This is a genomic window from Acidovorax sp. Root402 (assembly GCF_001425125.1).
Taxonomy (GTDB): Bacteria; Pseudomonadota; Gammaproteobacteria; order Burkholderiales; family Burkholderiaceae_C; genus Acidovorax; species Acidovorax delafieldii.
Genome location: NZ_LMDQ01000001.1, coordinates 1 through 55,685, shown reverse-complemented (window position 1 = coordinate 55,685; position 55,685 = coordinate 1). Strand labels below are relative to the sequence as shown.

At 64.7% G+C, this 55,685-nt stretch carries 56 protein-coding genes (1 of these 56 running past the window's edge); 31 read left to right on the top strand and 25 right to left on the bottom strand.

Annotated features, from left to right (window positions below; genetic code table 11):
* Nucleotides 1–180, bottom strand: the beginning of a protein-coding gene (locus ASC83_RS00280) for a DNA topoisomerase III (RefSeq protein ID WP_056056638.1). Its footprint begins 2,730 nt before the window's first position; 180 of the gene's 2,910 nt are visible here — the first part of the coding sequence; its start codon is at nt 178–180; its stop codon lies off the left edge, out of view.
* Nucleotides 181–299: 119 nt separating this feature from the next.
* Between ASC83_RS00280 and ASC83_RS00275 the strand changes: the two genes are divergently transcribed.
* The 4 genes from ASC83_RS00275 to ASC83_RS00260 are packed head-to-tail and all read left to right on the top strand — an operon-like array spanning nt 300 to nt 3,232.
* Nucleotides 300–854: an SET domain-containing protein gene (locus ASC83_RS00275; protein ID WP_056056636.1), complete on the top strand. Its 555-nt coding sequence runs from the start codon at nt 300–302 to the stop codon at nt 852–854.
* A complete protein-coding gene (locus ASC83_RS00270) occupies nt 851–1,705 on the top strand; it encodes a biotin--[acetyl-CoA-carboxylase] ligase (RefSeq protein WP_056056634.1) in 855 nt (284 codons plus the stop codon). Before ASC83_RS00275 ends, ASC83_RS00270 begins: the two co-directional genes overlap by 4 nt.
* A gap of 46 nt (nt 1,706–1,751) precedes the next feature.
* On the top strand, nt 1,752–2,477 hold the full coding sequence (locus ASC83_RS00265) for an SPOR domain-containing protein (RefSeq protein WP_056056632.1): 726 nt from the start codon (nt 1,752–1,754) through the stop codon (nt 2,475–2,477).
* Between the two features lie 11 nt (nt 2,478–2,488).
* Nucleotides 2,489–3,232: a DUF6882 domain-containing protein gene (locus tag ASC83_RS00260; protein WP_056056630.1), complete on the top strand. Its 744-nt coding sequence runs from the start codon at nt 2,489–2,491 to the stop codon at nt 3,230–3,232.
* Between the two features lie 31 nt (nt 3,233–3,263).
* Here ASC83_RS00260 and ASC83_RS00255 read toward each other — a convergent pair whose 3' ends face one another.
* From ASC83_RS00255 to ASC83_RS00245, 3 genes are all read right to left on the bottom strand, one after another.
* Nucleotides 3,264–4,268, bottom strand: a complete 1,005-nt coding sequence (locus ASC83_RS00255) for an MBL fold metallo-hydrolase (protein WP_056056628.1) — start codon at nt 4,266–4,268, stop codon at nt 3,264–3,266.
* Nucleotides 4,269–4,420: 152 nt separating this feature from the next.
* Nucleotides 4,421–5,872 carry a sensor histidine kinase gene (locus ASC83_RS00250; RefSeq protein WP_056056626.1) on the bottom strand — a complete coding sequence of 484 codons (1,452 nt, stop codon included), beginning with the start codon at nt 5,870–5,872 and terminating at the stop codon, nt 4,421–4,423.
* Between the two features lie 80 nt (nt 5,873–5,952).
* The gene (locus ASC83_RS00245; RefSeq protein WP_056056624.1) at nt 5,953–6,627 is read right to left on the bottom strand and encodes a response regulator transcription factor; all 675 of its coding nucleotides are present in this window, start codon (nt 6,625–6,627) and stop codon (nt 5,953–5,955) included.
* Nucleotides 6,628–6,765: 138 nt separating this feature from the next.
* On the opposite strand from ASC83_RS00245, the gene ASC83_RS00240 reads away from it, so the two are divergent.
* The 3 genes from ASC83_RS00240 to ASC83_RS00230 all read left to right on the top strand — a co-directional run bounded on the left by ASC83_RS00240 (nt 6,766) and on the right by ASC83_RS00230 (nt 10,143).
* Nucleotides 6,766–7,422: a response regulator gene (locus ASC83_RS00240; RefSeq protein WP_056057585.1), complete on the top strand. Its 657-nt coding sequence runs from the start codon at nt 6,766–6,768 to the stop codon at nt 7,420–7,422.
* Nucleotides 7,419–8,831 (top strand): HAMP domain-containing sensor histidine kinase, encoded by a 1,413-nt coding sequence (locus ASC83_RS00235; protein ID WP_056056622.1) that lies wholly within the window; start codon nt 7,419–7,421, stop codon nt 8,829–8,831. Before ASC83_RS00240 ends, ASC83_RS00235 begins: the two co-directional genes overlap by 4 nt.
* Before the next feature lie 100 nt (nt 8,832–8,931).
* Complete coding sequence (locus ASC83_RS00230; RefSeq protein WP_056056620.1) at nt 8,932–10,143, top strand: serine hydrolase; 1,212 nt, start codon at nt 8,932–8,934, stop codon at nt 10,141–10,143.
* A 24-nt stretch (nt 10,144–10,167) separates the two neighbouring features.
* Here ASC83_RS00230 and ASC83_RS00225 read toward each other — a convergent pair whose 3' ends face one another.
* Together ASC83_RS00225 and ASC83_RS00220 are read right to left on the bottom strand one after the other, a co-directional pair.
* Nucleotides 10,168–11,103 carry an N-formylglutamate amidohydrolase gene (locus tag ASC83_RS00225; protein WP_056056618.1) on the bottom strand — a complete coding sequence of 312 codons (936 nt, stop codon included), beginning with the start codon at nt 11,101–11,103 and terminating at the stop codon, nt 10,168–10,170.
* Between the two features lie 164 nt (nt 11,104–11,267).
* Entirely contained in the window at nt 11,268–12,233 is a 966-nt protein-coding gene (locus ASC83_RS00220) for a tripartite tricarboxylate transporter substrate binding protein BugE (protein WP_056057580.1), read from the bottom strand.
* Nucleotides 12,234–12,340: 107 nt separating this feature from the next.
* On the opposite strand from ASC83_RS00220, the gene ASC83_RS00215 reads away from it, so the two are divergent.
* A complete protein-coding gene (locus ASC83_RS00215; protein WP_056056616.1) occupies nt 12,341–13,288 on the top strand; it encodes a LysR substrate-binding domain-containing protein in 948 nt (315 codons plus the stop codon).
* Here the strand turns inward: ASC83_RS00215 and ASC83_RS00210 are convergent.
* Entirely contained in the window at nt 13,261–13,782 is a 522-nt protein-coding gene (locus ASC83_RS00210) for a MarR family winged helix-turn-helix transcriptional regulator (RefSeq protein WP_056056615.1), read from the bottom strand. The two genes, ASC83_RS00215 and ASC83_RS00210, sit on opposite strands and share 28 nt — an antisense overlap.
* Nucleotides 13,783–13,922: 140 nt before the next feature.
* On the opposite strand from ASC83_RS00210, the gene recA reads away from it, so the two are divergent.
* Together recA and recX are read left to right on the top strand one after the other, a co-directional pair.
* Entirely contained in the window at nt 13,923–14,999 is a 1,077-nt protein-coding gene (gene recA, locus ASC83_RS00205; RefSeq protein WP_056057577.1) for a recombinase RecA, read from the top strand.
* 83 nt (nt 15,000–15,082) lie between these two features.
* Nucleotides 15,083–15,541 (top strand): recombination regulator RecX, encoded by a 459-nt coding sequence (gene recX / locus ASC83_RS00200; protein WP_056056613.1) that lies wholly within the window; start codon nt 15,083–15,085, stop codon nt 15,539–15,541.
* 55 nt (nt 15,542–15,596) lie between these two features.
* Here the strand turns inward: recX and argC are convergent, their stop codons facing one another.
* A complete protein-coding gene (gene argC, locus ASC83_RS00195; RefSeq protein ID WP_056057574.1) occupies nt 15,597–16,529 on the bottom strand; it encodes an N-acetyl-gamma-glutamyl-phosphate reductase in 933 nt (310 codons plus the stop codon).
* Between the two features lie 206 nt (nt 16,530–16,735).
* Here argC and sucC point away from each other — a divergent pair, with 206 nt between their 5' ends.
* From sucC to ASC83_RS00145, 10 genes are all read left to right on the top strand, one after another.
* A complete protein-coding gene (sucC, locus tag ASC83_RS00190; RefSeq protein ID WP_056056610.1) occupies nt 16,736–17,896 on the top strand; it encodes an ADP-forming succinate--CoA ligase subunit beta in 1,161 nt (386 codons plus the stop codon).
* A gap of 15 nt (nt 17,897–17,911) precedes the next feature.
* A complete protein-coding gene (gene sucD, locus ASC83_RS00185) occupies nt 17,912–18,808 on the top strand; it encodes a succinate--CoA ligase subunit alpha (RefSeq protein ID WP_056056609.1) in 897 nt (298 codons plus the stop codon).
* 144 nt (nt 18,809–18,952) lie between these two features.
* The gene (locus tag ASC83_RS00180) at nt 18,953–19,639 is read left to right on the top strand and encodes a TerC family protein (RefSeq protein WP_056056608.1); all 687 of its coding nucleotides are present in this window, start codon (nt 18,953–18,955) and stop codon (nt 19,637–19,639) included.
* 264 nt (nt 19,640–19,903) lie between these two features.
* Entirely contained in the window at nt 19,904–22,537 is a 2,634-nt protein-coding gene (locus ASC83_RS00175; RefSeq protein WP_235509279.1) for a CHASE2 domain-containing serine/threonine-protein kinase, read from the top strand.
* 17 nt (nt 22,538–22,554) lie between these two features.
* The gene (locus ASC83_RS00170; RefSeq protein WP_015016291.1) at nt 22,555–23,343 is read left to right on the top strand and encodes a Stp1/IreP family PP2C-type Ser/Thr phosphatase; all 789 of its coding nucleotides are present in this window, start codon (nt 22,555–22,557) and stop codon (nt 23,341–23,343) included.
* 41 nt (nt 23,344–23,384) lie between these two features.
* Nucleotides 23,385–24,035, top strand: a complete 651-nt coding sequence (locus ASC83_RS00165; RefSeq protein WP_056056604.1) for an FHA domain-containing protein — start codon at nt 23,385–23,387, stop codon at nt 24,033–24,035.
* Between the two features lie 73 nt (nt 24,036–24,108).
* Entirely contained in the window at nt 24,109–26,373 is a 2,265-nt protein-coding gene (locus ASC83_RS00160) for a CHASE2 domain-containing protein (RefSeq protein ID WP_056056602.1), read from the top strand.
* Between the two features lie 10 nt (nt 26,374–26,383).
* Nucleotides 26,384–27,172: an MBL fold metallo-hydrolase gene (locus ASC83_RS00155; RefSeq protein ID WP_056056600.1), complete on the top strand. Its 789-nt coding sequence runs from the start codon at nt 26,384–26,386 to the stop codon at nt 27,170–27,172.
* A 315-nt stretch (nt 27,173–27,487) separates the two neighbouring features.
* On the top strand, nt 27,488–27,988 hold the full coding sequence (locus tag ASC83_RS00150) for a pilin (protein ID WP_056056598.1): 501 nt from the start codon (nt 27,488–27,490) through the stop codon (nt 27,986–27,988).
* Nucleotides 27,989–28,073: 85 nt separating this feature from the next.
* Nucleotides 28,074–29,789 carry a PglL family O-oligosaccharyltransferase gene (locus tag ASC83_RS00145; protein ID WP_162245472.1) on the top strand — a complete coding sequence of 572 codons (1,716 nt, stop codon included), beginning with the start codon at nt 28,074–28,076 and terminating at the stop codon, nt 29,787–29,789.
* Nucleotides 29,790–29,917: 128 nt separating this feature from the next.
* Here the strand turns inward: ASC83_RS00145 and moaC are convergent, their stop codons facing one another.
* The gene (moaC, locus tag ASC83_RS00140; protein ID WP_056057571.1) at nt 29,918–30,418 is read right to left on the bottom strand and encodes a cyclic pyranopterin monophosphate synthase MoaC; all 501 of its coding nucleotides are present in this window, start codon (nt 30,416–30,418) and stop codon (nt 29,918–29,920) included.
* Nucleotides 30,419–30,609: 191 nt separating this feature from the next.
* Between moaC and ASC83_RS00135 the strand changes: the two genes are divergently transcribed.
* Nucleotides 30,610–32,076: a M48 family metalloprotease gene (locus tag ASC83_RS00135; protein WP_156379400.1), complete on the top strand. Its 1,467-nt coding sequence runs from the start codon at nt 30,610–30,612 to the stop codon at nt 32,074–32,076.
* Here the strand turns inward: ASC83_RS00135 and ASC83_RS00130 are convergent.
* From ASC83_RS00130 to ASC83_RS00120, 3 genes are all read right to left on the bottom strand, one after another.
* On the bottom strand, nt 32,044–32,397 hold the full coding sequence (locus ASC83_RS00130; RefSeq protein ID WP_056056593.1) for a phage holin family protein: 354 nt from the start codon (nt 32,395–32,397) through the stop codon (nt 32,044–32,046). The two genes, ASC83_RS00135 and ASC83_RS00130, sit on opposite strands and share 33 nt — an antisense overlap.
* Nucleotides 32,398–32,471: 74 nt before the next feature.
* Nucleotides 32,472–32,930, bottom strand: coding sequence for a hypothetical protein (locus ASC83_RS00125; protein ID WP_056056591.1), 459 nt, complete (start codon nt 32,928–32,930; stop codon nt 32,472–32,474).
* 86 nt (nt 32,931–33,016) lie between these two features.
* Entirely contained in the window at nt 33,017–33,772 is a 756-nt protein-coding gene (locus ASC83_RS00120) for a TerC family protein (protein ID WP_056056589.1), read from the bottom strand.
* 525 nt (nt 33,773–34,297) lie between these two features.
* Here ASC83_RS00120 and ASC83_RS00115 point away from each other — a divergent pair.
* Together ASC83_RS00115 and ASC83_RS00110 are read left to right on the top strand one after the other, a co-directional pair.
* Entirely contained in the window at nt 34,298–34,738 is a 441-nt protein-coding gene (locus tag ASC83_RS00115) for a DUF3717 domain-containing protein (RefSeq protein ID WP_056056587.1), read from the top strand.
* Nucleotides 34,739–34,790: 52 nt separating this feature from the next.
* A complete protein-coding gene (locus tag ASC83_RS00110) occupies nt 34,791–35,096 on the top strand; it encodes a hypothetical protein (RefSeq protein WP_056056585.1) in 306 nt (101 codons plus the stop codon).
* Between the two features lie 84 nt (nt 35,097–35,180).
* Here the strand turns inward: ASC83_RS00110 and ASC83_RS00105 are convergent, their stop codons facing one another.
* Together ASC83_RS00105 and purB are read right to left on the bottom strand one after the other, a co-directional pair.
* Entirely contained in the window at nt 35,181–35,741 is a 561-nt protein-coding gene (locus ASC83_RS00105; protein ID WP_056057564.1) for a YaeQ family protein, read from the bottom strand.
* A gap of 102 nt (nt 35,742–35,843) precedes the next feature.
* On the bottom strand, nt 35,844–37,223 hold the full coding sequence (gene purB, locus ASC83_RS00100) for an adenylosuccinate lyase (protein ID WP_056056582.1): 1,380 nt from the start codon (nt 37,221–37,223) through the stop codon (nt 35,844–35,846).
* 132 nt (nt 37,224–37,355) lie between these two features.
* Here purB and ASC83_RS00095 point away from each other — a divergent pair, with 132 nt between their 5' ends.
* The 8 genes from ASC83_RS00095 (at nt 37,356) to ASC83_RS00060 (ending at nt 44,800) form a co-directional block, all read left to right on the top strand.
* Nucleotides 37,356–37,970, top strand: coding sequence for a glutathione S-transferase N-terminal domain-containing protein (locus tag ASC83_RS00095; protein WP_056056581.1), 615 nt, complete (start codon nt 37,356–37,358; stop codon nt 37,968–37,970).
* 104 nt (nt 37,971–38,074) lie between these two features.
* On the top strand, nt 38,075–38,791 hold the full coding sequence (locus ASC83_RS00090; RefSeq protein WP_056056579.1) for a TetR/AcrR family transcriptional regulator: 717 nt from the start codon (nt 38,075–38,077) through the stop codon (nt 38,789–38,791).
* Nucleotides 38,792–38,998: 207 nt separating this feature from the next.
* The gene (locus ASC83_RS00085) at nt 38,999–39,583 is read left to right on the top strand and encodes a TRAP transporter small permease (RefSeq protein ID WP_056056577.1); all 585 of its coding nucleotides are present in this window, start codon (nt 38,999–39,001) and stop codon (nt 39,581–39,583) included.
* 27 nt (nt 39,584–39,610) lie between these two features.
* Nucleotides 39,611–40,891, top strand: coding sequence for a TRAP transporter large permease (locus tag ASC83_RS00080; RefSeq protein ID WP_056056575.1), 1,281 nt, complete (start codon nt 39,611–39,613; stop codon nt 40,889–40,891).
* Between the two features lie 55 nt (nt 40,892–40,946).
* Nucleotides 40,947–41,951, top strand: coding sequence for a TRAP transporter substrate-binding protein (locus tag ASC83_RS00075; protein WP_056056573.1), 1,005 nt, complete (start codon nt 40,947–40,949; stop codon nt 41,949–41,951).
* Between the two features lie 81 nt (nt 41,952–42,032).
* Entirely contained in the window at nt 42,033–42,941 is a 909-nt protein-coding gene (locus tag ASC83_RS00070) for a shikimate dehydrogenase (RefSeq protein WP_082522262.1), read from the top strand.
* 37 nt (nt 42,942–42,978) lie between these two features.
* On the top strand, nt 42,979–43,878 hold the full coding sequence (locus tag ASC83_RS00065) for a VOC family protein (protein WP_056057559.1): 900 nt from the start codon (nt 42,979–42,981) through the stop codon (nt 43,876–43,878).
* A gap of 16 nt (nt 43,879–43,894) precedes the next feature.
* Nucleotides 43,895–44,800, top strand: coding sequence for a sugar phosphate isomerase/epimerase (locus tag ASC83_RS00060; RefSeq protein ID WP_056056571.1), 906 nt, complete (start codon nt 43,895–43,897; stop codon nt 44,798–44,800).
* Between the two features lie 181 nt (nt 44,801–44,981).
* Here the strand turns inward: ASC83_RS00060 and ASC83_RS00055 are convergent, their stop codons facing one another.
* The 11 genes from ASC83_RS00055 to istA all read right to left on the bottom strand — a co-directional run bounded on the left by ASC83_RS00055 (nt 44,982) and on the right by istA (nt 55,523).
* Nucleotides 44,982–45,437, bottom strand: a complete 456-nt coding sequence (locus ASC83_RS00055; protein WP_056056569.1) for a nuclear transport factor 2 family protein — start codon at nt 45,435–45,437, stop codon at nt 44,982–44,984.
* An 8-nt stretch (nt 45,438–45,445) separates the two neighbouring features.
* Complete coding sequence (locus tag ASC83_RS00050; protein WP_056056567.1) at nt 45,446–46,228, bottom strand: SDR family oxidoreductase; 783 nt, start codon at nt 46,226–46,228, stop codon at nt 45,446–45,448.
* A complete protein-coding gene (locus ASC83_RS00045) occupies nt 46,225–46,767 on the bottom strand; it encodes a DUF3833 domain-containing protein (protein ID WP_056056565.1) in 543 nt (180 codons plus the stop codon). Before ASC83_RS00045 ends, ASC83_RS00050 begins: the two co-directional genes overlap by 4 nt.
* 25 nt (nt 46,768–46,792) lie before the next feature.
* The gene (locus ASC83_RS00040) at nt 46,793–48,094 is read right to left on the bottom strand and encodes an MFS transporter (RefSeq protein WP_056056564.1); all 1,302 of its coding nucleotides are present in this window, start codon (nt 48,092–48,094) and stop codon (nt 46,793–46,795) included.
* A complete protein-coding gene (locus tag ASC83_RS00035) occupies nt 48,091–48,624 on the bottom strand; it encodes a chalcone isomerase family protein (protein WP_056057555.1) in 534 nt (177 codons plus the stop codon). The genes ASC83_RS00040 and ASC83_RS00035 overlap by 4 nt, the downstream gene beginning before the upstream one ends.
* A gap of 50 nt (nt 48,625–48,674) precedes the next feature.
* A complete protein-coding gene (locus ASC83_RS00030; RefSeq protein ID WP_056057551.1) occupies nt 48,675–49,907 on the bottom strand; it encodes a cyclopropane-fatty-acyl-phospholipid synthase family protein in 1,233 nt (410 codons plus the stop codon).
* A gap of 35 nt (nt 49,908–49,942) precedes the next feature.
* Complete coding sequence (locus ASC83_RS00025) at nt 49,943–50,758, bottom strand: DUF1365 domain-containing protein (protein ID WP_056056562.1); 816 nt, start codon at nt 50,756–50,758, stop codon at nt 49,943–49,945.
* On the bottom strand, nt 50,755–52,065 hold the full coding sequence (locus ASC83_RS00020; protein WP_056056560.1) for an NAD(P)/FAD-dependent oxidoreductase: 1,311 nt from the start codon (nt 52,063–52,065) through the stop codon (nt 50,755–50,757). Before ASC83_RS00020 ends, ASC83_RS00025 begins: the two co-directional genes overlap by 4 nt.
* 244 nt (nt 52,066–52,309) lie before the next feature.
* Nucleotides 52,310–52,894: a glutathione peroxidase gene (locus ASC83_RS00015; RefSeq protein WP_056056559.1), complete on the bottom strand. Its 585-nt coding sequence runs from the start codon at nt 52,892–52,894 to the stop codon at nt 52,310–52,312.
* A gap of 309 nt (nt 52,895–53,203) precedes the next feature.
* Nucleotides 53,204–54,007, bottom strand: a complete 804-nt coding sequence (istB, locus tag ASC83_RS00010) for an IS21-like element ISThsp10 family helper ATPase IstB (protein ID WP_056056557.1) — start codon at nt 54,005–54,007, stop codon at nt 53,204–53,206.
* Nucleotides 53,997–55,523 (bottom strand): IS21 family transposase, encoded by a 1,527-nt coding sequence (istA, locus tag ASC83_RS00005; protein WP_056056555.1) that lies wholly within the window; start codon nt 55,521–55,523, stop codon nt 53,997–53,999. The genes istB and istA overlap by 11 nt, the downstream gene beginning before the upstream one ends.
* Between the last annotated feature and the right edge of the window lie 162 nt (nt 55,524–55,685).

The window sequence follows — 55,685 nt, the reverse complement described above, 5'->3', positions numbered from 1 at the left end:
CACGTCAAACTGCTCGGGGGCCTGGATCTCCACCAGGTGGCCCACGGCGCTGGTGACTACATAGCGGTCATTCTCGAAGTGGTCTTCGTGCTTCTCGAACTTGCCCGCCACGGGGGTCAGCGCGCGCACGATGTCTTGCGCCACCGAGGGTTTCTCTGCAATTACCAGGGTCTTGGTCATTTTTTGGTTTCTCGCCAGTCTGGCTGTCCGGCATCCGGCCGGTCGCTTCTACAATTCGTTGCCTCACGCGTACACGCGCACGCGCATGTGTGCATATTCAAGTTAACAGAGTTTTTGCCATGCCCCGCACCGCACCGCCTGCAACCCCTACCCCCGCGCAGGGCCGTCGCATCCAGACCCGGCGTTCGGGCGTGCACGGCAAGGGCGTTTTTGCCGTGCAGGATATTGCAGAGGGCGAAGTCCTTGTCGAATACACGGGTGAAGTGATCGGCTGGCAGGAGGCGCAGGACCGGCACCCGCACGACCCTTTGCAGCCCAACCACACGTTCTACTTCCATGTGGATGAAGACCATGTGATCGACGCAAAGTTCGGTGGCAATTCGTCGCGATGGATCAACCACAGCTGCAACCCCAACTGCTACGCCGACGAGCGGGACGGCCGCATTTTCATCACCGCGCTGCGCAACATCAAGGCGGGCGAAGAGCTGAACTACGACTACGGCCTGATCATTGAAGAGCGCTACACCCCGAAGCTCAAGGCCGAATACCCCTGCTGGTGTGGCAGCCCCAACTGCCGGGGCACGCTGCTGGCGCCCAAGCGCGGCTGGGCGCCACCCGTGCCGCTGCCGCCGTCCAAACCTTCCGCCAAGGCCGCCAAAAAGGCCCGGCGATGAATGCCCCCATCCGCTGGCCTGCCGAGGCCGTCTGGGAAGCGGTGTCACCGCTGTTACCGGGCTTTACCGTCGAGGTGCTGCCCACCATCGACTCCACCAACACCGAATTGATGCGCCGTGCGCGCAACGGCCAGTGCGAGCCCACCTTGCTGGTGGCCGAGCAGCAGACCGCCGGGCGCGGGCGGCTGGGGCGGGTGTGGCAAAGCGATGTGGGGGCTTCTCTCATGATGTCCTTGGGACTGCCGCTGGCCCCCCAGGACTGGTCCGGCCTGTCGCTCGCCGTGGGGGTGAGCGTGGCTGAAAGCCTGCAGCCCGTGCTGCCTGCGCTGGGGGCGGGGCAGCCTGCGCGTGTGGGGCTCAAGTGGCCCAACGACCTGTGGCTGGGCGGCGCTGCGGGCGACCGCAAGCTGGGTGGCATCCTGGTGGAGACGGCCAGTTTTGTGGCACCCCAGGCTGTGGCTTCGCAGGCCAGCACCAGCACCGCGCGCTATGTGGTGGTGGGCATTGGCATCAACGTGCTGCCGCGCAGCCCCGAGGGCATGAGCATGCCCCCCGGCAGCCTGCAGGAGGTGGAGCCGGGCCTGGACGCACCCACCGCCCTGCTACGCATCGTGCCGCCGCTGGTGGCCATGCTGCAGTCGTTTGCGGGCTATGGGTTTGCGCCCATGCAGCCCCGCTTTGCGGCACGTGATGTGCTGCAGGGCCGCGCGGTGACGCTGAGCGACGGCCACACCGGCACCGCGCATGGCGTGGGCGATGATGGCGCGCTGCTGGTGCACACGGCCGGTGGCATGCAGGCCATCACCAGTTCTGAAATCAGCGTCCGGCCGGCGGCGGTGCCACCGGTGTGAGACAGCTTCCTCTTCCGATGCGAGTGTTCTTGAAAGGCCGCGCCCCATGCTCCGTCTTGCCGTGATCGTGCTGTTGCTGGCCAACGCGGGCTACTACGCGTGGTCGCAGGGGCTGCTGCGCCAGTTTGGCTATGCGCCGCAAGAGCAGTCCGAGCCCCAGCGCATGAACCAGCAGATCCGGCCCGAGACGCTGCAGATCCTGAAGGTCAACCCCAGCAAGACCTCCTCCGCTGCGCCCCCCACCCCTACTTCCCCCTCCCAGGCCACCGCCGCCAACTATTCCCCCACTCCCGCCTCCACACCGGCTGCCCCGGCCCCCGCAGACTCTGCCGAGTGCCTGCAGGCCGGCGTCTTCGACGAGCGCCAGGCCGAAGTGCTGCGCACGGCGGCTGCTGGCTTGCCCTCAGGCAGCTGGACGCTGGAGCCCACGCCCGTGCCGGGCCGCTGGATGGTCTACATGGGGCGCTTTGACGACGTGGAAACACTGGACCGCAAACGTGCCGAGTTGCGCGCCCGCAAGGTGGACCACGACCGCGCCGGGGGCACGCTCGAACTGGGCTTGTCGCTGGGCCGCTTCGCATCGAAAGAGGCGGCCGAGCGCGAGCTGGCCAACCTTGGCAACAAAGGCGTGCGCACGGCGCGCGTGATCCAGGAGCGCGCCGAATCCCCCGGCTTCACGCTGCGCCTGTCTGCCGTGAACGACGCGCTGCGGGCACAGCTGGATGTGCTGCGCACGGCCATGGCGGGCAAGACGCTGCGCACCTGCGGCTGAGCACCTTCACCATGAACGAAGAGCAGACATCCATCCAGTGCGGCGAGCACGGAGAGGCCGCACCCACCTACGTGTGCGGCCACCTGTGCCGCCACCCGGTGCAGCGCTGGTTTTGCGATGCGCCGTCGCCAGACACCCCTTACCCGGACGCCTGGTGTGCGAGCTGCCATACCGAGCTGCTCAAGACAGGCGGCGAGTGGAACGAACACAACGCGGACTGCCTGGACCTCCAGATCCTGTGCCACCACTGCTACCAGGACGCCATGGCACGCAGCGTGGAGGCCCTGGACGGTGATGCCGAAGCCGCCTGGATCGATGCGGTGACACAGGGCCACCATGCGCTGCGGGACAAGCAGCGCGCACTGGAGCAGGACCACGGCATCTCGCACTTTGAACGCTGGGACTACGACCAGGCGGCAGGCACCTTGACCTTTTCAGACGGCGGTGTGCCCCGTCTGGTGGCTGACATCGAGTTCATCGGCTCCGTGTCGGAGGCCAGCGGCACCTGGCTGTGGGCCTGGGCCAATTTCCACAACGAGGCCCCGGTGGTGTCGCGCATCGCTGCGGTGCGGGAGTTTGGCGAAGCCCAAGGCTTCCTGCACCTCACGGTGCCGCTGTGGAAGGGCGATGCCACCGATGGCTGGGAGCTGTCGGGCGTGGCCGCGCAGGTGCTGGGCGCCCAGGGCGTGTACCGCGTGCCCACGGGCCGGGGCTTTTTGTACATGGCCCTGATGTCGGTGCAGCGCGTGGCGTGAGCACGGTTGCTGCGCCAACCCCGGTGCAGCGCTATGGCAACGGTATGGCGCGCGTCTCGCCCTGCCGCATGAGCCAGACGCGGTCCAGCGGCAGGCCACGCTGCGCGAGCGCGGCGGCCAGGTCGCGCGGCGGGTGGTCGAAGGCCTCCTGCGTCAGCATGAACGTGCCCCAGTGCACACCCATGGCCTGCCTGGCTTCCACGTCCAGCATGAGCTGCACGGCGTCCTCGGGGTTCACGTGCATGGGCTTCATGAAGTCGCGGGGCAGATAGGCGCCGATGGGCAATGCGAGAAAGTCCACCGGCCCCAGGCGCTGGCGGATGGCCTTGGAGTCGTCGCTGTAGCCCGTGTCGCCCGGGAACAGAAAGCGCCAGGGCGCAGCCGCCTGCGGGCGCGACCATTCCAGCAGGTACCCGCCCCACAGCGAGGCATTCGTATCCCACGGGGTGCGGCGGCTCCAGTGCTGCGACGGCGTGAACACCACGCGCACGCCGGGGGCGATGTCGGCGTGCTCCCACCAGTTCAGCGCGGTGACGGGGCCCATGCCCCGCTGCGTGAACCAGTCGGCCAGCCCCAGCGGCACCACAAAGCGGGGCGACTGGCCCGCGTCGCGCAGGCGGCGCAAGGTGCCGTAGCACAGGTGGTCATAGTGGTTGTGCGAGATCAGGACCACGTCAATGGGCGGCAGGTCCTCGGGCGCCAGGGGCGCAGGCACACGGCGCGGGGCACCGAAGCGGCCCAGGGGGCCCGCAAAATCGCACAGCGTGGGGTCGATCAGCACGTTGAGGCCCGCCACCTGCAGCAGCATGGTGACATGGCCCAGCCAGGTGATCACGGGGGCCTGCTGGCGCTGTGCCAGGCGCGCAGGATCCACGGGCTGCGTCCACTGCCGAGCAAAGGCCTCATAGCCGCCCGCAGGCTCGCTGCGTGGCTTGAAATCGCCGCGCAGCGAGCGCCAGACCATTTCGTACCAGGGGAAGTTGCCGATCACCACGTCAGGGTGCGTGTTGGCAAAGCGGCGGGGCGGTGAGGTCATGGTGGGGGGCTGCGTCCGTGCAAAAAGATCGGGCCTGGCTACGAGGCCGCATGATGCCGGATGCCCGGTGCTGTGGCGGGTTGCCAGCGCATCAACCCTGCGGCTTGGTGGCCTTGTCCTCTGCCACGCCAGTGGCAGGGCCCGCCACGGTGTCAGCTGCCCGCAACCGCGTCCCGCGCCGCAAAACGCACGCTGAAGCGTGCGCCGGGCGGAGTCTGGCCAGGGCGTGCGTCTTCGAGCGTGACCTCGGCATCGTGCTTGCTGGCAATCTCCAGCACGATGGGCAGGCCCAGGCCGGAGCCGTCGGCCTCGCTGCCCAGGGCGCGGTAGAACGGCTGGAACACCAGCTCGCGCTCGGCCTCGGGCACGCCGGGGCCGGAGTCCTCGACCTGCAGCAGCAGCACATGGCCGAAGGTGTCGGCCAGCACGCGGGCAGTGACCACGCCGGGCTTGTCGGGCGTGGAGGGCGTGTAGTTGATGGCGTTGTCCACCAGGTTGCGCACCAGCTCCTTGAGCAGCGTGGGGTTGCCGTCGATCAGCACGCCCGGCGATCCGGGCTCGGCGCCGTCGTAGCCCAGGTCGATGTGCTTGTCGAGCGCACGGGGCACCGAGTCGCGCACCACCTCGATCACCAGGCGCGCCAGGTCGCAGGGCTGGCGGGCAATGCCCACGCCGCTGCCCTCGGCCCGCGCCAGCGCCAGCAGCTGGTTGACGGTGTGTGTGGCGCGGATGCTGGAGCGCCCGATCTGCTGCAGCGAGCGCTTGAGCTCTTCGGTGCTGGTGCCTTCGCGCTGGGCCAGGTCGGCCTGCATGCGCAGGCCCGCCAGCGGGGTCTTGAGCTGGTGCGCGGCATCGGCCAGAAAGCGCTTTTGCGTGGCCAGCGAATCGTTCAGTCGCGTGAGCAGGTCGTTGACGGACGACACCAGTGGCGCCACTTCGAGAGGCACGGTGCGGTCGTCCAGCGGCGAGAGGTCGTCGGGGTTGCGCGCGCGGATACGCTGCTCCAGCTGGTTGAGCGGCTGGATGCCCCGCGCCAGTGCCAGCCACACCAGCAGCACCGCCAGCGGCAGGATGACGAACTGCGGCAGCATCACGCCCTTGATGATTTCGGTGGCCAGCACGCTGCGTTTTTCGCGCGTCTCGGCCACCTGGACCAGCGCCACCGGCGTGTCTTTCAGCGGCAGGCGCACCCAGATGTAGGCCACGCGGATGTCGATGCCGCGCATCTCGGCATCGCGCAGCCGCACCTCGCCCGACAGGGGCACCTCGTCGCTTGGGGGCTCGGGCAGTTCGCGCTCGCCCGAAAGGAACTCGCCGCCCGGGCCGATGACCTGGTAGTACACGATGTCGGAGTCGTCAGCCCGCAGGATCTCGCTGGCGGGCTGGGGCAGGTTGAACTGGGCCTTGTCGCCCACCACGCTCACCAGTTGGGCGAGTGCGTGGGCGTTGTACTCCAGCGCGCGGTCAAACGGCTTGTTGGCCAGGCCCTGCGCCACCAGCCAGGTCAGCGCCAGGCTCACAGGCCACAGCAGCAGCAGCGGCGTGAGCATCCAGTCCAGGATTTCGCCGAACAGGGAGCGCTGCTCGCGCTGGAAGATCTTCACAGCGGCCGCCGTGGCATTTTTGAAGCCAAAACACCCGATAGCGCTAGATTCATATGCACAAGCCGCTATCGTTTTGATAGTTAATTGGGGATCTTCTCAAGGCAGTAGCCCAGGCCGCGCACGGTGGCGATGCGGATGGGCCCGCCTTCGATCTTCTTGCGCAGGCGGTGGATGTAGACCTCGATGGCGTTGTTGCTCACCTCCTCGCCCCACTCGCACAGGCGCTCCACCAGCTGCTCCTTGCTCACCAGGCGGCCGGCGCGCTGCAGCAGCACCTCCAGCAGGCCCAGCTCGCGGGCCGACAGCTCGATCATCTTGCCGTCGATGGTGGCCACGCGGCCGGCCTGGTCGTACACCAGCGGGCCGTGCTTGATGGCGCTGCTGGTACCGCCCATGCCCCGGCGCGTGAGGGCCCGCACGCGGGCTTCGAGCTCTTGCAGGCTGAAGGGCTTGGCCATGTAGTCGTCGGCGCCAAAGTCCAGGCCCTTCACGCGCTCTTCCACGCTGTCTGCGGCGGTGAGGATGAGCACCGGCAGGGCGGAGCCCCGGCCGCGCAGCTTTTTCAGCACCTCCAGCCCATGCATCTTGGGCAGGCCCAGGTCCAGGATGAGCAGGTCGAACTCGTTGTTGGTCATCAGCGCCGCGTCGGCCTCGCTGCCGCTGGCGACATGGTCCACCACGGCGCCCGAGGCACGCAGCGTGCGCAGCAGGCCATCGGCCAGCACCTGGTCGTCTTCGGCAATGAGGATGCGCATGCGGACTGTCTCCTTGGGTGGTGCGGCCCGTGGGCGGGCCTGTGTCGTCATTGTCTGCCTGTGCGAGGATTTTAGGCGCCAGCTCCCTGTCCGGCGCCTTTGGCTGGCTGCAAGCTGGGGACACGGAAAATGGCGGCCATGCACATCCTGCTCATCGAAGACGACCTGGACCTGGGCCAGGCCCTGCTGCAAGCCCTGCAGCAGGGCGGCTTCACTGTGCAATGGCTGCGCAGCGTGGCCGCCACGCCGCCCCTGCCCGACGCCAACGAGGTCGCCGCCGTGCTGCTGGACCTGACCCTGCCCGACGGCCAGGGCATGGCGTTGCTGCGTCGCTGGCGCCGCGCGGGCCTCAGCCTGCCGGTGATCGTGATCACGGCCCGCACCGCCTTGCAGGACCGGCTTGACGGCCTGGATGGCGGGGCCGACGACTACGTGCTCAAGCCTTTCGACGTGCCCGAGCTGCTGTCGCGCCTGCACGCCGTGCTGCGGCGCAGTGCGCGCCAGGCCAGCGAGGAGTGGACGCTGGGCGCACTGCGCTTGGCGCCCCGGCGGCACGAGGCCTGGCTGGGCAAAGAGCCCCTGGCGCTGTCGCCGCGCGAGTTCCGGCTGCTGGTGGAGCTGGCGCGCGAACCCGGCAAAGTGGTGGCCAAGAACGTGCTTGCCCAGCGTCTCGAACCCCTGGGCGACGCGCTGGACGCCGCCACGCTGGAGGTGCATGTCTCCAACCTGCGCAAGAAGATCGGCGCAGAGCGCGTGGTCACGGTGCGTGGCGTGGGCTACCGGCTGCAGCCATGACACCACCTACCGAGACCCCCGCGCCCCCACGCGGCTGGTGGGGCCCGAGCCTCATGCGCCGCACCCTGCTGGCACTGCTCGCGGCCATGGCGCTGGTGTGGCTGGTGCTGCTGGGCCAGGCGGCCATCACCCACTACCGCGCCATGGACACCAACCCCGGCGTGCGCCAGCTCGCGCAGGGGCTGGCGGGGGCGCTGGCCACGCTGGACCAGCCCGCCGAGGCCCGGGCGCTGGTGCACGGCATGGCCCACACCCTCAACGCCATGCGCGCGGACGTGGACCTGCTGCAGGGCACCTCGGTGCTGCTGCAGCTGCAGGACCGCACAGGCCAGCTTCTGCATAGCAGCACGGCCGGTGTGCACGCGGTGGTGCTGGCAGGCGACGCAGGCCATGCCGCGATGGACGTGGCCGGCGCACCCCATTGGGTGGCGTGGGAAAGCACGGGCCCGTGGCGCGTGGTGGTGGCCGAGCCCCGCCTGGCCGATGCGCGGCTGCTGGGCTTCATGGGCGAAGACCTGGCGGCCTCGGTGCTGCTGGCGCTGCCGCTGGTGGGCCTGCCGCTGTGGCTGGCCGTGCGCACCGGGCTGCGCCCGCTGGCGCGGCTGGATGCCCAGATCGCCGCGCGCTCGGCCAACGACCTGCGGCCGCTGCAGCACCTTCCGCCCCAGCGCGAGCTGCACGGCCTGGCCCAGTCGTTCGACCAGCTGCTGGCCCGCCTGCGGGCCCACCTAGCGCGCGAAAAGGCCCTGGTGCACGACGCGGCCCACGAACTGCGCACGCCCATGGCCGTCATCGCCACCCAGGCCCATGTGCTGGCGCAAGCCCCCGAAGGCCCCGCACGCGCGCAGGCCAGCGAGGCGCTGACGCGCGCCGTGCAGCGCGCCGCGCACCTGAGCGAACAGCTGCTCACGCTGGCGGCACTGGAGGAGGCCCCCGCGCAGCACCCCACCGCGCCCCAGGACCTGATGGCGCTGCTGCAGGACTGCCTGGCCGAGCGCGCGGGCTGGGCTGAGGGCCTGGGCGTGGAGCTGTCGCTCGACGGGCCGGACACCCTGAAGCTGCCGTTGGACCGCCAGCTGCTCTGGTCCGCCCTGGGCAATGTGCTGGACAACGCGCTCAAGCACGGCTGCGGCCCCGGTGCGGGGCGCGAGGTGCAGTTGCGGGTGCGGCAGGAGGGCGGCGACGTGGTGGTGTGGATTGCCGACGACGGTCCGGGCATAGCGGCCGGCGAGCAAGACCGGGTGTTCGAGCGCTTCTGGCGCTCGCCACGCGCGCGCAGCAGCGGATCGGGCCTGGGGCTCACCATTGCGCAGCAGGCCATCGGCCACCTGGGCGGGCAGGTCCGCCTGGGGCCGGGGCTGTACGGACGGGGCGTAGGCTTCACGCTGCGCTGGCCGGTGGCGGGCTGACAATCCGCACCCGGCAGCTCCACGCCCAGCGCAGATCTTTGGGTTCGCCCAAGGTTCGCGTTTCAACAATGCCGGCATCTTCTTCACTTCACGAGATGCCATGAACCCTACCCACCTTGTTACCCCTTCCACGGCGCGCAGCGCCCCCCTTCTCTCGCGGCGCCACTGGCTGGCCGCCGCAGGCCTGTCCACGCTAGGCGGCGTGCTCACCGCCTGCGGCGGTGGCGACGACGACGGTCCCCGCGAAGCCCACAAGCGGGTGCAGACCCTGGCCCAAGCGCTGGTGAAGCAGGGTGTGGTGGGCGCTGCCGCCGGGTGGGCGGACCCGCGCCAGGTCCGCACAGCCGTCGCGGGGCTGCGCCGCCTGGGTGGCAATGCGCCCCTGGCCACCGGCGACCTGATGGCCATCGGCTCCAACACCAAGGCCATGACGGCCTGCGCGGCCGCGAGCGTGGTGGACCAGGGCCTGCTGCGCTGGGACAGCACGCTGGCCCAGACCTTGCCCGAGCTGGCGCAGAGCGCCCTGCCCGCCTATCAGCAGATCACGCTGCGCGACCTGCTGGACCATCGCGCCGGGGTGATGGGTTTTTCAGCCATCGAAGACGTGGACCTGTTCGTGAATGCAGTGGGCCCTGAGGTGCTGGCGCGCTTGCAGCAACCTGCGGAGGCAGAGGCGTTCTTCCTGCAGTGGCTGCTGCGCCAGCCGCCCGTTCGCGGCACGGGCGCAGACCCGGGCTTTGCCTACTCCAACGCAGGCTATGCGCTGGCGGCCCGCATGCTGCGCGCGGCCACGGGCCTGGGGTGGGCGGATCTGCTGCGCCAGCGCGTGGCCCAGCCCCTGGGCCTTTCGCTCTTTGTGGGAGAACCGATGCGTGCCGGTAGCCAGCAGCCCGCCGGGCATGAAATCCTGGACGGGCGGCTGCAGCCCCTGCCCCTGGCCGAGGCGCCGGAACGTGTGTGGCTGGAGGTCTTGGACCCGGCAGGCGCCGTGAGCCTGACGGTGGAGGAGGACGCGCGGTGGCTGCAGTGGCACCTGCAGGCATTGCGCGGCGACGCCACCCCCTTGCCCCGCAGCTATGTGAAGGGCCTGCAGGACCTGGGGCATGCCCCCGCAGGCCGCTATGGCCTGGGTTGGCTGGTGCATGCGGTGCACGGCACGGGCTGGTTGCTGCACAACGGGCAGGACGCGGGCTTTCAGGCGCTGTCGGTGGTCGCACTCGATGGTTCGCGCGCGGGCCTGGCCCACAGCAATATCGCCACGGCGGACAGCATGGGCCTGCTCTACGAAGGGGTCTCCACGCTGGTGGCCTGAGCCCGCCGGGCCTGCGTCGGGTGCTCAGCGCGGATCGTGTGCCAGCAGCCTCTGCACCAGGGTCTTGAGGTCCGCCTGCAGCCGCGCCATGCCCTCAGGCATCTGGGCGAGCGTCTGCTCGTCCATGTAGAGCTTGCGGTTGATCTCGACCTGGATGCTGTGGCGGTGCTGCGCGGGGTTGCCGTAGCGGCGCACCAGCTCCACGCCCTTGTAGGGGTGGTTGTATTCGACGCTATAGCCGCATGCGCGCAGGTGCTCGCAGATCAGTGCCGACAGCGCCGGGCTGGCGGTGGTGCCATCGCGGTCGCCCACCACAAAGTCGGCATGCTCCAGCCCCGGAAACTCGGTGGCAAAGCGCCCGGCCACGGCGGGCATGGAGTGGCAGTTGAGGTGGATGCTGTAGCCGTGGCGCGCATGGGCGGCATCGATGGCCTGGGCCACGGCGGCGTGGTACGGGCGCCAGCAGCGGTCGATGCGCGCACGCACCTCGGCCACAGTGAGCTGGCGCTGGTAGATGGGTTCGCCCTGGTCGGTGAACTTCCAGATCAGCCCCTTGCCCAGGCGCACCTTGCTGAGCACCTTGGGATCGGTGGAGATGGGGTCGGGCCAGTCGCCGTCCAGCAGGCTGGTGTCCAGCTCGGTCGTATCGCGGTTGGCGTCCAGGTAGATGCGGGGGAAGTGGGCCTCGACCCAGGCCACGCCGAGCGCGGGGGCAAAGGCGTAGATCTTTTCGACGTGGGTGTCTTCGGCCCGGCGCAGCGTGGCCAGGTCTAGGGCGGAACCAAAGTCGTCGGGGTACCGGGTGCCGCTGTGGGGGGAGTCGAGGACCAGTGGTGTGCTGCCGGGCACCGCAGTGACGGTGGCGGTGCTGGAGGGTTGTGTGGCAAGCCCCGGCGAGCCGGTGACGCCGGGCTGGGCCTGCTGGAAGCGGTGGTGGATCAGTTTCAAGGCTGCATGCATAGGCAGAGTGTGCGCAAAGGAGGGCGGCTGGCCTAGCCGCCCAGACCGGGATGTGACTATGGTTATCCCTGAGACCTTGAGCAGGCCCGGGAAGCAGGCTTGCCTGCGTCGTCTCACCATCCCAGCTGTGGCCGTCCCCGGGGCGAGGGCCCGGGGAAATCAGGTCAGTCGAGCACCACCTTGGCGTAGGCCGCCACGCGCTTCATCTTGTCGATCTCGCTGGCGATCTGGGCCGTGAACTCCTTGGGTGTGGTGCCCGAGGGGTAGAGGCCCTGGCCTGCCAGGCGCTCGCGCACGGCGGGCTCCTTCAGGGCCTGGGCGACGGCTTGCTGGATGCGCTCTGCCGCCGCTGGGGGCGTGCCCGCAGGGGCCACCAGGCCAAACCATGAAGGCTCGTTGGCCTGCTTGTAGCCCAGTTCGGCGTAGGTGGGCACATCGGGCAATACATCCAGCCGCTCGGGCCACGACACCGCCAGTGCCTTGAGCTTGCCCGATTTGACGTGCGGGAGCGACGAAGCCACCTGGTCAAAGTACACCGCCACCTGGCCCGCCAGCACGTCGTTGATGGCCGGGCCTGCACCACGGTAGGGGATGTGCACCATGGAGGTGCCCGTGCTGCTCTTGAACAGCTCGCCCCACATGTGGCCGATGGTGCCGTTGCCGGGGGTGGCGTAGGACACCTTGCCGGGGTTGGCCTTGAGGTACTTCACCAGCTCCGCAAAGTCCTTGACGGGCACCACGGCCGGGTTGATCACGATGACGCCCGGGGCCTTGACGATCTCGGTCACGCCGATGAAGTCCTTGGTTGGGTGGTAGGGCAGCTTGGTGTACACGGCGGGGTTCACGCCATGGGTGGACAGCGTGGCCACGCCCAGGGTGAGGCCGTCTGCCGGCGCGCGGGCGACTTCGGCCATGCCGATGGAGCCGCCTGCGCCGCCCCGGTTTTCCAGCACCACGGGCTGCTTGAGGATGCGCGCCAGCGACTCTTGCAGGCTGCGGGCCGTGATGTCCGTGGCGCCCCCGGGCGGGAACGGAACGATGATGCGCAGGGGCTTGCCCTCTTGCGCCAAAGACATTCCGGGAGCGAAAGATACGGCGGCCAGCGCTGAGAGCAAGTGACGGCGTTGCATGGGCATTTCTCCTATGGGTTGCATTGAGGTTAAAGGATTCAATGCGCTCTACCAAGCAATGGATATGCCTGATAACATTCCTGTTTGGAATGATTTGATTACTTACTATGTCATCTCTTCGCCGCCTCTCGCCACCTGTTCACCTGCTGCGGGCTTTTTCCACGGTGACGCGGTTCGGCGGGGTGTCCCGCGCGGCCGAGGCCCTGCACCTCACCCAAAGCGCGGTCAGCAAACAGGTCAAGGAACTGGAGACCTGGGTGGGCGTGCCGCTGTTCGAGCGCAGCCGCAAGCGCCTGGCGCTCACCCCCGCCGGCGAGCGCTACGAAAAGGCGGTGCGTGGCGTGCTGGCGCAGCTGGAGGCCGCCACGCTGGAGCTGATCACCAGCGATGACGGTGGGGGGGCGCTGCACCTGTCCAGCCTGCCCACGTTTGCGGCCAAATGGCTCATCCCACGCCTGCCGCAGTTCCAGCAACAGCACCCGCAAATCACGCTGCACTTTGTGCCCTATGTGCACAGCTACGACTTCACCCGCCCCGAGCTGGACTGCGCCATCCTGTTCGGCGACGGCCACTGGCCCGGCGCGCACGCCCACCACATCACGGGCAACGAGGTGGCGCTGATCGCCCCTCGCACCAAGGTGGCCGACTGGCCCATCCACACCCCGCGCGATGTGGCCCGCTACACGCTGCTGCGCCACGTGACCGTGCCCGAGGCGTGGTTGCGCTGGAGCGAGACGCACGGTGTGGAAGGCCTCATCGACCCGCTGGCCGGGCCGCAGTTCGACCAGTTCCAGACCATGATCCGCGCCGTGATGGCGGGCATGGGACTGGCGCTGGTGCCGCGTTGCCTGGTGCAGGATGAAATCACGGCAGGCCTGGTGCGCGAGCCCCTGCCCGATGCCGACCTGCGCGGCGGTTACCGGAGTGATGTGGGCTACTGGTTCTGCTACCCCGAAGGCCGCACGCAGCTGCACGCGCTGCAGTGCTTCAGGGAATGGCTGCTGGCTTGCGCCGAGCCGATGGGGGCTCAGGCACCCGTATCGCCGCCCGCATAGGCCTCCAGCCCAATGGCCACCACGGTGGCCACGTCATGGCCCACTTCGTCGCGGAACTCCGCCTCGGCCTGCGCCACGGCATCCCGGAACGCTTGCAGCCACGCCAGGCCGGTGGGCGTGAAGCACACGCGGCGCGCCCGCGCATCGAGCGGGTCGGCCTCGCGCGTGACCAGCCCCCAGGCCTCGCACTGGTCCACCAGGTTGGCCATAGCCTGCTTGGTCATGCCCGCGCGCTGGGCCAGATCGGTCAGTCGGTCGCCCTGCAAGGCCAGGTGCCGGGTGATGTGCACGTGCGCAGCCGTCACCTGGTCGCGTGCCGCCAGGTTGGACAGCGCCAGCGGCACCTCCACATTGCGCGCCATGAGCTGCAGTACCCGCGCGTCGAAGCGGCGCAGGGCGCTGCCCATCAGGCGGCCCAGGTGGGTCTGGCGCCAGCGGTCGTCAGGCCCCGGGGCGGGCGTGGCAAGGGGGGCGGCTGGAGAAAAATCGGCCATGCGATATTGTCAGGCAAACTGACTAAAAATCGCTTTATCTGGATTTCATTGCTCGCATAAACTACTGTTCAAGCATCCAGCCTGTGATTAACCGCAGAGCGGTGCAAGCATCCAACCTGTTGTTTTACAAGGAGTTTTTCATGGACGTCGCAGTCAAAGGCACCAACCCCGCATTGCCCGTAAACACGGAAAAGGCCAAGGCCCTGGCCGCCGCGCTCGCCCAGATCGAGAAGCAATTCGGCAAGGGCACGATCATGCGCCTGGGTGAAGGCGAGGTGATCGAGGACATCCAGGTCGTCTCCACCGGCTCGCTGGGCCTGGACATTGCGCTGGGCGTGGGCGGCCTGCCCCGTGGCCGTGTGGTCGAAATCTATGGCCCGGAATCGTCGGGCAAGACCACGCTCACGCTGCAGGTGATTGCCGAGATGCAAAAGCAAGGCGGCACCTGCGCGTTTGTCGACGCAGAGCACGCCCTGGATGTGCAGTACGCCCAGAAGCTGGGTGTGCAGCTGTCCGACCTGCTGATCAGCCAGCCCGATACCGGCGAGCAGGCGCTGGAAATCGTGGACAGCCTGGTGCGCTCCGGCGCCGTGGACCTGATCGTGGTGGACTCGGTGGCTGCGCTCACGCCCAAGGCCGAAATCGAAGGCGAGATGGGCGACGCCCTGCCCGGTCTGCAAGCCCGCCTGATGAGCCAGGCGCTGCGCAAGCTCACCGCCACGATCAAGAAGACCAACTGCATGGTCATCTTCATCAACCAGATCCGTATGAAGATCGGCGTGATGTTCGGCTCGCCCGAAACGACGACCGGCGGCAATGCGCTCAAGTTCTACGCGTCGGTGCGCCTCGACATCCGTCGCACCGGCACAATCAAGAAGGGCGACGAAGCCATCGGCAACGAGACCAAGGTCAAGGTGGTCAAGAACAAGGTGAGCCCGCCCTTCAAGACGGCCGAGTTCGACATCCTGTTCGGCGAGGGCATCAGCCGCGAGGGCGAGATCATCGACATGGGCGTGACGGCCAAGATCGTGGAAAAGAGCGGTGCCTGGTACGCCTACAACGGCGAAAAGATCGGCCAAGGCCGTGACAACGCCCGCGAGTTTTTGCGCGAAAACCCCGACCTGGCCCGCGAGATCGAGAACAAGGTGCGCGAAGGCCTGGGCATTGCGCTGCTGCCTGGCGCACTGCAGGCCCCAGCAGCGGCTGCGGACGAGTGATTTCGGTTTTTGAAGGCAAATAGCCTGCAGGCGCTCATATCATATGCGTTTGTAGCTATTGAAAATATAGCATTTGGTCAGTCATGGGATTCACTGCGCTCTCGCTCAAGGGCCGTGCGCTGCGGCTGCTGAGCCAGCGGGAGCATTCGCGCGCCGAGCTGCAGCGCAAGCTCGCGCCGCATGTGCAGGAGGGCGAAGACCTGGAGGCTGTGCTGGACGACCTGCAGGCCAAGGACTTCATCAGCGAGGCGCGCGTGGTGGAGTCGGTGTTGCACCGGCGCGCAGGGCGTCTGGGTGCTTCGCGCATCCGGCAGGAGCTGCAGTCCAAGGGGCTGGGCGCAGAGGCCGTGCAGCAGGCCGTGGCCCAGCTGCAGGGCAGCGAACTGGAGCGTGCCCGCGAGGTATGGCGCCGCAAGTTTGGCGAGCCCGCCGCAGACCCACAAACCCGCGCCAAGCACATGCGGTTTTTGCTGGTACGGGGGTTCTCAGGCGATGTGGCGCGGCGCGCGGTGCTGGGCGCCGATGCGTCTGACGAGGGCTGACTGCAACGCCAACAAGCGGGGCATCGGCCCCGCTTCCTGACGCGCTCTGAGGTGTTTACACGCCCAGCATCAATTGCAGGTTCTGCACTGCAGCGCCACTGGCGCCCTTGCCCAGGTTGTCCAGGCGCGCGATGACCACGGCCTGCCGGTACTGCTCGTTGGCAAACACGCGCAGCTCCAGCTTGTTGGTGTCGGTCAGCGTGTCGGCGGCCAGCTTCAAATCGTCGGTGGGGGGCAGCACGCTGACCCATTGTTCTGGCGTGTTGGCGCGGCTGTAGTGGCTGGCCAGCACGTCGTGCAGGTCGCTGGCCTTGGGGGCTCCGGGCAGCAGGTCCAGGTGCAGCGGCAACTGCACCAGCATGCCCTGGCGGAAGTTGCCCACCGCAGGGATAAACACCGGGCGGCGTGTGAGCCCGGTGTAGCGCAAGATTTCGGGGATGTGCTTGTGCGACAGGCCCAGTGCATACGCCTCATACGGCGCTGCGGTGCCCGCCTCGTAGGCTTCGATCATGGTGCGGCCGCCGCCGGAGTAGCCCGAGACCGAAGGCAGGCTCAGGGGGTAGTCCGCAGGGATCAGGCCTGCATCGACCAGCGGGCGCAGCATGGCAATCGCTCCCGTGGCGTAGCAGCCGGGATTGGAGACGCGGGTGGCGTCGCGCACCGCTTGTGTCTGCGCTGCCGCGAGTTCCGGAAACCCGTACACCCAACCATCGGCCGTGCGGTGCGCCGTGCTGGCATCGATCACCTTGACCTTGCGGACCGATCTGCGCTCGATCTCGTCCACCATCGCCACGGTGTCGCGCGCAGCGTCGTCGTGCAGGCACAGCACCACCAGATCCACCCCCGCGATCAGGTCGCGTTTGGCGGCCGGGTCCTTGCGCAGCTCGGGCGCGATGCTGACCAGTTCGATCTGCGGCATGGCCTGCAGGCGCTCGCGGATCTGCAGGCCCGTGGTACCGGCTTCGCCATCAATAAAGACTTTGGACATGGGGGGTGCTCCTGCAAAAAAGGTGGCAGCGTCTGCCGGATAGAAGTGGGGGCGGGAAGGCCGCCAGGCCCACCCAGGGTGTAAGTCAGGCACAAGGATGGTGCGTTGCAGCATGATACAGTCGCGGGTTGCCATGTCCCAAGCCCGCGGCCAGACATCTGTTCATGGTAAACGGGTAACTACCACCCTTCCCTGAGAGAGACCTCATGAAGATTCACGAATACCAAGGCAAGGAAATCTTGCGCAATTTTGGTGTGCCCGTTCCGCGTGGCATTCCCGCATTCACGGTGCAAGAAGCCGTGGAAGCAGCCCAGAAGCTCGGCGGCCCCGTGTGGGTGGTCAAGGCCCAGATCCACGCCGGTGGCCGTGGCAAGGGCGGCGGCGTGAAGGTTGCCAAGACCATTGACGACGTGAAAGCACGCGCCAGCGACATTCTGGGCATGCAGCTGGTCACGCACCAGACTGGCGCTGAGGGCCAGAAGGTCCGCCGCCTGTACATCGAAGACGGCGCCGACATCAAGAATGAGCTGTACGTCTCGCTGGTCACCGACCGCGCCACGCAGAAGGTCGCCCTGATCGCTTCGAGCGAAGGCGGCATGGACATCGAGGAAGTGGCCCACTCCACGCCCGAGAAGATCATCACCGAGATGATCGACCCGCTGACCGGCATCACCGAAGCGCAGAGCCGCAAGGTGGCAGCAGCCATCGGCCTGACCGGCGCTTCCATCGACCAAGCCGTGGACATCTTCGCCAAGATCTACAAGTGCTACATGGACACCGACGCGTCGCTGGTGGAAATCAACCCCCTGAACTGCGACTCCAAGGGCAACCTGATGGCCCTGGACGCAAAGTTCAACTTTGACGCCAACGCCCTGTTCCGTCACCCAGAAATCGTGGCCTTCCGCGATCTGGACGAAGAAGATCCGGCCGAAGTGGAAGCCTCTAAGTTCGATCTGGCCTACATCAGCCTCGATGGCAACATCGGCTGCCTGGTGAACGGCGCTGGCCTGGCCATGGCCACCATGGACACCATCAAGCTGTTCGGCGGCGAGCCGGCCAACTTCCTGGACGTGGGCGGCGGTGCTACCCCCGAGAAGGTGACTGAAGCCTTCAAGATCATGCTGAAGAACCCCAAGGTCGAAGGCATTCTGGTCAACATCTTCGGCGGCATCATGAAGTGCGACACCATCGCCACCGGCGTGATCACAGCTTGCAAGGCCGTGAACCTGAACGTGCCGCTGGTCGTGCGCATGAAGGGCACGAACGAAGAGCTCGGCAAGAAGATGCTGGCCGAGTCTGGCCTGCCCATCATTGCCGCAGACACCATGGCCGAAGCTGCGACCAAGATCGTTGCTGCCGTCAAGTAAGCCCGGAGAACACACATGTCGATCTACATCAACAAAGACACCAAGGTCATCACCCAGGGCATCACGGGCAAGACTGGCCAGTTCCACACCGAAAAGTGCCAGGAATACGCGAACGGCAAGAACTGCTTCGTGGCGGGCGTGAACCCCAAGAAGGCGGGCGAGTCGATCTTCAACATCCCGATCTACGCCTCCGTCAAGGAAGCCGCCCAGCAGACCGGTGCCACCGTGTCGGTGATCTATGTGCCGCCCGCAGGCGCTGCGGACGCGATCTGGGAAGCTGTCGAAGCCGACCTGGACATGGCCATCTGCATCACCGAAGGCATTCCGGTCAAGGACATGCTGATGGTGCGCAACAAGATGAAGGCCAAGGAAGCCGCTGGCGGCAAGAAGACGCTGCTGCTGGGCCCCAACTGCCCTGGCCTGATCACGCCTGACGAAATCAAGATCGGCATCATGCCCGGTCACATCCACCGCAAGGGCCGTATCGGTGTGGTGTCCCGCTCGGGCACGCTGACGTACGAAGCCGTGGCCATGTTGACCGAAGTCGGTCTTGGTCAATCGAGCGCCGTGGGCATTGGTGGCGACCCCATCAACGGCCTCAAGCACATCGACGTGATGAAGGCATTCAACGACGATCCAGACACCGATGCCGTGATCATGATTGGCGAAATCGGCGGTCCGGATGAAGCCGAAGCCGCCCAGTGGTGCAAGGCCAACATGAAAAAGCCCATCGTCGGTTTCATCGCTGGCGTGACCGCCCCTCCCGGCAAGCGCATGGGCCATGCGGGCGCCCTGATCTCTGGCGGCGCCGATACGGCCGATGCCAAGCTGGCCATCATGGAAGAGTCGGGTTTCATCATCACCCGCAACCCTTCGGAACTGGGCAAGCTGCTCAAGGCCCAGCTGAAGTAAGCGGGCTGTCGCTGTCCCGTCCGTAAGCACAATTACGGACGCGGGGCGCGGCACAGACCGCTAGACTGGCGGCTCCTACAAAAAGAGAAGCGCTCGGAACCCAGGTTCCGGGCGCTTCTTGCATTCATAACAGTGGAGTCAGTCATGGAGTTTCTGCAAAGCGCCGATTTTTGGATCGGCCTGGTGAAGATCGTCTGGATCAACATCATTCTTTCAGGCGATAACGCGGTGGTCATCGCGCTGGCAGCCCGGTCCCTTCCCCCCCATCAGCAAAAGAAAGCCGTGTTCTGGGGCTCTGGCGCTGCCGTGGTCTTGCGGATTTTGCTGACCGTTGTGGCTGCCAAGCTGCTGGAGCTGTCGTTCCTGCAGATCGTGGGCGGTTGTCTGCTGCTGTGGATCGGCTTTCAGCTGCTCAGCGACGACGAGGAGGACGAGGGCGAGTCCAAAACCTATGGCAGCCTGATGGCCGCCGTCCGCACCATCCTCATCGCCGACTTGGTGATGAGCCTGGACAACGTGATCGCTGTGGCGGCTGCGGCCCAGGGCAACGTGGTGCTGCTGGTGTTGGGCTTGGCCATCAGTATCCCGCTGGTGATTTTCGGCAGCACCCTCATGATCAAGCTCATGGAGCGTTTCCCTGTCATCGTGGTGCTCGGCGCCGCGCTGATCGGCTGGGTGGGTGGAGAAACCATCGCCAGCGATGCCATCTTGCATGACTACGCAGTGGCGCACCCTGCGCTGCACTATGTAGCGGCCGCACTGGGCGCCGCGCTGGTGGTGGGCGTGGGCAAGTTCTGGCGCAAGGGATCCAACAGCGCATCCGCGACCTGAGGGTTGCAGCCCAAGGGGCTTGCACGGAGGTGCAACCCCTCTTTAAGGCCAGCGACTGACAAAAATGGCATGGCGCTGGCGTCCCATCCCGGGGTTGCGTGACAAGAACGACACGCAACGCCACCCCCGCTGCCCATTCGCTCCGAATCTCCTCTTAACAACGGTCCTGAGGCCCTTGGACTGCATGGGCGCAGTTATTGCTTCAAATCCACCCAATACTGAGTGGAATAACAGCAAGTGGGACGAAAAACCTCGGCGCGGCGGATGGATGGATGGCGTACCGACGGCTTTTGGGGCGGATTGGTGGCACTGGCCGTAGCGGGCCTGTGCGCGGTCACGGGCGCATCGTTGTCGCTCGAACACAAGCTCTACGACGCCGCCATCCGCACCTCGTCCCCTGCCCCGTTGGCCGACGTGGTGATTGTCGCCATCGATGATGCCAGCTTGGCCGCTCTGGGGCCGTGGCCCTGGTCGCGTGACATCCACGCGCGCCTGGTTGATGGCCTGTCAGCGGCTGGTGCCCAAACCGTTGTTTACACCCCCCCATTCACACAGCCCCAGAACGACAGGGGCTTGGGTTACCTGAGAAAAATCCGCGAAACCCTTGCCGCTGCGCCTGAGGGAACCGCACTGACGGCCGAGCTCGGCCGTGTGGTGGGTGAGGCAGAAGCTGTACTCGACGGCGATGCGCGTCTGGCAGCCTCCATACAGCGGGCGGGCAACGTGCTCCTGGCTTCGCGTTATGAAAGTGGCGGGGCTGCTGCGCCCCTGCCGTCGTACGTGCGTCGCAGCACGTTGCCCGACCCGGGTGCTGCTGCAACCCCGATGCAGTCGGCGCAGCACCCCATCCCGTCGTTGGGCGCGGTGGCGGCTGGGGTGGGGCACTTGTATGCAGAGGCTGACCTGGATGGGCGTGTACGCCAGGTTCCACTGCTTCTTCGCTACGACAGCGTGGGGGTGCCGTCCTTGGCGTTGCTGGCGGCGCAACACAGCCTGCATCTGGGGTTGGGTGATATCCGCGTGGTCGATGCGCCTGCGGGGCTGCGGCTCGGAGGGCTGAACGTTGCCACCAATGCAGGCGCCGTGTTGCGTCCCCGCTGGCAAGTGGCTGGCGATGGAGCGGGCACCTTCCCTATTCTGTCGGCTGCCAGCGTGCTCGATGGAACCGTCGCCGCTGGTAGCTTGCAGGGCAAGATCGTATTGGTGGGCGAAATGACGGAGAAGATGGGCGCCCCAGCGGCGCAGCTGGGGGAGCATGCTGCCTATCCGGTGGAGGTGTTGGCGCAAACCTTGTCATCCATTCGCCTCGGGCTGGGCGTGACAGAGCCAGGCTGGGCTACTCCGGCCGCTTGGCTGGTGTTGGCGCTGGGGGGGGTGTATCTGGTGCTGTTGGCGCCGCGTTTGGCGCGCCCCGTCGGGATGGGGGGCGGTGCGGCGCTCGCGCTCACCGTTGTCATCGCCGAATGGACCCTTTTGCGCTATGGGGGGTTGTGGGTTCCGTTGTTGCTGCCAGTGCTGGCTGTATTGGCTGGTACTACCGTGGTGGTGCTTTTGCACCGTGGTCGACTGAGTGACGCCTCCGGACGTTCCGCAGAAGCCGCCGAGACGGACCGCATGATGGGCTTGGCCCTGCAGGGCCAGGGACAACTGGATATGGCCTTTGAGCGCCTGCGCAAGGTACCTGCCAGCGACGCGCTTCTGGACAATCTCTACCATCTGGCGGAGGATTTCGAGCGCAAGCGCCACTTCGGCAAGGCGCAGACGGTCTACGAACATATCCTGCGCCATGACCGGCACTACAAGGACGCCCGCAGCCGCTACAAGCGTGCCAAGGCTCAGGCACAAGGTGGCGCGCAAGCTCCGCAGGGCGCCACAGACTCTTTGCCGGGTGCCGGCGCTGCAGCGCCCCGCCTGCCAGGCGATGCGAGTGTCGGCGTGCCCATGTTGGGGCGCTACCAGATTGATCGTGAAATTGGCAAAGGCGCCATGGGAGTGGTGTATCTGGGGCGCGATCCGAAGATCGGCCGCGTCGTAGCCATCAAGACTCTGGCCTTGGGGCAGGAGTTCGAAGGTGACGCCCTGATCGATGCGCGCGCACGGTTTTTCCGAGAGGCCGAAACTGCAGGCCGATTACAGCATCCGAACATCGTCACCATTTTTGATGCCGGTGAGGAGCATGACTTGGCCTATATCGCCATGGAGTTCCTCAAGGGTCAGGACCTGACCCATGTCTGTGGCCAGGGCCGGCTGCTGCCGGTCCCCACCGTGCTCTCCATTGCAGCCAGGGTGGCCGATGCGCTGGACTATGCCCATGCCCACAATGTGGTGCACCGCGATATCAAGCCCGCCAACATCATGTTTGACGGCGGGACAGAGGCGGTCAAAGTGACGGACTTCGGTATTGCCCGCATCACGGATTCGAGCAAGACCCGTACGGGGCTGGTTCTGGGAACACCCAGCTTCATGTCTCCGGAGCAACTGGCGGGAAAGAAAGTCGATGGGCGCTCCGACCTTTATTCGCTGGGCATCACCCTCTTCCAGTTGTTGACGGGCACGCTGCCGCTGCGGGGAGCGTCCATGACCGAGCTGATGCACAAGATCGCGAGCGTGGAGGCGCCCGATGTGCGCCAACTGCGCCCCGAACTCTCAGCCGCGGTGGCCAGGGTGGTGGCGCTGTCGTTGCAAAAGCGGCCAGAGGCGCGTTATCAGACCGGGCGGCAGTTCGCGGCGGATCTGCGGCAGGCCATGACCGGCGATGCCCGATTCAGCCCTGAACCAGTCGTCTATGATGCGGACCGCGATGCAACAGGGCAAGAAATGGCGGATTTTCAGGAAACCGTGATGGAGCCCCCCGCTGTGCGGGGTGCGGCAGCCCCGCCGATTTCGGGCGCCCCATGACGCACGCCTCCACATCCATGACCTACGAATTCACTGCGCGGACCGACAAGGGCCGCGTGCGTTCCAACAACGAAGACGCGGTAGCCGTTGACCGCGATGCGCAGGTCGCGATATTGGCCGATGGCATGGGCGGCTACAACGCGGGCGAAGTGGCCAGTGGCATGGCAACCACCTTCATCCGTACCGAAATGGCCCGCTGGTTGGCCCAAGCCGGCGCGAGTCCCCAGTCCACGGACGTGCGCCGGGCGCTGGAAATCTGCGTGGAAAACGCCAATCACGCCATTCTGGGGGCATCTCTCTCCAATCCGCAGTACGCGGGCATGGGTACGACGCTGGTGGTTGCCGTGTTCCACGGCAGCCGCCTGATCCTGGGGCATATTGGCGATTCGCGCTGTTACCGTCTGCGTGATGGTGCTTTGCAGCAAATCACGCGCGACCATTCCTGGTTGCAGGAACAGGTCGATGCGGGGCTGCTGACGGCGCAGCAGGCGGCCTTGTCTTCCAATCGCAATCTGGTGACTCGGGCCTTGGGTGTGGAGCCCAATGTGCTGATGGAAGTCAACGAGTTTCAGGTGGCGCCGAATGATCTGTTTTTACTCTGTTCCGATGGGCTCACCGACATGGTGTCCGATTCGGATCTGGCGGAGCTCGTGCGGGCGCCCATGCCTTTGGAGGAAAAAGCGACACTGCTCATTGACACCGCCAACGCCAACGGCGGTCGTGATAACGTGAGCGTGCTGCTGGTGCAGGCTGCCGCTGGGGGCAAGAAGCGTGGCCTCATGTCCCGATTGCTAGGGGCCTCTTGAACGGCCCGAACTACAACAATTCATCACATCAGGAGTGGATCATGCCGAGAATGATCGTTTCAATCGACGGCGTTGTCATCAAGGAAGTGCAGCTGACCAAGGAGCGGACCACGCTGGGCCGGCGCCCCTACAACGACATCGTGATCGACAACCTTGCGGTGAGCGGTGAGCATGCCGTGCTCCACATGGTGGGACAGGATGTGGAGATTGAAGACCTGGGCAGCACCAACGGCACTTATGTGAACGCCAAGGCCGTCAAGCGCCAGGAGTTGCGCAATGGCGATACAGTGGAAGTGGGCAAGTACAAGATTCGGTTCCTCCAGGACGCCGAAGGTCAGAACTTTGAGAAGACCATGATCTTCAAGCCCGGAATGGTGCCGCCTGCGGTCGCCGCTGCTAGGCCCGCTCCGGCCGCGCCCGCGCCAGCCCCGATTTCGGCCGTGATTCGGGTCATGTCCGGTGCTGCTGCGGGGCGTGAAGTGTCGCTGCAGAAGGTGGTCACCACGATTGGAAAGCCGGGTGTGGCTGTGGCTTCCATCACCAAGCGGCACCAGGGTTTTGTCTTGGCCCATGTCGAAGGACCGGACATGCCGCTGCTCAACGGCGCTGCCATTGGTGCATCGCCGGTTCCCCTGAAGCACGGGGATCGCCTGGAGCTGGCGGGCACCGAGATGCAGTTCGAGCAAAGCTGACACTCTGCAAAAGGCTCGCATCATCGCTGCGGGCCCTTGCTGACTGGACACTCCTATTCCTGCGCGTGGACCTATGTTGCAGTCCTTGTCGCAGCTGTTCCTCCGACGCTGGCAACGCATCGCAGTCACGCTGATACCGCTGGTTTTTGCGTTGCTGCACGTGGCCGATGTGCTCCACCTGCAGGTGTTGGAGCGACTGGACAACATCATCTACGACACCCGCTTGCGGGTGACCATGCCACGAACGCTGGACGAGCGGATCGTCATCGTCGATATCGACGAGAAGAGCCTGGGGCGTGTGGGGCAATGGCCCTGGCGCAGGGACAAGATGGCTGCGTTGGTGCATGAGCTGTTTGAGCGCCAACAAGTGGCCGTGGTGGGGTTTGACGTTCTGTTTGCCGAGGCCGATGAAAGTTCGGGCCTCTCTACGCTGCAACAACTGGCGCAGGGCCCTTTACGCAGCCAGCCGGCCTTCCAAGAGCAACTGGAACGTCTGGCGCCCTCACTGGACCATGACGCTCTTTTTGCGCAGTCTCTGCACGGGCAGCCAGTGGTGCTGGGTTACTACCTTTCGGGCGAAGACCGCGACGGCATCACGAAAGGCATGTTGCCAGAACCCGCCCTGCCCGTGGAGCGCTTGCGGGGCTTGCCTCTGGGGGCGACTACGTGGCGTGGGTACAGCAGCAACATTGAGTCCCTGACCCAGGCGGCACCTGCTGCAGGCTTCTTCAACTCGATCACGGACGAGGACGGAGTTGTTCGTTCCCTTCCCCTGTTGGCAGAGTACCAGGGGCAGTATTACGAATCGCTGGCATTGGCCATGTTCCGCACCGCCATCGGTCTGCCAGAGATTCACCCCGGCTTTGTGAATTCCAAGCCGTCCGGGACGCATGATGTGCTCCAAAGCATCGTGCTGCGCCAAGATGGTCGCACGCTGGCGCTCCCCGTGGACCAGCAGTTGGCCACGCTCATTCCCTACCGTGGGCCGGGCGATGCCAAGGGTGGTTCCTTTCGGTACATCTCGGCGTCGGACGTTCTGGATGGCTTACTGCCGGCTGGTCAACTCAAGGACCAATTGGTGCTGGTAGGTTCGACAGCACCTGGTTTGCTGGATTTGCGTGTGACGCCGGTGGGCAGGACGTACCCAGGCGTGGAGACCCATGCCAACGTGTTGTCGGCATTCCTGGATGGCAAGAGCATCGTTCGGCCTGACTATGCCGCTGGGTTTGACGTGCTGCAGCTGCTGTGCGCGGGTTTGCTATTGGCAGTCGCCTTGCCGCTCTTGTCAGCGTCGTCTGCGGTCTTGCTCAGTGGTGGTGTGCTTTGTGCGCTGGTAGGACTCAATCTGTGGATGTACATCGCGCAGGGGCTGGCGTTGCCGCTCGCCACTGCGGTGGTGATGGCTATGCTGGCCTTTGCCCTCAACATGGCGTATGGCTACTTTGTGGAGAGCCGCTCCAAGCGCGAACTCGCAGCCCTGTTCAGCGCCTATGTGCCTCCAGAGCTGGTGGCCGAAATGGTCAAGCAGCCGGAGCACTACAGCATGCAGGCCACCAACCGGGAGCTGACGGTGATGTTCTGCGACATGCGCGGCTTTACCGCCATGTCCGAGCGGATGGAGCCTTTGCAGCTGCAAGGGTTGTTGAATGAAGTATTTAGCAAGCTCACCCATATCATCCGCAGCCACCGCGGCACCATCGACAAATACATGGGCGACTGTGTCATGGCTTTTTGGGGGGCTCCAGTGGCCACGCCGGATCATGCCCAACTGGCAGTGACTGCGGCCCTGGAGATGTCGCAGGCCATTGGGCAAATCAACGCCAATCATCGCCAGCGCGGTTTGCCCGAGATCGGGGTGGGCATTGGGCTCAACACCGGGGTCATGTGCGTGGGTGACATGGGCTCTGACATCCGGCGCAGCTATACGGTCATCGGCGATGCGGTCAACCTTGGCTCCCGCCTGGAGGGACTGTCCAAGCACTACGGTACTTCGATCGTGGTGAGCGAATCTGCCATGCAGCTCGCCCCTCAGTTTGTATGGCAGGCCATGGACCGCGTGCGCGTCAAAGGCAAGGCGCAGGCCGTGCCGATTTACCAGCCCCTTGCACCCAGGGGGCAGCTATCCACCGATCTCGCTGAAGAACTGGCTGTGTGGGAGGGTTTTCTGCGTGCCTACGCAGCACAAGAATGGGCACAATGCGACAAACTGATGGGGCAGTTGCGAGGTCTTAGACCCCACAGCATCCTGTACGAGTTGTACGCGGCACGGGTCGAAGGCCTGCGTAATTTGCCTTTCAACCCGGATTGGGATAGCGCCACCAATTTCGACACCAAGTAGAAGGCTTGACATGAAGGTTCGTGTGCTGGGGTGCTCCGGCGCTATCGCCAAGGACTGTCGCACGACATCGTTCTTGATCGGTGACAGCATCTTGCTCGATGCGGGAACTGGTGTGGGCGACCTCACGCTGGAAGAGATGGCCAAGATTGACCATGTGCTGCTGACCCATTCTCACCTGGATCACATCGCCTCGCTGCCCCTGATGCTCGACGCCGTGTCATCGCTGCGCACTGGCCCGGTGCAGGTACACGCGTTGGCTGCCACCATTGGGGCGCTTCAGGCGCATGTATTCAACAACGTTATCTGGCCAGATTTCAGCGCCATACCGTCTACCGCATCCCCGTTTCTGCAGTATCGAGCTTTTGCATCTGGTGATTTACTGAGCATCGCAGGTGTTCAGGTCGAAGTGCTACCAGCACACCATACTGTCCCAGCTGTAGGCTTTGCGGTGCAAGGCGATACCGGCTGGTGGGTGTTTAGCGGGGATACCGAGCGCAATCCGTCGTTCTGGAATCGCATCAACACATTGGCGGTGGCTTGCTTGGTGATCGAGACGGCTTTCAGTAATCGTGAGCGTGACCTAGCGCGCCGTAGCTTGCATCTCTCTCCGGAGGCCTTGGCGCAGGAGCTGGAACACATCCCCGTAGCTGACCGTTACCCCATCTACATCACACACACCAAGCCGTCCGAGACCTCACTCATCATGGACGAGATCAAACGGCTCGACTGCACAGCAAACACACTTTACAGCTCGCATGACATTCGTTGGTTGAGTGCGGGGCAGACGATGGATGTCTAGCGAAAGTGCCCCTGGGCATGACAATACTGGGTGACAAAAATGTAATTTCAAGAGTAATTGAGACCGATCTTCGAGTAAAAGGCAATGTCGATGGACGGCAGCGTTAAGTAAATTCGTCAACTCATACTTGATTGAGGTCTTTTCGGGGCGTTCACTAAATATTGGGCGACTCCTGAAGGCTTGTCAGTTTGCTGGCGGGGGGCCTACTTGCTATTTGGATTTATGTCGACTGGGTGTAGTCGTCCTCCGTTTCAATAAGCAGGCACAGCAATTGCATAGTCATTGTGCATTTGCAACTTTTCCTAGGAGTTTTTCATGAAGCGTTCTATTCAAAAGGGTTTCACCCTGATCGAATTGATGATCGTGGTTGCGATCATTGGCATCTTGGCTGCTGTCGCGTTGCCTGCCTACAAGGACTACACGGTCAAGGCGCGCATGTCTGAAGTGGTTCTTGCTGCTTCTCAGTGCCGCACTACCATCAGCGAAACCATCCAGAGCATGAACCCCACGTCGACGTTGTCGGGTACCAATGCCTTCGGTTGCGATGCGACCAACCCCACCAAGATGGTGGCATCGATTGCAGCCGATGCAGTGACTGGAACAATCACTGTTGTGCCGCATGCCAGCAATCTGGGTCAAGCCACTGCTTTTGTCGCTGCTAGCGATTACATTACGCTGACACCAAAGAAGGACAGTGCAGGTGCAGCTTACGCTTTGGGTACTGCCACCACTGGCGGCCAGGGCACCCAAGTGTACGAATGGGTTTGCAAGGGCAATGGTGCTGCACTCAAGTACTCGCCAGGTTCTTGCCGCTGATAGCGGTCTCGAATCGGTATAACTTATGATTCGCAAAAGGGGGCTTCGGCCCCCTTTTCGTTTGATTGCTCTACGCACCGTGCCAATGACCTCCGATTCGTCACCTCGCCCCGCCCGCTGGACAGTGCTGGCCGCCTTCGTGTTTGCGCTGAGTTGGCTGCTGCCCAACCACCACGAGCCCTGGGTGGATTTTTATTCCGATGCCTGGGCCGCGCTTGTGCTTTGGTGTGTGGGGGCCGCGGTGTTTTGGCGCAGTCGGCAGCTGACTCGCATGACGTGGCACACGCTGCCGATACTGGCGTTAGGCTGCGTTGCCATTGTGTGGATGCAGTACGCCGTCGGCTTGGTGGAGTCTTTCGGTGTCGCGTGGATTAGTTCCCTGTACCTTTTGGGTTTGATGCTGGCGCTGCTTGTGGGCACTGCGTGGGAGCGATGGCAGCCGGGGCAATGCGCCGATTTCCTGTTCATCGCAGTGCTGGTTGGAGCATCGGGCTCGCAGCTGATTCAGGTGCAGCAGTGGTTGCGCCTCGATCCAGGGCAGTTTTTCTGGCTATTCATTCCGCCGCCGCCCTCCCGCTTTCATGCCAATCTGGGTCAGCCCAACCAGCTGTCCAGCCTGCTGTGCTTGGGAGTGCTGGCCTGCGCCTGGCTTAATGGCCGCGGGCGCCTGCCGGGTTGGGTGGCCTGGGGCTGGGCTGTACTGCTGGCGGTGGGGCTGGCGCTGACAGATTCGCGTACAGGTTGGGCTATCGTACTGGTGGTTTTGGGCGCGCTGCTGGTGTGGCGGCAGCGGCTGGCCATCCCGCGCCGCTTGCTGGTAGCTGCCTTCGCCTGGGCCGTGATTTTCGCACTTTGCGTGGTGGCACTGCCGCATGTCAACCTGTGGTTGGGGCGGGCCAACGAGTTGCAGGAACTGCGAGGCGCCTCGACGCTGCATTTACGGCTCGAGTACTGGGCCAAGGCTTGGGAAGCCGTGCTACGCCAGCCTTGGTGGGGTTATGGGTGGATGCAAGCCAGCCTAGCGCAGTTTACACCCGACCCTTATCAAATGGTAACCGGCGGCACGCTGCGCCATACCCATAACCTGGTGTTCGACCTGTTGGTTGAACTGGGTCTGCCACTCGGATTGACCATCTGTACGCTGCTAGTGCTGTGGGCGGTTAGCGCAACGCGCCGTGTCGAAAGAATGGAGCAGCTATGGATGTTGCTTTTTGTTGCCGCCTTGGTGGTGCACGCGCTGCTGGAGTTTCCGCTGCACTACGCCTACTTCCTGTTGCCACTGGGCCTGATGCTGGGAGCACTGAATGTGAGGCTGGCCTTCCGTCCGCTGTGGACCACCCGCGGTTGGCCCGCCGTGATCGCGTTGGCGCTCTCGGCTGGAGCCCTGACCATTACCACCTATGACTACCTGCGCGTCGAAGATGATTTCTTCTCCTTGCGCTTTGAGCACCAGCGGCTGGCCCGACCGGCGCCGCAGACAGCACCCGAGGTGGTGGCGCTCACGCAGCTGCAAGACATGGTTTGGCTCGTACGCGTCGATCCTGCGCGTTCCCATACGGAGCAGGACCTGGATCGTGCGCGCCGGACGGCCATGCTGCTGCCCAGCCTGATGGCCAAGTACAAACTGGCCACCATGTATGCGCTGGCCGGCCAGCCGGAGCGTGCCGAGTACTGGATCGTGGTGATAACTCGGATGAATCGTTTGGACGCGCGAATCGTTCGCAACCTTCAGCATCAATGGCAGGAGCAAGCCGCCGTCTACCCTGCCATGGCGCAGGTGACGTGGCCGATAGAAAAATAGGCACCACTGGAAACGACGGTACAAGCTATCGGGGCCGCTCGGCAGTCATCCAGTGGTAGGTGTCCTCGGTACGAGGGGCGATGCGTGGCCGCCAGGGGAGCTGGCGGCCGATTTGTGTCCTGACTATCTCAGCCTTCCGCTGCCTTGGCCACAAAACTCCCCGACTTGCCTCCATGTTTCTCCACAACATGCACATCATGGATGGACATGCTCCGATCTACCGCCTTGCACATGTCGTAGATGGTAAGCAGAGCGACCTGCACAGCGATAAGCGCTTCCATCTCCACGCCTGTGGGCCCGACAGTTTCCACGGCTGCGGTACAAGATATACCTGTAGTACCCAATTTGTGGACGCTGGATGCTTCGAACTCAATAGCAACTCGGGTTAACGCCAGCGGGTGGCACAGCGGGATCAGGTCGCTGGTTTTCTTGGCGGCCATGATGCCAGCGATGCGGGCAATGCCGAGCACGTCACCCTTTTTGGCGTTGCCAGCTTCGATGATTGCCAGCGTGGCGGGTTGCATTTCGATGCGGCCGCTGGCGATGGCGATGCGATGTGTAGCCGCTTTGGCAGCCACGTCAACCATGTGGGCTTGGCCTTGGGCATCAAAGTGGGTGAGTGCGGACATGGGGTCGTAACCAAGTGAATAGGTGGGAAACATTTGGGGGGGCAGGGCATCATACGTGCATGTGGATCCGCAAATGCCCCCCTGCAAAGCCTTCGATCGAAGACCCACGCCTGCATCAGCATATCGTGCAAAATATTTGCCAAGGCCATAACGGGATTGCTTGGATAACTGCATTATTGATAGCCATTGGTATGGCTGTTGCATTGCCGGCTGCAGCCCAAACTATCCTCCCCACCCTCGGCGACACCAGCGACCTCACCACTAGCGCCGAGCGCCGCTTGGGCGATCGCATCATCCGCGAGTTGTACCGCGACCCAGACTACGTTGATGACCCAGTCGTGATCGACTATGTGAAGGGGATATGGCAACCGCTCTTGGCAGCAGCCAAGGCTCGGGGAGAACTCAGTGCCGAACTGGACGAACGCTTTGCTTGGGAGATCCTGCTGGGACGCGATCGCACGGTGAATGCTTTTGCCCTGCCCGGTGGGTACCTAGGGGTGCATCTGGGACTAATCGGTGTGGTGGCGACACGTGATGAACTGGCCTCCGTGCTGGCGCACGAACTGAGTCATGTGACCCAACGTCACATCTCGCGGCTGATCACGCAGCAGAGCAAGCAGACGCCGTTACTGCTGGGGGCGATGGTGTTAGGCGCTCTGGCAGCCAGCAAAAACCCAGGCGCCACGCAGGCCCTGGTCGTGGGAGGCCAAGCCTTGGCCATTCAGAATCAGCTCAATTTCTCGCGGGACATGGAGCGTGAGGCGGACCGCATTGGCTACGGGCTGATGGCCCCCGCGGGTTTTGCGCCCCAAGGGTTTGTGAGCATGTTTGAAAAACTGCAGCAAGCCAATCGACTCAATGACAATGGGTCGTGGCCTTACTTGCGCAGCCACCCGCTGACCACGGAGCGTATGGCAGACATGCAGTCGCGCATCCCTCCGGGTGCAACATCTGCACCGGGCGCCGCAATGCAGGCTTCCAGCGAACATGCCATGGTGGCTGCGCGGGCGCGTGTGCTGTCTAACCCCGGAGTGGATACCTTGCGCCAGTGGATCGCGGAGCCCAAGGGCTCTGGGTTTCAGTCGCAGCCACTGCCGCGACGGGCCGGCGCGCTGTATGCGGCGGCGTTGGCAAGCAGCCAGTTGCGTGATGCGGCAAATGCGCGTCTGATCGCGCGCCAACTGGACGACTTGGTGCGACAGGACGCCGCTGCGCATCGCCTGGCACGCCTGTTGGTGGCAGAGACCGAATTGGCAGCTGGCGATGCATCTGCGGCCCTGCCGTCCATTCCAGATGGCAACAACGCACGCAGGCCAGAACTTGTGTTGCGTACCCAAGCCCTGCTGCGCGCCAACCGACCTTCTGACGCCACGCAAGCCTTGCAAACCTGGGTGGCAACCCACCCCAAGGATGCGACTGTATGGCAACTACTGGCGTCCACCTGGCAAGCACAAGGCCAGGCGCTCAGGGCGATTCGTGCCGAGGCAGAAGCGCAGGCTGCACGCTATGACTATGCCGCCGCTGTAGACCGGTTCAAGGCCGGCCAGGATATGGCTCGCCGAGGCGGTGCGGCGGTGGATCATATTGAGGCCTCCATCATCGACACGCGTCTGCGTGCGATGGAGTCACTTCTTCGCGAACAAGCCGCCGAGCGCTGATTCGATGACCAGGCCCAGCACCGAGTAGATCAGCGAACCCAGCAGCGCAGCCCCAAAACCGGCGACGTGGAAGCCGTCCAGCACGCTGGCCGCTGCCCAGAACATGAGTGCGTTGATGACGAAGAGAAACAGCCCGACCGTAACGATGGTGACGGGTAAGGTGAGTACGACCAGCACCGGTCGCAACACCACATTGAACAGGCCGATCACGAAGGCCGCGATCAGCGCCGAGGTGAAGCTTTTCACCTCCACACCGCTGTAGATGTAAGCCACAAACAGCAGCGATGCAGCGCTGAGCAGCCATTTCAGAAGAAGTCGCATGGCCGGAGAATAGCACTGGCCTGCTGTGCTGCAATCACTGGATGTGGCTTGCCTGGCCACACACACCTACCGGCCTATTCGAGCGCCAGCACCCACAGCACACCAAAGCCGGTGAGCACGCTGCCTAGCGTGCCCGACAGTGACGACCAGCGCCCGTCCACGCGGCCAGTGGGCTGCACAGGCTCGGACTTGGGTCGGCGCGCGTCCACCACGGGTGCGGTCACCATACCGCCGGCATCTGCCTGAAGTTGAGCCGTGAGCTCGGCCAACGGGCCCTTGGCCACCACGGTGGTTACAGCCCCCGAGGGGGTATGAAGTGTCGGAACAATTTGTGCGAACAGCTTGTCCGCCCACTTGGTACGCCAGTTCTCGCGGGTGCTGTGGCTCACCCATTTGCTGACACGGTGGGTCATGCGTGGCGCACACGCTACCAGCACCCAATGGGTGTGTGCGCTGGCTGGGCGCCCACACAGGGGTGCCAGCACTTGCTGTGCGTACGCTGCGTCGTCCACATACACGATGACTCTGTCCATACCCACCTCCAGGTGTGATGCTGACCACAGGGGAGCGGTATGGCCCCCTGCGCCGCCTCAGATGCAATGCAATCCGCGTGAAGCGGTCAGTGCCCAGCCGGTGCCGAGCCGGCACTGGCACGGCGAGCCAGGATGATCTTGCCAGCCAGCAAAACCAGCAGCGCACCGGCCACACTGGCCCCGTACTTCACGACATCGGTGACTTCGCCGCTCACGCTATCGACGGGCATCTTGAGCATCCACTGCCACTTGTCAGGGTTGGCGAGGGCTGGGTCGGTGACCAGCATGCCGCCGGCAATCCAGCCCAGCAGCATGCCACCCAGCGTGATGATGAGGGGAAACCGCTCCATGAGCTTGATGACCAGCTGACTCCCCCAGACGATGATCGGGATAGAGATCAGCAGACCCAGCACCACCAGCAGGAACGAATGGTCGCCTGCGTTCTGGGCCGCACCGGCAATAGCGATCACGTTGTCCACGCTCATGACCAGGTCGGCCACAATGATGGTCTTGATGGCAGCCAGCAGCTTGTCGCTGCCTTGCACGTCGCCATGGCCCTCTTCATCGGGAGCCAGCAGCTTCACACCGATCCACACCAGAAGCAGCGCACCCACGAACTTGAGGAAGGGCAGCGCCAGCAAGGTCATCGCAAAGGCGATCAGGATCACGCGCAGCACGATGGCGCCCGCAGTGCCCCAGATGATGCCTTTGGTGCGTTGTGCAGGGGGCAGTTTGCGGCAGGCCAGGGCAATGACCACGGCGTTGTCACCACCCAGCAGGATGTCGATGATGATGATCTGGCCGAGTGCGAGCCAGAATTCGGGCGAAGCCAAAAAGTCCATAAATTCCTCAATGTCAGTGGCGCGAAACGAGGATCCTGGCGCCACTGTAGCGCCGAGTCCCCCGCAGGGATAGGGGGCTTACGGTGACCTGGTCAAGGAAGGCTTGCCCCAGACAGGGGAGACATGGCAAGCGAAGGGACGGCCTTGATCAGCCCACGGTGGGCCCATCAAAGGTCTTGCTCAGTTCTACACAAGCTGGTTATGCGTGAACCCGGATTGCCGGAAGCAAAGCTTCGTATTGACGACAAATCCGATGCCTTGTGCCGCTCAAGCCCGGATGGCGGTGGGCTGGCTGGCAAGGCGGGAGCTACTCCCCTTCGAGACCGCGATTGGAACATTACCGGCGAGGCAGCGCAAGGGCCGGGGTGTTGTGGTTACTGCGTACACGCCGGGGTGGGGCTGGGCGTGCTGCCTCGCCCGGGGAAATACGACGGATACCACCACTGCCAGCATCCCTTGTGGTGGGCCGCTATCATCCTGCCCCTCTTGTGCCCCTGCGCTTGCGCGTCCCTTGTCCCCCCTTTCATGGCTGCCATCCACATCACCGACATCGAAGCTGCCATCAATCACTGGCGGCACCGTGCGCCCGCATCACCCGATGGGTTGGGTCTGGCGCCTGAGGTCCAGGCCCTGGGGGAGGTCTATGCGCTGATGGTCTACGGGCACACCACAGAGATCGACGAGGACAGCCTGCCTTCTGCAGCCATGGCCGCATGGCAGGCCTGGTACGACACGACGCCCGACACACCTTGCATCGCGATTTGCTCCACCAGCCAAGGCGACGACCTGTGCAAGGGCTGCGGGCGCACCTTCGACGAGGTGCAATTCTGGCCCTCGTTCACTCCGGCGGAAAAGCGGGGGGTGTGGCGCCGTATCACGCTGGAGCACTCGGCCTGGCGTTTCAACCGATATGCCGAGCGCGCTGCAGAGGGCGTGACCGCGCCAGGGGCGCCAACGGCGGGGTAGGTTGATGGGCGATGGGCTGTACGCTCGCCCGGCAAACCGCTAAGGTGGCGCCATGCTGCGCCTGACCCAAGCTCCGAACATCGCCATCGCCACCCTGTGGGCGGATCTGCTGTGCGAAGCGGGCATGACGGCCTCTGTGCAGCGCCAATACCTGGGCGCTGCCGCCGGACACCTGCCACCCGATCAGTGCCTGCCCGAGATCTGGCTGGACCACGAAGAGCACGCTGCGCGTGCACAAGCCTTGCTGCAAGAGTTACACAACCTGCCGCAGCGCCACTGGGCCTGTCTCTGTGGCGAGTTGGTGGAAGGCGGTTTTGAGCAGTGTTGGAATTGCGGAGCGTTCATGCCGCGCGACTGACGGCATTGGGTGGTTTGCTATATATTTGATAGCTATTAAGGCATATTCCTCTAGCGCTACCAGGAACTTTTCCCAAAAACGCCCTCACTTCCAGCGTACGGGCTCCACATGCACGCTGCCTTGTGTGCTGCTGAGGGTGATGGATCCTTCCTGCACTGTGGCCTGCAGCTGCATGCTGCGCTCGGCCAGCTGTGCCAGCGCTTGCGACGCCTCGGTCGGAATGCGCCAGACCTGCAGCTTGTCCAGTCGCGAAAGCTTGGTTTCAATGCCCTTCCACCAGATCTCGGCCGCGTGGTTGAAGCAGTACACGATCACCGAGTCAGCCTTGCTGCAGGCTTTGGTCAGGGGCTTGTCTTCCGGCTGCCCCACTTCGATCCACACGCGTTTGCGGCCGGTAAAGTCCGTCAGCGATGCATCTGGGTCATCCGGGTCTGACAGCCCTGCGCCGAACGCGAGTGTGGCGTCGCCATTGCACAGGTCATTGAGCTGGTGCGCCTGAATGGCCAGGGCTGCCAGCCGCACCATCATGCGCTCGTCGGTTTCGCTGGGGTGGCGTGCCAGGGTGAGCGCATGGTCGGCGTAGTAGCCGTGGTCGATGTCGGCGATTTGCAGGTTCGCCTTGAAAATGGTGGATTTGATGGCCATGGGGTGTATCAAAAACAAGAGCTGCCAGCGCAAGTATTTACTTGCTTTGGCAGCTCCAGAGGTTTCAAAAGCCCGTGCTATCAGCGCAGGCAGCTATCATTTTTATACGCGACGGGCCAGCTCGGCCGCCTTGCCCACATAGCTGCCGGGCGTCATCGCCAGCAGTCGGTCCTTTTCGGCCTGAGGAATCTCCAGCGACTGGATCAACCCGTGCAGCGCTTCGGCTGTCACGGTCTTGCCTCGGGTGACTTCCTTGAGCTTTTCGTAGGCGCCCTGCACGCCAAAGCGGCGCATCACCGTCTGGATGGGCTCGGCCAGCACTTCCCAGGACGCGTCCAGGTCTTCGGCCAGGGCTTCTTCGTTGATTTCGAGCTTGTTCAGGCCCGTGAGCAACGAGGCATAAGCCAGCGTGGCGTAGCCCAGGGCCACGCCCATGTTGCGCAGCACGGTGCTGTCGGTCAGGTCACGCTGCCAGCGGCTGATGGGCAGCTTTTCGGACAGGTGCTTGAGCAACGCGTTGGCCAGGCCCAGGTTGCCTTCGGCGTTCTCGAAGTCGATGGGGTTGACTTTGTGCGGCATGGTGGACGAGCCGATTTCGCCCGCCTTGAGGCGCTGCTTGAAGTAGCCCAGGCTCACGTAACCCCAGATGTCGCGCGAGAGGTCGATCAGGATGGTGTTGGCACGGGCGACGGCATCGAACAGCTCGGCCATGTAGTCATGGGGCTCGATCTGGATGCTGTACGGCTGGAAAGTCAGGCCCAGGCCCAGGGGCTCGGGTGTCTCGATGACCTTCTTGCTGAAGGCTTCCCAGTCAAAGTCGGGCCAGGCAGACAGGTGGGCGTTGTAGTTGCCAACTGCACCGTTCATCTTGCCCATGATCTTGACGCTGGCGATGCGGTCGCAGGCGGTTTGCAGGCGCATCACCACGTTGGCCATTTCCTTGCCCACGGTGGTGGGGCTGGCAGTCTGGCCGTGGGTGCGGCTGAGCATGGGCACTTCGGCAAAGGCGTGGGCCATTTCGCGCAGCTTGAGCACGATGCGGTCCAGCCCTGGCAGCACCACCTGGTCGCGACCCGAGCGCAGCTGCAGGGCGTGGCTGGTGTTGTTGATGTCTTCACTGGTGCAGGCAAAGTGCACGAACTCGGAGGCTTTTTCCAGCTCGGGGCGTGCCTCGAACTTGCTCTTGATCCAGTATTCGACCGCCTTCACGTCGTGGTTGGTGGTCTTCTCGATCTCCTTGATGGCTGCAGCATCGGCCTCGGAGAAGTTCTTGACCAGGCCCAACAAGTAAGCGCGCGCTCCGGTGGTGAGGGGCTTGAACTCTGCAAACCCTGCATCCGACAAGGCAATGAACCACGCCACTTCCACTTGCACGCGGCGGTGCATGTAGCCGTGCTCGCTCATGATCGGGCGAAGGGCGGCAAGTTTGGGGGCGTAACGGCCGTCAAGCGGCGACAGGGCGGTGATGGTGGACAGGCTCATGGCGCACGATTGTAGGCGGGGCGGGTCGGCGGGGTTTGTGGGGGCGGCGCATCAGTCAGCCTCATGCCGGGTCGCTGTCGATAGAATCAAACCCGAATTGTTCAGCATTCCCCGCGCACTGGAAGACACACCATGAAATTGATCGGAGCCACCGCCAGCCCCTACGTGCGCAAGGTACGTATCGTGATGGCTGAGAAAAAGCTCGACTACCAGTTCGTGCAAGAAAACGTCTGGGCAGACGACACCCATATCTCCGCATCCAACCCCCTGGGCAAGGTGCCCTGTCTGGTGATGGAAGGCGGCGAGGCTGTGTTTGATTCGCGCGTCATCGTCGAATATCTCGACACCCTGTCGCCCGTGGGCAAGCTCATCCCTTCCCAGGGCCGCGAGCGGGCTGAAGTCAAAACCTGGGAGGCCCTGGCCGACGGCGTGATGGATGCCGGCATCCTGGCCCGCCTGGAAGCCACCTGGGTTCACCGCAACGACAGCGAACGCAGCCAGGCCTGGATCGACCGCCAACTGCTCAAGGTGAACGATGGCCTCAAGTCCATGAGCCAGGGTCTGGGCGACAAGCCCTATTGCAGCGGCATCCACCTGAGCCTGTCGGACATCGCCGTGGGTTGCGCCCTGGGTTGGCTGGAGTTCCGCTTTCCCGAGATCGCCTGGCGCAGCGAGTACCCCAACCTGGGCAAGCTGCTCGACAAGCTGATGCAGCGCCCGAGTTTCGCGGACACCAAGCCCGCCTGACCCCGCACTCGGCTGCTGAAAGGCTCCGGCAAGCCCGTCCTCCCGCGGAGTGCCGCGGGTCTTTGTGCCGTCCGGTCCCCTGCTTGCCGTATGCTCCCGGGCGTATGAACGAAATGGTTCAAAACCCACCCCCCACCGCTGGTACCAGGGCAACCCGCCAGCGCGCCGCGCGCGAGGCCGCTGCCACGCCGGGCGCCGACCGGGTGCGCGTGAACGACCCAGACCGCACCATGGCCAACATCCTGCAGGTGGCCACGGCAGAGTTTGCCGACAAGGGCCTGGCCGGGGCCCGCATCGACGAGATCGCGGCACTGACCAGCACCAGCAAGCGCATGATCTACTACTACTTTGGTAGCAAGGAAGGTCTGTATGTGGCGGTGCTGGAAGACGCCTACCGCCGCATCCGGCGCATTGAGTCCGAGCTGCACCTCGAAGACCTGGCGCCCGAGCAGGCCCTGCGCACCCTGGTCGGTTTCACGGTGGACTACCAGCTCGCCAATCCCGACTTCATCCGCCTGGTGATGAACGAGAACATGCACCGGGGCGAGTACATCACCCAGTCCACCACCATCCAGGAACTGAACATCCCAGTCATCCATGCCGTGCGCGATGTGTACCAGCGCGGCGTGGCAGCGGGGGTTTTTCGTCCGGATGTGGACCCTGTCGATCTGCACATGTCGATTTCGGCGCTGTGCTTTTTCAACGTGGCCAACCGCCACACCTTTGGCGCGATCTTCAAGCGCTCGCTGGATACGCCTGCCGCCACGGCGCAACGCCGTGAATCGATCATTGAAATGATCGTGCGCTTTCTGCGGCCCTGAATCGAATCCCCCCGGCGCGCTGCTGTTCTTCAGGGCCATGAGCCGGAGGGCGCTCTTCGCCGGGCGTGGTTGACCCACCCGTCGCGGCCCCACCCCGCGCCACCCAGCACTGCCCTACCGCTGTTCGCGAGCAGGGTTTGCACCTAGATCAAATACTAACCAGTTCGTACAAAATTAAATCCACAACTGATAACGACTGGAGACACCATGCTTGCACTGGCCGACCGCTGGCTCGGGCGATACACCCGCGCACTCGACATGCTTTCCGGCCTGTGTCTGGCCATCATGGTGGTGCTGGTGTTTGGCAACGTGGTGCTGCGCTACACGGTGAACTCGGGCATCACGGTGTCCGAAGAGCTGTCGCGATGGCTGTTTGTGTGGCTGACCTTCATGGGGGCCGTGGTGGCTTTGCGAGAGCATGGGCACCTGGGCACCGATGTCTTGGTGTCCCGCCTGCCCGCTGCGGGCAAGAAGGTCTGCCTGGTTCTCGCACAGATCTCGATGCTGTATGTCTCCTGGCTGCTGCTCAAAGGCAGCTGGGCCCAGATGCTGATCAATGCCGACACCGAAGCGCCGGTGACCGGGGCGTCCGTAGGCATCTTCTACGCCAGCGGTGTGCTCATGGGCGCATCAGCCATTGCCATTCTGGTCCGCGATCTGCTGCGCACGCTCTTTGTGCCGCTGGGCGAGCATGAGCTGGTCATGGTGCAGGAAAGCGAAGAACTCGCGGCACTGCAACACCGCACGGAAGACGCCAGTGCCAGCACTCCCCCTGCAGGCCCCCGTCGCTGACCCCCCATTTGCACTGGAACGCGCACCATGACCGTCACCATCTTCCTCGGTTCCCTGCTGCTCGCCATGGCGATCGGCGTCCCCATCGCTTTCGCTCTGCTCCTCTGCGGTGTGGCGCTGATGTGGCATCTCGACCTGTTCGATGCGCAAATCCTCGCGCAGAACGTGATCAATGGCGCGGACAGCTTCCCGCTGCTGGCCGTGCCCTTCTTCATGTTGGCGGGCGAGATCATGAATGTGGGGGGGTTGTCCAAGCGCATCGTGAAGCTGGCGCTCACCGTGGTGGGCCATGTCCCCGGCGGCCTGGGCTACGTGGCCATCATGGCGGCCGTGATCCTGGCGGCAGTGTCGGGCTCGGCAGTGGCGGATGCGGCGGCACTGGCGTCGCTGCTGCTGCCCATGATGGTGGCTGCGGGCCACAACAAGGAGCGTTCGGCGGGCTTGATTGCCTCCGCCGGGATCATCGCGCCAGTGATACCGCCCTCGATCGGCTTTGTGATCTTTGGCGTGGCCGCCAACGTGTCCATCAGCAAGCTGTTCCTGGCGGGCATTGTTCCTGGCGTGCTGCTGGGGCTCTCGCTGGCTGTGACGTGGTGGTGGCTGGTGCGGCGCGAGAACGTGGCGCCGCCGAAGCGCGCAACGCGCGCCGAGCTGCTGCTGGCGTTGCGCGAAGCCGTGTGGGCACTGGGCCTGCCCATCATCATTCTGGTGGGGCTGCGCATGGGTGTGTTCACGCCGACTGAAGCCGCCGTGGTGGCCGCCGTCTACTCGTTGTTTGTCGCGATGGTGGTGTACCGCGAGCTGAGCCTGCGCCAGCTGGTGGAGATCTTTCAGACCTCCGCACGTACCAGCGCCGTGGTGATGTTTCTGGTCGCTGCAGCCATGGTGTCGGCCTGGCTCATCACCGTGGCCGACCTCCCGTCTGCCGTCATCGGCATGCTGGAGCCCTTCATGGGCAACCAGACGTTGTTGCTGATTGCGATCATGGTGCTGGTCATGGTGGTGGGCACCGCGATGGATATGACGCCGACCATCCTCATCCTCACGCCCGTGCTGATGCCGGTGGTCAAGGCTGCGGGCATCGACCCGGTCTACTTTGGCGTGCTGTTCATCATCAACAACGCCATTGGCCTCATCACACCACCGGTGGGCACCGTGCTCAATGTGGTGGCCGGGGTGGGCCGCATTTCCATGTCGCAGGTCACCCGGGGTGTCATGCCGTTCATGGTGGCGCAGTTCATCGTTATGTTCCTGCTGGTTCTGTTCCCGTCCATCGTTCTCGTGCCCTTGCGCCTGCTGGGGGGCTGACCCTCCCTCCCGCGCCTACCGTTTCTGCCTGCCAAAAAACCAAGGAGACCATCCCATGAATCTGCTCAAGACCCTGCTCGCCACGGCCCTCGTCGCCGCATCGCTGCTGCCCGCTGCGCACGCGCAGGAGCGCACCATCAAGTTCGCCTTCCAGAACCAGAAGGACCACCCGCAGGCCCAGGGCGCGCAAAAGTTTGCCGACCTGGTGGCGGCCAAGACCAACGGCCGCATTGCCGTCAAGCTCTTCCCCGGCGGCACGCTGGGCGGCGACCTGCAGACCGTGTCGGCGCTGCAAGGTGGCACGGTGGAGATGACGGTGCTCAACGCGGGCATTCTGTCGGCCCAGGCCAAGGAATTCGGCATCTACGACTTCCCCTTCCTGTTCGCTACGCCCCAAGAGGCTGACGCCGTGACGGACGGCCCCTTCGGCAAGAAGCTGCTCGACAAGCTGCAGGCCAAGAACCTGGTGGGCCTGGGTTATTGGGAGCTGGGATTTCGCAACCTCACCAACAGCAAGCGCCCCATCACCAAGGCTGAAGACATTGCAGGCCTCAAGATCCGCGTGATCCAGTCGCCCATCTACATCGACATGTTCAACGCGCTGGGCGCCAATGCCGTGCCCATGCCCTTCCCCGAGCTGTACACGGCCATGGAGCAGAAGGCCGTGGACGGCCAGGAGAACCCGTTCTCCACCATCCTGTCGTCCAAGTTTGCGGAGGTGCAGAAGTACCTGACCGTGACGCGCCACATGTACAACCCCCAGGCCGTGATCGTGAGCAAGAAGTTCTGGGACAGTCTGAACCCTGCTGACCAGAAAGCGTTGACCGACGCCATGGCCGAGGCCACCACCTTCCAGCGCGGTGTGTCGCGCGTGCAGGCCAATGTGGCGCTGGAAGACCTCAAGAAGGCCGGCATGCAGGTGTCCGAGTTCTCGCCTGCAGAGCTGGACAAGCTGCGCGCCAAGGTCAAGCCTGTGGTCGAAAAGCACAGCGAAAAAGTGGGCGCAGAGACGGTGAAAGAGGTCTACGCCACGCTGGCCAAGCTGCGCGGCGGCAAGTAACCACAACGCTGCCCACCCCGCACGGCCGCCAGTAGCCTCGCCACACCCGGCCGTGCATTCACCCCGTATCCCGCCCGCCCCATGAGCACCCAGCTGCTTGATCCCCCGGTCACCACACCCACGTCCGCCATGCCATCCACAAGCCCCCGCAAGGTGCTGATCGGACTGATCGGTGCCGGTATCCAGAAATCGCTGTCGCCCGCGCTGCACGAAGAAGAAGCGCGCCACCACGGCATGCGCCTGCACTACCAGCTCATCGACCTGGACCGCTCTGCTTCCTCGGCGGAGCATCTGCCCACGCTGTTGTCGGCGGCGCGCATCATGGGCTACGCGGGCTGCAACGTGACCTACCCCTGCAAGCAGGCGGTGATTCCGCACCTCGACAGCCTGTCCGAAGAAGCGCGCGCCATGGGCGCCGTGAACACCGTGGTCATCCAGGGCGGAAAACTCGTGGGCCACAACACCGACGGATCGGGCTGGGCCTGGGGCTTTACCCGCGCACTGCCTGGCGCCGACCTGCGCCGCGTGGTGCTGCTCGGCGCGGGCGGTGCCGGCGCTGCGATTGCACACGCCGTGCTGCGGCTGGGCGCCGAGCACCTGAGCATCGTCGATGCGCAGCCCGAGCGTGCGGCTCAACTGGCAGCCGACGTGAATGCGCTGTACGGCGTCCGGGCCGAAGCCTCCGACATCCAATCGGCCATGGCGCAGGCCACAGGCCTGATCCACGCCACGCCCACGGGCATGGACAAACTGCCCGGCCTGCCACTCGATGTGGCCCTGCTGCGGCCCCCGATGTGGGTGTCCGAAGTGGTGTATTTCCCGCTCGACACCGCCCTGGTACAGGCCGCACGCGCGCTGGGCTGCCGGGTGTCCGACGGCGGTGGCATGGCTGTGGGCCAGGCCGTGGGCGCGTTCGAGCTGTTCACCGGCGAGGCGCCCGATGCGGCGCGCATGGATGCACATTTCCGCCGCCTGGTCAGCACGCGCTGATGCCACTGCCCGCCGCAACCCCCAAGGAGCCGACACCATGAGCACCCCGATGATGGCCGCCCGCGAAACGCTGGGCGAACTGCCCAACCCCCTGGGCCTGCAGGGCGTGGAGTTCATCGAATACGCCACCAGCCGTCCGCAGGCGCTGGGCCAGGCGCTGGAGCGCATGGGCTTTCAGCCCTTGGCGCGCCACCGCTCGCGCGAGGTGCTGCTGTACCGCCAGGGCGACATGAACATCATCGTCAACGCCCACCAGGACAACGAGCTCACCGGCGTGCACGCGCCTCCCGCGCTCACCGAAGCGCCGGTGCTCGCCGCCATTGCTTTTCGCGTGGGCAATGCGGCCGCGGCCTACCGCCGGGTGCTGGAACTGGGTGCCTGGGCCGTGCACACCGAGGTCGAGGTGATGGAGCTGAACATCCCCGCCATCCACGGGGTGGGTGCCAGCCGCATCTACTTTGTCGACCGCTGGAAGGAGTTCTCCATCTACGACGTGGACTTTGTGCCCATCCCCACCGTCAACCAGCGCCCGCCTGCGCTACAGGGCCTGCACCTGTTTGGCGTGGTGCAGTACATCGGCCTGGGCCGTGCGGAGGACTGGATCCACTTCTACAGGGAACTGTTTGGCTTCGCCGAGCTGGCACCGGACCAGTCGTTTGGCGTGCTCACCCATGGCCGCATCCTGGCCAGCCCCTGTGGCACGCTGCACTGGCAGCTCATCGAACCGCTGGTCGATGCGCTGGAAGCCGACCCCGAAGAGTTGCTGCAACGCGTGGCCTTTGGCGCGCCCGACGTGCTGGCCACGGTGCAAGCGCTGCGCGAGCGCGGCGTGGACTTCGTCGAGTCCCCCACCGGCGTGCACACGGGAACGCGCGGCGCCCTCACCCGCGCAGATGCCGGCGCTCCCAGCTTCGAACTGGTGCTGGACGCACGCTGAGCCTGGAGACTGCCCCATGCGCACATCGACCATGCAACGCAACGTCGCCGACTTTGGCATGGACACCATCAGCCTGGCGGGCCCGCTGGAGGCCAAGCTCGCCGCCGTCAAGGCCGCCGGATTTGGCCAGATCATGCTGGCCGCGCGCGACATCGTGGGCCACCCCGAGGGCATCGAGGCCGCCGTGCACGCCGTGCGCAGCAGCGGCTTGCGGGTGACGGGCTTCCAGGTGCTGCGCGATTTTGAAGGCTTGTCGGGCCATCTGCACAGCTACAAGGTGGACATCGCCAAGCAGATGATCCTGATGGCGCGCGACCTGGGCGCGCCCGTGCTGCTGGCATGCAGCTCCACGTCTTCGCACGCCACGTCTGACGCCGATGCGATTGCGCGCGACCTGCGCAAGCTGGCCCTGCTGGCGCTGCCCCATGGCATCCGCGTGGCGTTTGAGGGCCTCTCCTGGGGCCGCCACATCAACGAGGTGCACCAGGCCTGGGCCGCCGTGGAACAGGCCGATTGCCCCAACCTCGGGCTGGCCATTGATTCGTACCACCAGTTCGCCACCAGCACGCCGCTCGCGGCGCTGGAGGACGTGGACCCCGCCAAGATCTACCTCGTGCAGCTGTCCGACTTCATGTGGCAGGAAACGCGCACAGTGCAAGAGCGCATCGAGACCGCACGGCACTTTCGCGTGTTCCCTGGCGAAGGCGTGCACAGCAAGGCGCTGGCCGAACTGGTACGCACGCTGGACGGCATGGGCTACCAGGGCGATTACAGCTTTGAGGTCTTCAACGACGACTACCAGCAGCTGCCTCTGCCCTATGTGGCGCAACGGGCGTGGAGCAGTGCGCTGTGGCTGGCCGAAGGCGTGTTGCAACGCGCAGTGCCCTTGCCCGGGCATTCGCGCATCCGGGCAGCGGGGTGAAAAGGGTGAACAGGCCCCGGGGACCCGCTGCACAAATCGCCGCGCCGTGTGCATCTGCGGTCCCGGGCAGTCTGCGGTGTTGCAACACCTCGCAATAGCGACAGCTGGTGCTGCGTTTTGCGCCTAGCAGACCATCCCGATCCGCAGCGCCCACATACCGCTCGATGCGTGCGGAGGATCCTTAGCTGTTGGCGCGCTTTTTGAGCCAGCGCATCAGTGCACCCACCACGGGCAGCTTTTCGTACAGCTCTTCGGCCGCATCCCAGTAGTCGCGGTGCAGCGTCACCAGACCCTGTTCGTCCAGCACCAGGTGTGAGGCACCACGCACCGTCTGCGTCACGCCCTTGCGGAAGTCCTTGAACGCGAACAGGAAGTCCCAGGTCAAGAAGCACTGCGTGCCCTGCACCACCCGGCCGGTAACCACAAAACGCGGCTGCTCCAGCGCCTCGAACATGTGGGCAAAAATGGCCTGGATGGCAGGCACGCCCTGCACCTCGTTGAAGGGGTCCTTGAAGCGCGCCTGTGGTGCGTAGAAATGGCCAATGGCCGCTATGTCGGCAGGCGAGAGGTTTTCAAAGAACGCGACAACGCGCGTGACGGCTTCTTCGGTGGATGGGGCTGTGTTCGGGGGCTGCATCGCAAAAGTCAAAGGCCTGTGAAGCGGCGAACGGCGGGGAAGTACCAACGGTACGGCAACAGCCGCAGCAGCTTCATCACGCGTGTGAAACGCTTGGGGAAGTGGATGTCGAAATGCCCCCGCTCCCAGCCCTGCACGATGGCCGCCGCTGCTGCTTCGGGTGAAATGAGGGCCGGCATGGTGAAGTCGTTGCCCGCCGTGAGTGGCGTGGCCACAAAACCAGGGTTGATCACGCTCACGCCCATGCCCAGGTCGTGCAGGTCCAAGTACAGCGCCTCGGCCAGGTTGATGAGGGCCGCCTTGGTGGGCCCATAGGCCAGGCTCTTGGGCAGGCCGCGAAAGCCTGCCACGCTGCTGATCAGGCTCACGTGGCCTGGGCGCCCGGCCTCCGCTGCGGCCAGCATGGCGGGCAACACGGCGGCCAGCACGTGCAGCGCGCCGTTGTAGTTGATCTGCTCATGGCGCAGCATCACGGCCAGATCGAAGTCGGTGGCGCGCATGTCGCGGTAGTAGCCCGCGCAGTAGCACACCAGGTCCGGCGCCCCTCCCGCGAGCACCTGCGCTGCGGCGGCCTGCACCTGTCCCGGTTCGGCGGTGTCAAAAACCAGCGCCATGCTGCCGGGGTGCTGCACGACAAAGGCGTTCAGTGCATCACCGCTGCGCGCCGACACGATGACCTGCGCACCGCGCGCATGCAGCGCGGCTGCGGTGGCCCGGCCAATGCCGCTGCTGGCCCCGATGAGCCAGGCCCGGCGGCCCTGCCAGTCGCGCAAGGGAGGGTTGAGGCTCATGGTGCGCGTTTGGTGAAGGACAGGGTGATCTCGCCCAGGCGCACGCCGAACTTGGTCATGGTGGCGCGGTTGAGCATCACCCGGTCGTCGATGAGGTACATCCAGTCGTCCAGGTCCACGTTGTAGACCTTGCCATCCACCGGCAGGGCCAGCGTGTAGTTCCAGCGGAAGGCGTTGCCGCGCGTCTGGCCGTTGGCCGTGCCTACCACATCGTCGGCGGTGCCGGTGTAGCGGCCGTCCGCGTGCTTAGTCAGCCGCCAGATGCGGCGCTGCGTGGTGCCGTCGGAGTAGGTGAAGGCTTCATCCAGCACGCCCTCGTTGCCTTTCCAGCTGCAGTCCATCACCACGGTGAAGCGTTTGACGATCTGGCCGCTGCGGTCCTGGAAGATGCCGTAGGCGTCGATCTTGCCGTTGAAATACTGGGCCAGGTCCAGCACCGGTTTCTCGGTGGCGTAGCCATCCAGGTTCTGGCTGGCGCAGCCGGACAGCACCACGGGCGCAGCCACAGCGGCGGAGAGGAGGAGGCGTCTTTGCATCATGGGTTGTGCCTTGGGGGTATGGGTGTCAGGTTCCAGCCATCGCCGCACCGCGTGGGTGCCGCAGAAAAAGGACGTACAGCGCTGCCGCTGCCGCCAGCTTGAGCGCGCAGGGCAGCACGGCGTAGGCCAGGCCCAGTGTCTGCAGGCCGTCATCGCTGCGCGTGCCCGGCGTGTAGCCCAGCCAGCCCAGCAGAGGCAGCGCCAGGCCTGCGGCCAGGGCCAGGTTGAGCTTGGTGGCAAAGTTCCACCAGCCGAAGTACGCGCCCTCGTGCTGGCCGCTGTCGCCCTCGGCCGCGATCACGCCCGCTAGCAGGGCGCTGGGCAGGGCCAGGTCCGTGCCCAGGGCCACGCCTGACAGCGCGCAGACCAGGAGGAACGGCAACACATCACCCGCGCCCAGAAACGCCGTCCACACAAACACGGCAATCGCCAGCAGCATGCCCGCCAGCCAGGTGCGCGCCAGGTCCCAGCGCGCCACGGCACGCAGCCACAGCGGGATGGACAGCGCCGCACAGACAAAATAGGCTGCGAGGAACATGGGCTCCTGCGCAGGCGGGGGCTGCAGCCGGTCCTGAATAAAAAACAGCACCAGCGTGGCCGGGATGGCGCTGGCAATGCCGTTGAGCATGAACACGGCCAGCAGGCGGCGGAAGGCAGGGCGGCCCCAGGGCCGCCACAGGCTGGCGCGCTGCGGTGGGCGGTAGACACCGGCCACGGCGACACCCGCATGCGCTGCGGGGCGCGGGGCTCTGGTCCACGCCCACCAGCCCAGCAGCAGGGTGATGGCAAACACACTGAGCATCACCGGCAGGCCCAGCAGCGCGGGCAGCACCGATGCCAGCACCACGCCCACCAGCGCGGCGCCCTCACGCCAGGCCACGATGCGGCCGCGCTGCAGCTCGTCGCCGCCCAGCCGTGCGCCCCAAGACTGGTGCGCAATGCCCAGCTGGCTATAGGCCGTGTAGGTGATAAGCAGTGCCACCAGCGCCCAGGCAATCAGTGCATCCGCCCCACGCACCCATGGAAAGAACAGGCTGGTCAGCCCCAGTGCCAGCACCACGGCCGACACCGCGCCCACCACCAGCACGGCGCGCACCGAACGGCCGAACAGGTAGTCGGACAGACGCCCCAGCAGCGGGTCGGACACCGCGTCGAACAGCCGCGCCGCCAGCAGCACGGAGCCCAGTGTGGCCAGCGGCATGCCGAACTCGCGCGCGTAGTGGTTGGGCAACAGCACATACAGCGGCAGCGCCACAAAAGCCAGCGGCAGGCCCAGCAGCCCATAGGCCAGGCCTTGGCTGGCGCGCATGGGCGTGGTGGAGGTCATTGCTGCCCTTGTCCCGCAGTGCGGGTGGCCGCGATCAGCTCTTGCCGCAGTCCGGGCTCGGAGGTCTGCGGCGACAGCCAGATGCCGAAGAACAGGCGCGAGAACTCGGCGTCAGGCACTTCGCCCACCACACGCCCGCCCATCTTGAACACGGCGCCCGTGCCAGGCTGGTACAGGCCCAGCAGCCGGTCGCCGGCCTTCACATCCGGCAGCGCGGCGGTCAGTGCCTGCTGCCAGCGCGCGGCCTGCTGCGGCGTGAAGCTGCCCACGCGGCGCATCTCTTCGATGGAGCGCTTGGCAATGGCCTCGGCCGAAAAATCGCGGTGGTAAGTCAGCTCCAGCGCCAGGGGGTGGGCGGCGTAGTTGTCGGCATCAAAGCCGGGCTGCACCCACAGCCGCGCACGGTAGATCTCAAACCCCAGAAACCGCAGCACGCCCTGGCCCACCAGGCGGGCCCCCGACAGCGGGGCTGCGGCGGCTGCGCTGGCCTCTGCAACCTGCGCCAGCGCGGTTTGAGGGCCAAAAGCCATCAATGCGCTAGTGAATATTGCGGTAGCAGCTATATTTTTCATAGCAATTATCAGTCCTTGGCCAGGGTGTACTGCACCAGGTCGATGTTGCTCATCGCAAACGCCGCTTCGCAATACGCCAGGTAGAACTCCCAGATGTGCATGAAGCGCTCGTCAAACCCCAGCTGCAGGATCTGCGTGCGCTGCGCGAGGAAGCGCTCGCGCCACCGCTTGAGGGTTTCGGCGTAGTCCTGGCCAAACGCAAACTCGTCGACCACGCGCAGACCTGCCGCCTCGGCTTCGCGGCGGAACTCGCGCGGACACGGCAGGCAGCCACCCGGGAAGATGTACTGCTGGATGAAATCCGTGGAGCTGATGTAGCGCTCGAACAGGCTGTCGTCGATGACGATGCTCTGGATGCAGGCCCGGCCGCCGGGCTTGAGCAAGCGGTTCACCGACTGGAAGTAGGTGGGCCAGTATTCGCGGCCCACGGCCTCGACCATCTCGATGGAGCAGATGGCGTCGTACGGGCCGTCCTGGATGTCGCGGTAGTCCTGCAGGCGCAGGTCGGCGTGCTCGGCCACCCCCTGCTGCGCCATGCGCTTTTGCGCGAAGGCGAGCTGCTCGGTGGAGAGCGTCACGCCCGTCAGGTGGGCGCCAAATTCGACGGTCGCCATCTCGGCCAGCGCTCCCCAGCCACAGCCGATCTCCAGCACCCGGGAATTTGGCTGCACACCGGCCATGCGCAACGCGCGCCGCACCTTGGCGTGCTGGGCCGCGCGCATGTCGCCGCCTGCATCGCCTTCGAACCAGGCGGAAGAGTAGTTCATCGTGTCGTCCAGCCAGAGTTCGTAGAACGCGTTGCCCAGGTCGTAGTGGGCGTGGATGTTCTTCTGGCTGTTGGCGCGGGTGTTGCGGTTGAGCAGGTGCTTGATGCGGTACAGCAGCCGGCCGGCCCAGGTGCCGTAGATCACGCCTTCCACCTGCTGGCGGTTGGCGATGAAGAGCTTGAGCAGGTCGGTCAGGTGCGGCGTGGTCCAGTCGCCCGCGATGTAGCTCTCGGCAAAGCCGATGTCACCCGACTTGAGCGCTGCGCTGCAGACATTCCAGTTCTTGAGTGTGATGGCCGCCGACGGGCCATCGCCGTGCCCGAAGTGCTGCAGGGTGCCGTCAGGCAACTGCACCGTGAGGTGGCCGTGCTGCAGGCGCTGCAGCAACCTGAGCGCGGTGCGGGCGGCTGCCGGAGTGCCTGCGGGCAGGGCCTGCGCGTTGCGGTCGGAGCGGGTGGCGGTGGTGGAGTTCATGGCGGCGGTCTCGCGGGGCTGGAACGACATGGAGATCAACGGGTCACGATGGAGGCAGGCGCCTCGGGCTTGCGATGGAAACGCACGCGCTTGAGCCACAGCTGCAGCGCGTGCCAGTGGATGCGGGCAATGATGGCCAGCGTCATGGCGGGGTAGCCCCAGAGCGCCTGGCGCAGGGTCTGTGCGGTGATGGCCTGCAGGGTGCCGCTCACGCTGGTCTGGATGAGCGGGCCGGTGTCGTCGTCGTGGTCGATGCGCACCACGGTGCGGCCTGCGTCCTGTGCACCGGCCTCGGTGCGCATGAAACGAAAGCGGTAACCGCCGCTCACCTCGCAGAAAGGAGACACGTGGAACACCTTGCGTGCTTGCTGTTCCACGCCGTACTGCGGCGCGTCCAACAGGTAGCAATGGCGCTCGCCAAAGGTGTTGTTCACCTCGACCACGATGGCACGCAGGGGGCCGTCCGCGCGGTGGCAGTACCAGAAGCTCACGGGCTTGAAGGTGTAGCCCAACACGCGGGGGTAGCAGTGCAGCCAGACCTCGCCCGTGGCATCGGTGATGCCTTCGGTGTGCAGCAGCTCGTCCAGCCACGCCAGCGCCCCACCCTGCGCGGCACTGCGGCCGTCGCCGTGGTCCACGTCATGGAAGCTGATGGCGCCGCTGCGGTTCACCGCCAGCGGTGTGTGCGTGCCAGTGCGTGTGCTGGTGTGTGCGCCGCTCAGGCTGCGCATCGGCAGCATGAGGAAAAACGTGGGGTAGGCAAACGCATGCCGCCGGGGCCGCAGCCGCGTGTGGCGCACCTGGCCGAAGCCGATCAGGGGCGCTGCGGTGGGGGCCGGCGCGTGGCTCACGCAGCCTCCGCCAGGGGGGGCGGCAGGGCGGCCAGCAATTGCTCGGCCACGGCCAGGCCCGATTTGAGGCCGTCTTCATGGAAGCCGTAGCCCGTCCAGGCGCCGCAGAACCAGGTGTGCTGCTGCCCCTGCAGCTTGCCCACCTGCTGCTGCGCGCGGATAGCGGCCATGTCGAACACCGGGTGGGCGTATTCGTAGCTGCCGATCACGTGTTCGGGCGCAATGTCGCGCACCGGGTTCAGCGACACCACCACGGGCTGCGCGAACGGCACGGGCTGCAGTTGGTTGATGAGGTAGTGCAGGCACACGCGGGCCGACTCGCGGCTGCGCTGTTGGGCGCGCTCATAGTTCCACGCGGCCCAGGCGGCGCGGCGCTGGGGCAACACTGACGTATCGGTGTGCAGCACGGCGCGGTTGGCCTGGTAGCGGATGGCGCCGAGCACGGCGCGCTCCTGCGTCGTGGACTGGGCCAGCAGCGCGAGCGACTGGTCGGAGTGCGTGGCCAGCACCACCTGGTCAAAGTGTTCGGTGTGGCCTGCGGTCACCACGCGCACCCCGGCGGCATCGCGCTCGATGCGGCGCACGGGGGTGTTCAGGCGCTTGTCGGGAATGCCCGCCACGATCTTGTCCACATAGTGGCGCGCACCGCCAGACACCGTCCACCACTGGGGGCGGTTGCTCATCTGGATCAGGCCATGGTTGTGGCAGAACCGGATCATGGTGGCCACGGGGAACTTCAGCATCTGGTCGGTGGGGCAGCTCCAGATGCAGCCCAGCATGGGCAGGAAGTACCAGTCGCGGAAGGCGTCGCCAAAGCGGTGCTCGCGCAAGAAGTCGCCCAGGGGCTGCATCAGCGCGGCCTCGGCCTGCTTTTCGGCAATGCGCGTGCACAGCTTATTGAAGCGCAGCAGGTCGCGCAGCATGCCCAGAAAGCGCGGGTTGACCAGGTTGGAGCGCTGGGCAAACACGGTGCTGAGGTTGGTGCCGCTCCACTCCAGGGCTCTGCCCCCGCCCAGGGCTGCGGGCACCTGCACCGAGAACGACATGTCCGACTTGGCCGTCTCCACGCCCAACTCGGCCAGCAGGCGGATCAGGTGCGGGTAGGTGCGCTCGTTGAACACCAGAAAGCCGGTGTCCACGCCGTGGGTGACTGGGTTGCCTGACGCATCGGGCAGGGTGACATCGACGGTGTGGGTGTGGCCGCCGAAGTAGTCGCCCGCCTCAAACAGCGTGATGTCCGCCTGGCCGCGCAGCTGGTGCGCGACGGAGAGCCCGGAGATGCCGGAGCCGATGATGGCGATTTTCATGACCGGCTCCCTCTGGCCGGTGCACGGAATAAAAAGGTTGCGAAGCGTCCCGAAACGAATAAGAGAGGGAGGGAGGAGAAGCGCTCCAGGAGGTCAGTCGGAACCCGAGGGCCCGAAAGGCTTCGCAACATTAAAACTGTACGCTGCGCAATCGTCTTGCGCAATGGATAGAGTGAGGCCGCTCCGGCGAAGTTCCAGAGGCTCACTGTATTTTTTTTCAAGAAATGTAAAGAAGTCATTGCGCTCACCGGGGTGTGGGCAGGGCGAGCTGCTGTTCGATGGCACGCACCAGGCCCTTGTTGTCCGGCCCGGTCAGGCTGGAGTAGTTGTCCACCAGCTTGCCGTCGCGCCCCAGCAGGTATTTGTGGAAGTTCCAGCGGGGCGCCGTGCCCGACAGCTGCGCCAGCTGCTGGTACAGCGGCGAGGCCTCCGTGCCCTTCACGCTGCTTTTGGCAAACATGGGAAATTTCACCCCGAAGGTGTTTTCGCAGAAGTCGGCGATTTCCTTGTTGCTGCCTTTTTCCTGGGCAAAGTCGTTGGACGGGAAGCCCAGCACCACCAGCCCCTTGTCCTTGTAGCGGGCATATAGCTCTTCCAGCCCCTTGTACTGGCCGGTAAAGCCACAGAAGCTGGCCGTGTTGACCACCAGAACCACTTTTCCGCTGTACTGGCAGAGCGACTGCGGCTTTTCGTCCTGCAGGCGCGGAAAGGTGTGCTGCAGCGTGGCCGGGCACGCTGCAGGCGCATCGGCCGCTTGGGCGGCGGGCGCCAGCAGCAGCCAGGCCGCCAGCGCGGTGGCTGTCGAGAGGAGTCTTGTAAGGCGGTTCATAGGACTTTGGGCAGTGAGTGCGGCCAATTTAACCATTTCATCATTTTTTGTCCACATGAGTTTTTATTTGTACTGAATGGTTTACGTGGCGCGCACGCGTTTGGATTCAGATTTCGGAAGGAAGCGGGACGCGGGGTGTTGATTTCCATGCAACCGTAACCCACCATTTCCATCTCGATCTGACCCACCCTGGTTCGTGAGCTTCACGCTCACGTTGTGGATAAGTTCTTGGTCGNTGTTGATTTCCATGCAACCGTAACCCACCATTTCCATCTCGATCTGACCCACCCTGGTTCGTGAGCTTCACGCTCACGTTGTGGATAAGTTCTTGGTCGCCTTCTCCTTCTTGGTGGTCTGTGGTGGTTGCTGTGCGGAGCTGTTCTTGAACCTGTAGCTGTCGTTGCCGGTTTCCAGAATATGGCAGTGATGGGTGAGCCGGTCCAGCAATGCAGTGGTCATCTTGGCATCCCCGAACACACTGGCCCACTCGCTAAAGCTCAGGTTGGTGGTGATCACGACGCTCGTGCGCTCGTACAGCTTGGACAGCAGGTGGAACAGCAAGGCTCCTCCAGAGGCACTGAATGGCAGGTAGCCCAGCTCGTCCAGGATCACCAGATCGGCATAGGCCAGGCGGTGGGCCAACTGTCCGGGCTTGCCGTTGGCCTTCTCCTCCTCCAACGCATTGACCAGCTCCACCGTGGAGAAGAACCGTACCCTGCGGTGATGGTGCTCGATGGCTTGCACCCCGAGGGCTGTGGCGATGTGGGTCTTGCCCGTACCCGGGCCACCCACCAACACCACGTTGTTGGCGTTCTCCAAGAATTCGCAGCGGTGCAGCTGGCGTACCAGTGCCTCGTTCACCTCACTGTGGCCGAAGTCAAACCCAGCCAGGTCCCGGTACGCCGGGAACCTGGCCACCTTCAATTGGTAGGCCACCGAGCGCACCTCCCGCTCGGCGGTCTCGGCCTTGAGCAGTTGGGACAGGATGGGCTGCGCCGCATCGAAGGCCGGTGCACCTTGCTCAGCCAGTTCTGCAACTGCCTGGGCCATGCCGTGCATCTTGAGCTCGCGCAGCATGATCACGATGGAAGCGATGGCAGGGTCATGACGCATAGCGCACCTCCCTCAATTGGTCGTAACGAAGCACATTGGCTTGGGGTTCCACCGCCAGCTTGAGGGCCTGCGGCGATGTGACCGGTGCTGGGGCGGGCTTACCGTCCAGCAGGCGGTGCAGCACGTTCAGGATGTGGGTCTTGCTGGCAGCCCCTGACTCCAGTGCCAACTCCACTGCAGCGAGCACAGCTTGTTCATCGTGGTGCAGCACCAGAGCCAGAACCTCCACCATCTCCCGGTCGCCACCTGGCTGCTTGAGCAAAGTGGCCTGCAAGCGCTTGAACGCAGGTGGCAATTCCAGGAACGGCGCCCCATTGCGCAAGGCACCGGGCTTGCGCTGCAGCACCGCCAGGTAGTGGTGCCAGTCGTACACGGTCTGCCCGGCACCATGGTGGTTACGCTCGATCAGGCGCTGGTGCTCGCACACGATCTGGCCTTCGGCCGCGACCACCAGGCGATCGGCGTAGACCCGCAAGCTCACCGGTCGATTGGCATACGGTGCCGGCACGCTGTAGCGATTGCGCTCGAAGTGGACCAGGCAGGTGGGTGAGACGCGCTTGGTGTGCTCCACAAAGCCATCGAAGGGCCGGGGCATCGGCATCAAGGTTGCCTTCTCTTGAGCCCAGACATCCGCGACGGAGCCCGGCAGCTTGCCGTGCTCGATCTCGTGCCACAGCGCCACGCAGCGCTCCTCAAGCCAGGCATTGAGATCGGGCAGGCTTGGGAATGGCGGCACTACCTGCCACAGGCGATGGCGGGCATCGCGCACGTTCTTCTCCACTTGGCCCTTCTCCCAGCCCGACGCCGGATTGCAGAACTCGGCCTCGAACAGGAAGTGGCTGACCATGGCCGCAAAGCGCGCATTGACGTCGCGCTCCTTGCCACGGCGCACCCGGTCTACAGCGGTGCGCATGTTGTCGTAGATGCCACGGCGGGGCACGCCACCCAGGACTGCGAATGCATGGTTGTGGGCATCGAACAGCATCTCGTGCGTCTGCAGCGGATAGGCGCGCAGATAGAACGCTCGGCTGTGGCTGAGCTTGAAGTGGGCGACCTGCAGCTTTGTGCGCACGCCAGCGAGAACAGCCCAGTCCTCGCTCCAGTCGAACTGGAAGGCCTCACCCGGACCGAAGGTCAGGGGAACGAAGGTGCCACGGCCAGTGGTCTGCTGTGCCACAAGGCGCTGCTCGTGCCAGAGACGCGCAAAGGCTGCAACGCGGTTGTAGGAGCCGCCATAACCGAGCGCCTGCAGATCCACGTACATCTGCTTGATGGTGCGCCGCTGCTTGCGGGATCGGCCAGCTTCGGTCTTGAGCCAGCCGGCAAGCTTCAAGGCGAAGGGATCGAGCTTGGATGGACTGACCCGCTTGGCATAGTGCGGCTCGGCCTCGCCTGCGCGCAGGTACTTGCGGATGGTGTTGCGCGAGAGGCCCGTGCGGCGGGCTATCTCCCGGATGGACAGCTGCTCTCGCAGGGCCCAGCGCCTGATGACACTCAGTGTTGCCACGTCTATCACTCCTGGTCTCCTGCTGCTCAACAAAGCAGCAGGTTAGGGTTAGTACGTGGATCAGATTTAGATGGAAATCCTGGGGGTTAGTGGGTCACTTCTGCGTGGAAATCAACACGCGGGGGCCAAAAAGCGGCCGCGCAGTACCACCGGCGCTGGCCCATGGCGCGG

Bases quoted from the DNA above. Each gene is read 5' to 3' on its own strand.
- ASC83_RS00275 (WP_056056636.1), top strand. From the start codon at position 300: ATGCCCCGCACCGCACCGCCTGCAACCCCTACCCCCGCGCAGGGCCGT.
- argC (WP_056057574.1), bottom strand. From the start codon at position 16,529: ATGTCCAAAGTCTTTATTGATGGCGAAGCCGGTACCACGGGCCTGCAG.
- ASC83_RS00095 (WP_056056581.1), top strand. From the start codon at position 37,356: ATGAAATTGATCGGAGCCACCGCCAGCCCCTACGTGCGCAAGGTACGT.
- ASC83_RS00065 (WP_056057559.1), top strand. From the start codon at position 42,979: ATGAGCACCCCGATGATGGCCGCCCGCGAAACGCTGGGCGAACTGCCC.
- ASC83_RS00240 (WP_056057585.1), top strand. From the start codon at position 6,766: ATGCACATCCTGCTCATCGAAGACGACCTGGACCTGGGCCAGGCCCTG.
- ASC83_RS00110 (WP_056056585.1), top strand. From the start codon at position 34,791: ATGCTGCGCCTGACCCAAGCTCCGAACATCGCCATCGCCACCCTGTGG.
- ASC83_RS00215 (WP_056056616.1), top strand. From the start codon at position 12,341: ATGTCATCTCTTCGCCGCCTCTCGCCACCTGTTCACCTGCTGCGGGCT.
- ASC83_RS00260 (WP_056056630.1), top strand. From the start codon at position 2,489: ATGAACGAAGAGCAGACATCCATCCAGTGCGGCGAGCACGGAGAGGCC.
- ASC83_RS00180 (WP_056056608.1), top strand. From the start codon at position 18,953: ATGGAGTTTCTGCAAAGCGCCGATTTTTGGATCGGCCTGGTGAAGATC.
- ASC83_RS00020 (WP_056056560.1), bottom strand. From the start codon at position 52,065: ATGAAAATCGCCATCATCGGCTCCGGCATCTCCGGGCTCTCCGTCGCG.
- ASC83_RS00150 (WP_056056598.1), top strand. From the start codon at position 27,488: ATGAAGCGTTCTATTCAAAAGGGTTTCACCCTGATCGAATTGATGATC.
- ASC83_RS00035 (WP_056057555.1), bottom strand. From the start codon at position 48,624: ATGGCTTTTGGCCCTCAAACCGCGCTGGCGCAGGTTGCAGAGGCCAGC.
- ASC83_RS00120 (WP_056056589.1), bottom strand. From the start codon at position 33,772: ATGGACTTTTTGGCTTCGCCCGAATTCTGGCTCGCACTCGGCCAGATC.
- ASC83_RS00070 (WP_082522262.1), top strand. From the start codon at position 42,033: ATGAGCACCCAGCTGCTTGATCCCCCGGTCACCACACCCACGTCCGCC.
- ASC83_RS00030 (WP_056057551.1), bottom strand. From the start codon at position 49,907: ATGAACTCCACCACCGCCACCCGCTCCGACCGCAACGCGCAGGCCCTG.
- sucC (WP_056056610.1), top strand. From the start codon at position 16,736: ATGAAGATTCACGAATACCAAGGCAAGGAAATCTTGCGCAATTTTGGT.
- ASC83_RS00130 (WP_056056593.1), bottom strand. From the start codon at position 32,397: ATGCGACTTCTTCTGAAATGGCTGCTCAGCGCTGCATCGCTGCTGTTT.
- ASC83_RS00230 (WP_056056620.1), top strand. From the start codon at position 8,932: ATGAACCCTACCCACCTTGTTACCCCTTCCACGGCGCGCAGCGCCCCC.
- ASC83_RS00115 (WP_056056587.1), top strand. From the start codon at position 34,298: ATGGCTGCCATCCACATCACCGACATCGAAGCTGCCATCAATCACTGG.
- ASC83_RS00245 (WP_056056624.1), bottom strand. From the start codon at position 6,627: ATGCGCATCCTCATTGCCGAAGACGACCAGGTGCTGGCCGATGGCCTG.
- purB (WP_056056582.1), bottom strand. From the start codon at position 37,223: ATGAGCCTGTCCACCATCACCGCCCTGTCGCCGCTTGACGGCCGTTAC.
- ASC83_RS00270 (WP_056056634.1), top strand. From the start codon at position 851: ATGAATGCCCCCATCCGCTGGCCTGCCGAGGCCGTCTGGGAAGCGGTG.
- ASC83_RS00145 (WP_162245472.1), top strand. From the start codon at position 28,074: ATGACCTCCGATTCGTCACCTCGCCCCGCCCGCTGGACAGTGCTGGCC.
- ASC83_RS00085 (WP_056056577.1), top strand. From the start codon at position 38,999: ATGCTTGCACTGGCCGACCGCTGGCTCGGGCGATACACCCGCGCACTC.
- istB (WP_056056557.1), bottom strand. From the start codon at position 54,007: ATGCGTCATGACCCTGCCATCGCTTCCATCGTGATCATGCTGCGCGAG.
- ASC83_RS00090 (WP_056056579.1), top strand. From the start codon at position 38,075: ATGAACGAAATGGTTCAAAACCCACCCCCCACCGCTGGTACCAGGGCA.
- ASC83_RS00265 (WP_056056632.1), top strand. From the start codon at position 1,752: ATGCTCCGTCTTGCCGTGATCGTGCTGTTGCTGGCCAACGCGGGCTAC.
- ASC83_RS00105 (WP_056057564.1), bottom strand. From the start codon at position 35,741: ATGGCCATCAAATCCACCATTTTCAAGGCGAACCTGCAAATCGCCGAC.
- ASC83_RS00160 (WP_056056602.1), top strand. From the start codon at position 24,109: ATGTTGCAGTCCTTGTCGCAGCTGTTCCTCCGACGCTGGCAACGCATC.
- recA (WP_056057577.1), top strand. From the start codon at position 13,923: ATGGACGTCGCAGTCAAAGGCACCAACCCCGCATTGCCCGTAAACACG.
- ASC83_RS00125 (WP_056056591.1), bottom strand. From the start codon at position 32,930: ATGGACAGAGTCATCGTGTATGTGGACGACGCAGCGTACGCACAGCAA.
- ASC83_RS00165 (WP_056056604.1), top strand. From the start codon at position 23,385: ATGCCGAGAATGATCGTTTCAATCGACGGCGTTGTCATCAAGGAAGTG.
- ASC83_RS00015 (WP_056056559.1), bottom strand. From the start codon at position 52,894: ATGAACCGCCTTACAAGACTCCTCTCGACAGCCACCGCGCTGGCGGCC.
- ASC83_RS00175 (WP_235509279.1), top strand. From the start codon at position 19,904: ATGGATGGATGGCGTACCGACGGCTTTTGGGGCGGATTGGTGGCACTG.
- ASC83_RS00045 (WP_056056565.1), bottom strand. From the start codon at position 46,767: ATGATGCAAAGACGCCTCCTCCTCTCCGCCGCTGTGGCTGCGCCCGTG.
- ASC83_RS00235 (WP_056056622.1), top strand. From the start codon at position 7,419: ATGACACCACCTACCGAGACCCCCGCGCCCCCACGCGGCTGGTGGGGC.
- ASC83_RS00255 (WP_056056628.1), bottom strand. From the start codon at position 4,268: ATGACCTCACCGCCCCGCCGCTTTGCCAACACGCACCCTGACGTGGTG.
- ASC83_RS00060 (WP_056056571.1), top strand. From the start codon at position 43,895: ATGCGCACATCGACCATGCAACGCAACGTCGCCGACTTTGGCATGGAC.
- moaC (WP_056057571.1), bottom strand. From the start codon at position 30,418: ATGTCCGCACTCACCCACTTTGATGCCCAAGGCCAAGCCCACATGGTT.
- ASC83_RS00220 (WP_056057580.1), bottom strand. From the start codon at position 12,233: ATGCAACGCCGTCACTTGCTCTCAGCGCTGGCCGCCGTATCTTTCGCT.
- sucD (WP_056056609.1), top strand. From the start codon at position 17,912: ATGTCGATCTACATCAACAAAGACACCAAGGTCATCACCCAGGGCATC.
- ASC83_RS00055 (WP_056056569.1), bottom strand. From the start codon at position 45,437: ATGCAGCCCCCGAACACAGCCCCATCCACCGAAGAAGCCGTCACGCGC.
- ASC83_RS00155 (WP_056056600.1), top strand. From the start codon at position 26,384: ATGAAGGTTCGTGTGCTGGGGTGCTCCGGCGCTATCGCCAAGGACTGT.
- ASC83_RS00210 (WP_056056615.1), bottom strand. From the start codon at position 13,782: ATGGCCGATTTTTCTCCAGCCGCCCCCCTTGCCACGCCCGCCCCGGGG.
- recX (WP_056056613.1), top strand. From the start codon at position 15,083: ATGGGATTCACTGCGCTCTCGCTCAAGGGCCGTGCGCTGCGGCTGCTG.
- ASC83_RS00075 (WP_056056573.1), top strand. From the start codon at position 40,947: ATGAATCTGCTCAAGACCCTGCTCGCCACGGCCCTCGTCGCCGCATCG.
- ASC83_RS00225 (WP_056056618.1), bottom strand. From the start codon at position 11,103: ATGCATGCAGCCTTGAAACTGATCCACCACCGCTTCCAGCAGGCCCAG.
- ASC83_RS00050 (WP_056056567.1), bottom strand. From the start codon at position 46,228: ATGAGCCTCAACCCTCCCTTGCGCGACTGGCAGGGCCGCCGGGCCTGG.
- ASC83_RS00170 (WP_015016291.1), top strand. From the start codon at position 22,555: ATGACCTACGAATTCACTGCGCGGACCGACAAGGGCCGCGTGCGTTCC.
- ASC83_RS00040 (WP_056056564.1), bottom strand. From the start codon at position 48,094: ATGACCTCCACCACGCCCATGCGCGCCAGCCAAGGCCTGGCCTATGGG.
- ASC83_RS00135 (WP_156379400.1), top strand. From the start codon at position 30,610: ATGGCTGTTGCATTGCCGGCTGCAGCCCAAACTATCCTCCCCACCCTC.
- ASC83_RS00080 (WP_056056575.1), top strand. From the start codon at position 39,611: ATGACCGTCACCATCTTCCTCGGTTCCCTGCTGCTCGCCATGGCGATC.